Raw genomic sequence first — 44543 nt, 5'->3', positions numbered from 1 at the left:
TCGGGGTGGCAGGATTCGAACCTGCGACCTCCTGCTCCCAAAGCAGGCGCGATGACCGGGCTACGCTACACCCCGATAGATTTCATTATCGTGGGTGCAAATGTAAGGCGATTTTTAGGAACAGACAAATCTTTTTTAAGAATATTTTTCCGAAACTTTCATATATGTTTCTAAGTCTTTATCTCCTCTTCCCGAAAGATTCAGAACCACAATGTCTTGCGGTTTAAAATTAATTTTTTCTAAAGCAGCTAAAGCGTGAGAAGATTCTAGTGCAGGAATGATTCCTTCCTCTTTTGTTAGCATAAAAGCAGCATCTAAGGCTTCATCATCTGTTGCATTTAAGAATTCAGCACGTCCAGTTTTGAACAAATGTGCATGTAAAGGACCAACTCCAGGATAGTCTAATCCAGCCGAAATTGAATAAGGTTCAACTATTTGTCCATCTTTATCTTGCATCAATAACGTTCGGCTTCCGTGAATAATTCCTTCCGTTCCTTTGATCGTTGTTGCAGCAGTTTCGCCAGATTCTACGCCCAACCCAGCCGCTTCAACCGCGATTAATTTGACAGAATCATCATTTAAAAAATGATAAAAAGCTCCCGCAGCATTACTTCCGCCACCAACACAAGCAATCACGTAATCAGGATTTTCTTTCCCATATTTCTCTTTCATTTGGACTTTAATTTCTTCCGAAATAATCGCTTGAAATTTCGTTACCATTGCTGGATAAGGGTGAGGTCCAACGACAGAACCGATGATGTAAAAAGTTTCAGGATTATTGATCCAATAACGAATTGCTTCATTTGTGGCATCTTTTAATGTTTTACTACCTGATGTTGCTGGAATAACTTCTGCGCTTAACATTTTCATTCGCGCAACATTTGGTGCCTGGCGAGCAATGTCAATTTCTCCCATAAAAACTATGCATTCTAATCCCATCAACGCGCAAACTGTTGCTGTTGCAACACCATGTTGTCCAGCGCCAGTTTCGGCAATAATTTTAGTTTTACCCATTCGTTTTGCTAATAGAGCTTGACCAATTGCATTGTTGATTTTATGCGCTCCTGTATGATTTAAATCTTCTCGTTTTAGAAGAATATTGGTGTTGTATTTTTTCGAAAGATTTGGTGCGAAATACAATGGACTTGGTCGACCAACGTAATCTTTTAACAACAAATTAAATTCTTTTTTGAATTCTTCCGTATCAACATATTTTGCTAAAGCTTGCGATAATTCTTCACAATTATGATGTAATAATTCTGGAATAAATGCTCCTCCAAATTCACCATAAAAACCTCTTTCGTCAACTTCGTATTTCATTTTGTTTCTTTTTTAATTTTGTTCAATTCGTCCATCAATTGTATCGATAAACTGTTTTACTTCGTCAGTTTTTTTAATTCCTGGTGCTGACTCAAAACCACTATTGATATCAAATCCGATACACCTCGGATGTTGAAAATTTTTCAAGATAAATGCATCTTCCAATGTTATTCCGCCACTTAATAAAAAGGGTGTTGATAACTGATAATTTGTTAACAATTGCCAATCAAATTTCTTTCCTGTACCACCGTAATCACTTGATTTTGTGTCAAAAACAAAACCATCAACAACTTGTTGATAAGTGGTTAATTGTTGAAAATCTTCAATCGATTTTACACCAATGGCTTTCCAAATTTTAAAGTCTAAAAAGCTTTCATCAGTTAGTAATCGTTGATGTTTTTGATTGATTAATTCTTCACAAAAATGTACCGTTTCATCACCATGTAATTGCACAACATCTAATTTATATTGTTCAACTTTTTCGAGAATATTTTCGATTGATTCATTCACGAAAACGCCAACTTTTTCTGCATTCGGAAAAACTTCGAAAATAGATTCATCTTCTACAAATCGTTTTGATTTTGAATAGAAAATAAAGCCAACATAATCGGGTTCGATTACTGCAATTTTTTTAAAATTTTCGATGTTATTATTTCCGCAAACTTTTACTTGAAAACGTTTCATTTCGACTCTTTTACAAATTGTTCAAAAGTTTTGGTTGGATCTTCAGCTTTCATAAAGTTTTCTCCAATCAAAAAAGCTTGAAATCCTGCTTGTCGCAATTCTTTCACTATTTTTGGATCAGAAATTCCGCTTTCCGCAACTTTGATTAAATCGGTTGGTAATTGTTTCAAAATTTGTTTTGATTTTTCAATATCAACTTCAAAATTTTTCAAATTACGATTATTAATTCCAATCAAATCGATGAATTCATTTACTTTTTCCAATTGATCTTCCGAATGTAATTCCAACAAAACTTCCAAACCAATTTCTTTAGCTGTTTTCGCTAAATGATAGACTTCATCTTTTGTCAAACATTCTGCAATCAACAACATCAAATCCGCACCAATTGCTTTTGTTTCGTATACTTGAAATTCATCAACAATAAAATCTTTGCGCAAAACTGGAATATTTAAAACTTCTTTAGCTTGTTGTAAATCATCAAAACTTCCGCCAAAAAATTGTTCATCCGTCAAAACAGAAACAACAGAAGCACCAAACTTTTCGTAACCTGAAACGACTTCTTTTACGTTTGCATCTTTGTTGATAAAACCTTTTGAAGGTGATTTTCGCTTAAATTCTGCAATAATTCCAGATTTTGTATCATCTAAAATTGAAGCTTTTGTAGATTTTACAGGAAGTAAGAAATTTTCCGAATTTCTAAAACTTTCGATTGATTGAGTTCTCTGTTTTTCTAAAATTTCAACACGTTTTTGCGCGACAATTTCGTCTAATATCGTTTTCATGACTTCATTAATTTTTGGAATACATTCAATGCATTTTTACTGTCTAAACTTTCGTTTGCAATCGCTACACATTCGATTAAATCTTTGGTTGGATAAATTGTTTTCAAGGCTAAAGCAGTGTTTGCTAACACAACTTCTTTTTGAGCTTTAGTTGAATTTCCTTCTAAAACACTCAAAAATATTTTAGAATTTTCTTCGATTGATTTTCCACCTTTTATCTCATCTGGTTGAAGAATATTTAAACCAAAATCTTTACTTTCTAACACAAATTCACCCGAATTATTATATACTTTTGTTGGTGATGTTAACGAAATTTCATCATAACCAGCCAACGCAGTCGAAATCGAATATTGTACGTCCGAATTTTGCATTACATAATGATATAATCGAGCGGTTTTGACATCATACGTTCCCAAATTTTGGAATTCTGGTTGAACTGGATTCACCAAAGGACCCATCAAATTGAAAAATGTTTTTACCGCCAAACCTTTTCTAATCGGAGCAACTTTCGCCAAAGCCGGATGAAAAAGTGGCGCATGTAAAAATGTAATTCCAACTTCGTCGAACTCACGTTTCAATTTATCTTGATTGACAGAAAATTCGTATCCAAAATTATCCAATATATTCGAAGAACCGCTCACAGACGAAGCTCCATAATTTCCTTGTTTGATAATTTTTTCGCCAGCTCCAGCCAAAACAAAACAACTTAATGTCGAAATATTAAAAGTATCTTTTCCGTCACCACCCGTTCCTACAACATCAATCGCTTGCTTTGGCAAATCTACTTTGATGCATAAATCTAACAAAGCTCGGCGATAACCTTTTAATTCCTCCAATGTAATGTTGCGCATATTAAAAATGGTCACAAAAGAAGCTAATTCGACAGCTGAATATTTTTCTTCCGAAATTTCTACCATAATTTGATACGCTTCATCTTCGCTCAAGGTATAATTTTCGAATAATAAATTTAATAATTTTTTCATCGTTTTAAGCTTCTAACCAATTCTTAATCATTTCATCTCCAAGTGGCGTCAAAATAGATTCTGGATGAAATTGAACACCACGGACATCATAGGTTTTATGACGCAAAGCCATCACTTCTCCTTTTGGACCAACTGCTGTAATTTCTAATTCTTCAGGAAAATTTTCGTTTGAAACTACCCAAGAATGGTAACGTCCAACTTCTAAATTTTTTGGTAAATTTTGGAATATCACTTCTTCTTTTATCACTTCAATTGTTGATTCAACTCCGTGAAAAACTTCTTGCGTGTTTAATAATTTTCCACCAAAAACTTCTCCGATTGCTTGTTGACCTAAACAAACACCAAAAATTGATTTTGTTGAGGCGTATTTCTCGATGATTGGTTTCAATAAATTCGCTTCATCAGGGATTCCTGGGCCAGGAGAAAGTAATATTTTATCATAATTATTCACCTCTTCCAAAGCGATTCCATCATTGCGAACAACAGTAATATCATCGGCGAATTTCTTTAGCGAATGCACTAAATTATAGGTGAACGAATCGTAATTATCGATAACTAAAATTTTCATAGTTTATAGGTTTTGAGCGATTTCTATTGAGCGACGAAGCGCTCCTAATTTATGATTGACTTCTTGTAATTCATTTTCTTCGACCGATTTGGAAACAACTCCAGCACCAGCCTGAAAATATAAAGTATTTTGTTTGCTGACGAACGTACGAATCGCAATTGCCATATTGATATCTCCGTTAAATCCTAAATAGCCAATTCCGCCACCATAAACGCCACGATTTTGATTTTCGTAACCGTCTAACAATTCCATTGCTTTGAATTTTGGTGCGCCAGAAAGCGTTCCAGCGGGAAAAGAATCTGCAAAAACTTTCATTGTATTCACGCTAGGATCCAATTGCGCAGTCACTTTCGAAACCATGTGAATCACATGCGAGAAATACTGAATTTCTTTGTATTGAGCGACTTTTACATCAGCAGAATTTCGACTCAAATCATTTCGAGCCAAATCAACCAACATTACATGTTCTTCATTTTCTTTTGGGTCAGCGATTAATTTTTCGGTCAATTCTTTGTCCAAAGTTGGACTTCCTGTTCTACGAACCGTTCCTGCAATTGGATGAATTTCTGCATGATTATTATTGATGATAATTTGAGCTTCTGGCGAAGAACCGAATATTTTATAATTTCCATAATCGAAATAAAACAAATAAGGCGAAGGATTTACCGAGCGTAAAATGCGGTAAACATTGAATTCATCGCCCGAAAACTTTTGTTTGAATTGACGAGAAGGAACAATTTGAAAAACATCACCACGAAAACAAGATTGTTTACATTTTGTGACCATTTCTTTGAATTCATCATCCGTTAAATTCGATTGAATTTCAGATTCGACGTTAAATGGATATTCAACAATTGATTTGTTATGAACAACACTTTTAATTTCAGAAAACTTAGAAATTGTTTCTTCATTTTGATATTCGATAAATTGAATTTCATTGTGAAAATGATTGAAGACCACAATATTTTGATAGAACGAATACGAAAATTCTGGAATTGTTGCTTCATTTCCTTTTGCCGAAAATTTCACTGTTTCGAAATGCGGAATAGCATCCCAAGCAATGTAACCAAATAAACCATTTACAGGTAGATCTTCACCATTTTGAATTGTAAATTGATTCGTAAATTCCTTGAATTTTTCTGTCAATTCTTGACCATTCAACGCATATTCTTTTATTTCTCCATTTGCGTATGTTTCATTTACCATTCCGTTAGTAACTTTGAAAGTTGCGATCGGATTTAGGCAAATAAAAGAGTTAGCATCTGTCTTCGAATGATAGTCAGAACTCTCTAATAATAAGGCGTTCGGATAAATGTCTCGTAGTTTTAAATAAAGCTGAACTGGAGTTGTTAAATCCGCTAAAACAGTTTCTTTCTGTATGTTAAAAGTTAAATTCATTTGTTAAATATTTAGGTTTCGAGCACAAAAAAAGGCTTGTCGGTTACGACAAGCCTTTTCTACATATAACTGCATAGAGGTCTTACGAACCAACGTTTTGTTGTCCGATATTCCACCACCAGTTATTTGTAAATAATGTTTTCATTGTGACAAATTTAGAAAGGATTTTGAATTATGCAAATTATTTTTTGATAAATTTTTTAGTTCTTTCAACAATTAATATTTTTGAGTAAATAATAAAAACACAAACAAAATGGAATATAATTATAACAATCTGATTGTTGAAGTAGAAAATAAAATAGCATTAGTAACTTTAAATCGTCCGCAAGCGTTAAATGCGTTGAATAAAGATTTATTGGATGATATCTCTAACTTTTTTACGGATGCGGATTCAGATCCAGCAATTCGAGTAGTTATTTTGACGGGGTCTGGTGAAAAATCTTTCGTTGCAGGGGCGGATATCAAGGAGTTTGCAAACTTTGATGGACGTCAAGGTGAGCAATTAGCTGCAAAAGGTCAAGAAAATGTTTTTGATAAAATTGAAGATTTTAAGAAGCCAGTAATTGCAGCTGTTAATGGTTTTGCATTGGGTGGAGGATTAGAACTAGCAATGGCTTCGCATTTCCGTATTGCGTCTACAAATGCAAAATTAGGTTTGCCAGAGGTTACATTAGGCTTGATTCCTGGTTATGGAGGAACTCAACGTTTACCAAAATTGATTGGGAAAGGACGTGCGATGCAAGCAATTATGACAGCGGATATGTTTACAGCAGAACGTGCTTATGAAATTGGTTTAGTAAACGAAGTTGTAGAACAAGCTGAATTAATCAACCGTGCAAAGGAAATTGCTACTAAAATTTCAAGAAATTCTTCTGTAGCAATTCGAGATGCAATTAAAGCAATTAATGCTTCAGATAAAGAAAATGGTTTTGAAGTAGAGATTGAAAGCTTTGGTAACTTATTTGATGAGGCTGATTTTAAAGAAGGAACAACAGCTTTTGTTGAAAAAAGAAAGCCAGATTTTAAGTAAATTTTAATTTAAATAAATTTCTAAAAAGCTTCAGGTTTTCTTGAGGCTTTTTTAATTTTACACTATGAAAAAAATAATTTTTGGATTCATTTTAATGATGAGTTCTGTTGTGTTTTCACAAGAAATTTATCAAGTTATTGCACAAGAAGGTTTGACGGTTAGAACTAGTCCAAATGGAAAACGAATTGGTAAAATTCCATACGGTTACCCCGTAAAGATTACTGAGAAAGGCGAGGCATTTTCGTTGATGGATAATGGTAAAGCAAAAAGTGGAAATTGGGTAAAAGTAGATGTTAGCTCTTCTAAAGTTATTTTAGATGAAGGTATTAGCGAATCTGTTTTGCAAGATAATTTGTATACATTTAGTGGTTATTTGATTACGCAACAAAGTTTTATCAGTCAATTTGAAAAAGAGATTTCTACTCATCCAGCTTTTAGTGAATTTTATTTGGCAACAGCTTACAAATGTTTTGCAATAAAAGGTGATTTTTTTGGAGACGGAGTAGTTGATTATTTATACAGAATGATTGATACAAAAGGAAATATTAGATTATTTATTGTAAATAATTTGAAGAAAGGAAGTCAAATTTATGGTTTAGGAGGAGCTAAAGATCCATTTAAAATCACTAATTATGATTTCGGAACGTTGACAGTCGTTCCTAAAGGAACACCACTTTATTCGAATAATGTAAATGGAGTTAAACGTAACTTGAATGGAATTTCTAAAAAGGAAATTGTAACTTTAGAGTATGATGCTATTTATGTGCATCAAGAAAATGCGAAAGAAGGTGGATTTATTTACCGAAAAGATGGTAAATGGAATTGGCTGAATCAAAAATAAGAGGAAAAACATGCAAAAGATAGAAGGTAAAGTAGCCTATATAACAGGAGGAACGAAGGGAATTGGATTGGGAATCGCCAAATCATTGGTAGAAAATGGTGTAAAAGTGGCAATCTCTGGTCGAAATATTGACGATGTAGAAAAAGCACGTCAGTATTTAGGAAAAGAAAATGTCTTAGCAATTCAATCAGATGTACGTTTTTTTGAGGATGAACAGAATGCTGTAGAGCAGATTATCTCTGCGTTTGGACGTTTGGATATTGTAATTGCAAATGCAGGTTTAGGGAAATTCGCACCAATTGATGAACTTTCTTTAGAAGATTGGAATGCAATGATTGATACTAATTTAACGGGTGTTTTTCACACCATAAAAGCGTCTGTTGAAGCGTTAAAAGTTTCGAAAGGATATTATATTTCTATTGCTTCTTTGGCAGGAACAAATTTCTTTGCGAATGGAGCAGGTTACAATGCTTCAAAATTTGGAGTTGTAGGATTTACGCAGGCTGCGATGTTAGATTTAAGAAATTATGATATCAAATGTACAACGATTATGCCTGGTTCTGTAACGTCAAATTTCAATGATCATGTGCCAAATTCTGAGGACGGATGGAAAATTCAGCCCGAAGATTTAGGACAAATGGTGGTAGATTTATTGAAAATGAATCCAAATGTTTTACCAAGTAAAATAGAAGTTCGTCCAACGAAAACAAAATAATGCTAAGACCTCAAATTGAGGTCTTTTTTTATGAAAAAAATATTTCGTAATTACCGATAGTTTACATAGTTTCGTAATACAATAGCGAATAATTTTCTTAATTCTATAATAATCAATAAAGCAATGAGTTTCAAGTTAAAAGTAAATGCCTACCGTCGAAAAATAATGAGAGGTTTGACAGGAGGAATCGGTAAAGGTTCTCTTGAAAACATTAATAAAAATGAAACAATTAATATTGAAAGAGTGTTGATAAATCGACCAAATCAACGTTTGGGAAATACTTTATTGATTACACCACTTGTTCAGGAAATTGTGAAAAACTTTCCGAAAGTTAAGATTGATTTATTTGTAAAAGGAAAAGTTGCTCCAATTGTTTTTGAGAATTATCCACAAGTTGATCAAATTATAGAATTGCCAAAAAAACCTTTCAAAGAATTGATCGATTATATCAAGGTTTGGTTTAAGATTAAGAGCAAAAAATATGATTTAGTGATTAATGTTGACAAACAATCTTCTTCTGGCAGACTTTCTACATCATTCGCAAAATCTAAATACAAGCTTTTTGGTGACGAATTTATTGCAGATACTACGCAAGAAAATCAATTGCATCAAGCGCAATATCCAGTTTATCAGTTCAGAAAATTTTTAGAATTATTTGATGGAAAAGTAAGAAATGAGCCTATTCCTTCTCAAAATATTCAATTATCTGATAAAGAAATCGAAAATGGGAAAAATTTATTGAACGAAATTACCAAAGATCCTTCTAAAAAAACATTGGCTTTTTTCACTTTTGCGACTGGTGCAAAATGTTATAGTGAAGATTGGTGGACCGAGTTTTACAATTTATTTTACCCAAAATATTCACAAGAATATAATTTAATCGAGATTCTTCCTGTTGAAAATATTTCGATGCTGACACATAAATTACCTGAGTTTTATAGTAAAGATGTACGTGAAATAGCGGCTGTTATGTACAATTGCGAGGTTGTAGTTGCGGGAGATTCTGGAATGATGCATTTGAGTTGTGCGGCTCCTACAAAGACAATTGGATTGTTTAAAGATGAAAGTTTTTTAGATCGATACAAGCCTTATGGGAAAGGAAATTCTGCTGTAATTGCGATTGATGATAATCAAATTGGAGTTATGCAAAAAATAGAAGAAACGCTTTCTTAAACGCAATTTTTCGGTTATTTAAAATTTTCATCACAAAAAATCGTTATTCTATAAAAATCTTTTGCAGTTTCGGATTCTATTTTTTCTATGGTTTTGGTTAGTGAACAGTTTTGTTTTTGCTCAACATTTTGGGTGGAAAAATCCTAATTTTAGACAAGATTCTGTTCAACTTTCTGATACGATAAAACTTCAAAATAAAGGAATTTTATCCGAAAAATTTCAAATTTTAGATTCGACAGGAAATCCAATTTCAAAAGAATTTTATACGATAAATTTCGAACGAAACGAGGTTTATTTCAATTCATCAATCGCCAAACAAATGGTTAAAATTCAGTATTTTGTTAATCCAAAATTAGCCGAATATGTTTTTTATGCTAAAAATCCAAACATTATTGTCAACGATGCGAAACCAGTTGATATTTTTCATCAAATAGAACCGAATTCAAAACAAGCGAACAAAGATGTTTTTGATGGTTTGAATAGCAAAGGTTCGATGGTTCGTGGAATTCGTTTTGGAAATAATCAAAGTGCGTCTGTGCAATCTTCGTTGGATTTGGAATTATCTGGAAAATTATCGGATGACATTACGGTAAATGCGGCGATTGCGGATAATAATGTGCCAATAGAATCGGATGGTTACACGCAAAATCTGCAAGAATTTGATAAAGTTTACATCGAATTAGCGAGCAAAAATTCAAAAATTCGAGCTGGTCATATTGATATTAATACGAATCAAGAACGAAATTTTTTCAATCCATTTAATCAAAAAGTAACAGGTTTACAATTATCAACTCAGTTGAAAGGCGAAAAATCGTCGACCAATATTTTTGCTTCGGGAAGTATTACACGAGGCGAATTTATGCGCGTTAATTTTGTTGGACAAGACGGAAATCAAGGTCCTTACAGGCTTTCTGGGAAAAATAATGAATTGTATGTGATTATTATTTCGGGAAGTGAAAAAGTATATATTGATGGCGTTTTGTTGGAGCGAGGCGAGCAAAATGATTATGTGATTAATTACAATACGGGCGAAATTTCTTTTACTTCAAATCGATTGATTACCGCAAATACACGCATTAATGTGGAGTATTTGTACAATTCTCGAAATTATTCACAAGTTTTACTTTATGGCGGAGCTGAATATGAATCGGAACGATTAAAATTGTCAGGTTTTTTCTTTTCTCAAGGAGATTCGAAAAATAATTCACTTGGAAATGATTTGACAGATGCTGAAAAGCAAATTTTGGCAAATGCAGGAAATGATCCTGATAAAATGTACACTGTTTCTGCTGAGAAAACGACTTATGATTCGAATAAAATATTGTATCGAAAAGTGAATCAAAATGGGTTAGATATTTTCGAATATTCAACGGATCCAAATGATGAATTGTATCAAGTGGCTTTCACCTATGTTGGTGCGAATCAAGGAAATTATCGACAAATAAATGCGAATCAAAACGGAAAAGTTTTTCAGCATAATGAAGCAATTGCTGGCGTTTTACAAGGTGATTATGAACCAATAAAGCAATTAATTTCGCCTAAAAAATTGCAGATTTATACGTTGAATGGTCAATATCAATTGAAAAATAATGGAAATGTTGGTTTTAACTTTGGTTTGAGTAATTATGATCAAAATTTATTTTCATCGATTGATGATCAAAACAATTCTGGTTTAGCAACTCGTGTTTATGGTGAAAAAACATTTTCTTTCAAAAATTGGAAAATTACACCTTATGCAGAATGGAATTTTATCAATAAAAATTATAAAAGTGCCGAGCGTTTACGAGCTGTTGAATTCGCGAGAGATTTTAATTTGGAACAAGAATTAAGTGGTGTTAATCAGAGTTTTATCACAGCGAAAATTAATTCATCTTGGAAAGAAAAATTTATTGCGCAATATAAATTCGATTATCTTGAAAATACTGGTTTGTACAAAGGTTTGAGAAATCAACTTGATGCGAATTACAAAACAGAAAAAGACGAAATAGTTGCGCAAGCAAATATTTTATCAACAAAAGCAACGCTTCAAAATACCAATTTTGCACGTTATATGGTAGATGGAAAACGAAAAATTGGAAATAAATTTTGGGTTGGAGCGAGAGTTTGGGGCGAAAATAATGACATGGATGATTTGACAAAAAATCAAAAATCAGAGTTGAGTTTTAAATGGAATGAATTTCAATTGAAAGGAGGTTTTGCAGATTCGATAGGTCATAAAATTGATTTAACAGTTTATCAACGTCAAGATGATTCGGTTCGTTTAGGAACTTGGCAAAATATTCAACAAAGTAAAGGCGCTATTTTTAATTCAACTTTAATTCAAAAACAAAATCATCAATTGAGTTTAAATTTCCATTATCGACGAGTTAATTATCAATTTTTAGATGCGTCGAACGAAGATTTTATGACAGGAAGCGTAAAGTGGTATAAAGCTTTTTTCAATCAAGGTTTACAGTTAAATGTAGATTATGAAGTGGGAAGTGGAGTAGAACCGCAGCGTGAATTTCAGTATATAAAAGTTTCTGATGGAATGGGAATTTACAAATGGACGGATTATAACGGTGATGGAATTGAGCAAATTGATGAGTTTGAAGTGGCAGAATTTATTGATCAGGCAAATTATATTCGCGTTTATACGAATACAATTGAGTATTTGAAAACGAATAAAAATCAATTCAATTTTACGTTGCGTTTTCGTCCAAAACAAGTTTTCAATACCGAAAATGAATTCTGGAATCGTTGGATGTTTCAACAAAATATCTCGGCAAGTAATTCGTTACGCAAAGAAGGAACGACGTTGGAATGGAATCCTTTTACAAATTCGGCTCAAATTTTAGGCAAAACAAGAAGTATTCGTTCGTCGATTTTCTTTAATCAAGGAACACAATATAAATGGTCGTCAAATTTTATTTATAATCAACAACAATCCCAAACGTATGTTTATACAGGTTCTGAATATCGTGATTCGGACAGTTATTTGTTGCAAACACGTTATAAGATTTTGCAAGATTTAATCGCAAGTTTCGATACCGAATATATGATGATTAACAGCGATTCTGAATTATTTTTGAGTAGAAGATACAAGTTAAATAATCTTCGTTTATCACCAAAAATGACTTATCAAACAGAAAAAAATCTTGTTGCGTCATTGTTTTATAATTATCAAAATAAGAAGAATATTTCGGGTGAAGAGCAATTAAATCAGTCAGATTTAGGAACAGAAGTTCAATGGAATAGTTCGGATAAAATGAGTTTGTTGGGAAGTTTTAGTTTTATCAATAATAAATTTATCGGAAACCAAGAATCTGTTGTTGGAAATCAAATGATGGAAGGTTTACGTGCCGGAAATAATTTTGTTTGGCAGTTGCAAATTCAACGACAAATCACAAGCTTTTTACAATTGAATATTTCATATGACGGAAGAAAAACTGAAGAAAATAAACCAATACATACTGGAAGTGTGCAAGTGCAAGCTAGGTTTTAGTCGCCACCGCCACCGCCACATCCTCCACAACCGCTACCGCAAGAACTACCGCAGCTACTACCACACGAACTATCAGAGTTTCCACTTCCGCAGGAATTATGGGCTCCTGAATTGTTTTGAGGCATAGAGTAAAATGCATTTTTTGAGGTAACTACAGCAGGGACTAAAACTGCAGTTCCTACAAATAAAAATTGCCAATCCAAACTACTTTTAGTTTCTTCTGAAACATAGCTATGGTAATGACGAGGTAAAATATTTTGAAAGAATAAATTGATTAAGAAAATTAAATAAAAAATAATCGAAATTGCTAAAATAATCGTGAATATTGTGATATATAGAATAGGTTTGTCTCTTGCAAATCCTGTGACAATACGAGTAAAAGAAAGTAGAAGAACTATATTTAAAATAGAAAAATTCATCAAAAATAATTTAGCAAAAAAATTAGATTTAAAAATATACTTTTTAAACGCTAACATTACGTTTGGAATATTATTAAAAAGAGGAGTAGAAGATAATAGTTGAAATGTTTCTAAATAAGTTAGTCCTTTATTTGCTTTTTTTATTTGTCGAACGATCTCAGCTTCTTCATTAGAATTCGCTTTTGCATGTGTAGAAACGTACAATTTATCATTTAAAAAATAAAGTGATTTATCATCAACCATTTTATTGATTAACATTAGAATTGAATCTTTCAAACCATCATTTTTTAGAAATACTAATTCACTTGGCAATAGATCAAAAACAAAAGAAGATTTATCGAAATTCTTGATTAATTGACTGAATTTTGAATGATTGTAAAACGAAAGGAACCCAAATGCAGCTATACTTAAAAGGATTATTCCAATAAAAAATTCTTCAGAATCAACGGTTGTATAAAATGGCTTTAAGAGAAAATAAAAAGGAATGGAAAGTATTACAAAAATATTGAGACCAATAATAAGAGCTGTTCGCAATTTGAAATTACTTTTCTTAAGATTTAAACTATCGAACATTGACGAATACTCCCAAATACTTTTGTCTTGTACTCCAAAATTTTCAAAATACAATTCTTTTGTTCGTTTTTTTGCATTCGAGAAAGTTTCAAAATCTTCCTTATTGTGTGTAGAAGGCACATGTTGAATTTTTTTTCCTAATAGTTTACAAAACTTATTATATGATTTTGTGAAAATTAAATGTTGATGCCAAACCGTATCTACAATTTCTGATGGAGAAACCATTTCGTCATTCGTTGCAGCTAAAAACATGAACTTTTTGTACTCTAAAATTGCTTTTTGAGTAAATTCATATGTCCAATAATTTTCTTTCGCTAATCGAACTGTAAAACCGTAATTATCAGTTTTAGAATCGAATTCGAATGCTAAAGTATCATTCCAAATTTTGTCAAAATTCATAAGTGTTGTTTAGGAAATCAACTGATAATAATTTAAGTTGTTTAGATTGTTATCAGTCAATATTTTAAATAAATTTAAGTATTTTTAATTTATCTTTCCTTCATAATAAACAGGATTTCCTTTTTCGTCGAAACCAATTATAGTTAGTTTGTAGTTTCCTGGATTATCATTGTTATAGTACTCGATTACCGTTTCTTTATTTGGTTCTGAGATTAAATGAGGGTTCCAGTACAATGTTTTTCTGTTATCATTAGGTATCTTTTTATATAAAGTCTCATAATCATCATTACTCAAAAAAGGAACAGATTTATCATAACCTTTTATTGACAATATATTTTGCGGTTTTGAAGGAGAACGTTCTTCCATATTTCCTTTTTTATAATAAAAAGCAATTGCATCCGCAATTAAACCTTTTCCTTTAAAAACTTTTACCATTGCAATATCACTGATGTTAATACTATTAACCGACTCGTAAGGAATTAGGACTTCCTCTAAATAATATTTTACAGGACCGTTTCTAAGCTTATAGATTAGAACTCCTTCTTTTATTTCTGTTGTTAGCCCAGAAACTCTTCCTAGTAAATAGTCTAAAATATTACTATAAGTGTTTGCATTTTTATTTTCGTTGACAAAATCAAGTACGGTTTCATTTACATCTTGAAACAATGGACTACTCAACTCTTTGTTTAACTTATATGTTTTTGAAGTAGTTTGAGCCCTCACAACAGCTTCTTTTAAACGAATGCTTTTATCATTTACAATTTTATTGATTTTGATTTGTTCTGTTTGAGCTTTAATCTCAGTTAGTTTATCTGTACTAGTTTCAGACAAAATATATCCACTTGGAGGAAAATCTGAATTGTATTTTTTGTTTTCGAATGAAGGTAAAACAGATATTACTATATTATCATTTTGTTTTTTTGACTTTTGTGATTGATTGCTTAAATAATAAAAAATATTGAAATTATCATATGAAATAAAATTATCTAACTCGAAATTTCCGTTTGAATCTGTAGAAGTTGGGATTAAAATTTCTTCTGTTTCAGGAGATTCAATGAAAAGATTCAAATTAGCGTTTTTTAGATCTTGACCATTTATATAGGCTTTTCCTTTGTAAGATAAATATGAATTAGTTGCAGAATGGGGTATTTTTTTAGGACTATTCATAATCTCGTTCCAATTAAATCTCTTCCAACTTTCGGACAATAGTAAAGCATCCAAAGCTTCTGGATTGTTCTTTTCCTGAAAATATTGTGTTGGATTTGAGATTTTATCTGTAAAATCTTGCGTTAACCAAAGAGTAGAAAGTAAATTTTCTTTTTGGTTATTTTGTTGTGCAACTACAGTTGTTAATTCTTGAGGGAATTCAGATTTTAATGTAATCGTATTTATTGTTCTTGCGCCGTTATTTGTGTCAAAATTTAAAACTGGTTTTGATAAAGGTTTAGAAAAATTGATGAAAACTAAACGTTGAGCTACAATATTATCTGTTGCATCAAAAATACTGAGTTGTAAAATTCCGCTTTCGTCAATTAAACTATCATTCAGTATTTTTTGAGAAATAGATTGAATTTCTTTTGTGAATTTTGCTGTATAAACGACAGAATTATTGAGCGTTCCAATTACTTTGTAGTTTTTTAATTGTTGTGGAGTATTATTGCTTATTAGTTGATATCCAATATGATTTTTTTCGTTAACTACTTTGAAAAATATACCAGATTTACGAGCATTCGGAAGGTCAATTATCTGTTGTTGACCATTTCCATCATCTATTTGTACTTGATATAATTTATTTGGTTCAGCTTTAAAATAAAAGGAAGCAACGTTTTCATCAAGATTATTAAATTCAACTATTTTGGTTGAAGGATTATTTTTCTCAAAAACAAAACCAGTCCACTTTTTTGGTAAATCACCAAAAGATTTTAATCTTACTGCAAATTTTGTGGTTTGATTCTCTATAAATGTTCTGCCTTCAGGATGTACAGAAGCATTCCATTTTAGATTATCGTTTTGAACTAATTTTAATTTAGAGTTAGGGTTGTAAATTAATAGAGGTTTTATGTATTGAAAATCTTCGGAAAAGTAGGTCATATAAGTTGTATAAGCTCTTATATAATAAACATTTTCTTCTAAATCTTCTTTTAATGTAAAACTTCCATCACTTTGTCCTTTAATAATTGGTAGAAGTTTTTTATCGACTAGATTTTTATTCTTGTCATATAATTCTACAAAAAGATTGGTAGAAATCGTAGCTTGTCTATAACCATCAAATACAAATGCCTTGAACCAAATGTTCTCTCCAGCAATGTAATCTTCTTTGTTGAATAAGATATAAATCTTTTCTTGTGCATAATTTTCTTCAAGATTTTTAATAGCTAAATCAAGCTTGGATTGCGCATTTACGCATAAAGAAATTATCGAAATGATAACGAGGAAGTAGAGTTTCATAGAGATTAATTGTTTGATACTGTTAAGATAACAAAAATGGTAAATAATAAAAATAAAAAAACCTCGAGAAATTCTCGAGGTTTTTAGGTTAATTTATCTTCCCTTCATAATAAACAGGATTTCCTTTTTCGTCGAAACCAATTATAGTTAATTGAAAACCTTTTGGATTATCGTTGTTAAAATATTCGATAATGGTTTCATTATTGGCTTCACTAGTTAGTTTCGGATTCCAAAAAAGTGTTTCTCTATTGTCATTCGGTATGTTTTTGTAAAGAGTTTCATATTCATCAACACTCATAAAAGGTAAGGTTTTATCATAACCTTTTACAGGCAGCACATTTAGCGATTTCGCCACATTGTTGTTACCCATGTTTCCTCTTTTAGTATAAATTGCAATTGCATTTCCAAGTATTCCACTTCCTTTATATACTTTTACAAGCGCAATTTCATTAATATTAATACTGCTAAGTGTTTCACTAGAAAGTAACATTTCGTCTAAATAGACAGCTGCTTTTCCGTTCCGAATGATTGGTGTGACAACGCCTTGTTGCAAAGTTGTTGTTAATCCTGCTACTCGACCTGCTAAAAACTCGAAAATATTATTGTAGGCATTCGCATTTTGATTATCGTTTATAAAATCTACTAAAGTTTCATTAATGCTCCTAAACATACCAGTACTTAATTGATCATTCAGTTTTTGGGTTTTGATATCTTTTTGGGCTTGTACTACAACTTCTTTTAGTTGAATACTTTTGTTATTGACAATTTTATTGATTTTGATTTGCTCAGTTTGTGCTTTAATTTCATTCTGTTTATCATCACTAACTTCAGATAAAATATATCCGCTTGAAGGAAAATCTGAATTGTATTTTTTGTTTTCAAATAACGGTAAAACAGATATTATTACTTTGTCATCTTGTTTTTTTGACTTTTGTGCTTGATTGTTTAGGTAATAAAAAATATTGAAATTATCATACGATACTAAATTGTCTAACTGGAAATTACCGTTAGAATCTGTTGAGGTTGGAATTAAAATTTTCTCTGTTTCTGGAGTTTCTATAAAAAGATTCAAATCTGCGTTTTTCAAATCCTGTCCATTTATATAAGCTTTTCCTTTGTAAGATAGATAAGGATTAATTGCAGAATTAGGCACTTTTCTAGGACTATTCATAATCTCGTTCCAATTAAATCTTTTCCAGTTTTCTGATAACAGTAAAGCGTCCAATGCTTCTGGATTATTCTTTTCCTGAAAATATTGAATTGGATTGGAGATATTATCTGTAAAATCTTGCGTTAACCAAAGCGAAGAAAGTAAATTATCTTTTTGATTATTTTGTCGATTAATTACTGCTGTAAAATCTTGAGGAAACTCAGATTTTAATGTAATCGTATTGATTGATCTTGCATCATGATTGGTGTCAAAATCTAATTCTGGTTTTAAGAATATTTTAGAATGATTGATAAATGTCAAACGTTGAGCGACAATATTGTCATTCGCATCAAAAACACTAAGCTGTAAAATTCCACTTTCGTTACTTAAACTATCATATTGTATTTTTTGAGAGATTGTTTGAATCTCTTTTGTAAATTTAGCAGTATAAACGACAGAATTATTAAGCGTACCAACTACTTTATAGTTCTTTAATTGTTGCGGAATACCAACACTTCTTAGTTGATAACCAACGTTATTGTTTTCGTTAATAACTTTAAGAGTGATACCGGATTTGCGTGTAATTGGAAGGTCAATTATTTGTTGTTGACCATTTTCATCATTTATTTGTACTTGATATAATTTGTTAGGATCGGCTTTAAAATAAAACGAAGCGATGTTTTCGTCAAGATTATTAAACTGCAATACTTTGTTAGTAGGATTACTTTTTTCGAAAATAAATCCGTTCCATTTTTTGGGTAAATCACCAACAGATTTTAATCTTACAGCAAATTTAGTCGTTTGGTTTTCGATTAAATATCCACCTTCTGGATAAACAGAAGCGTCCCATTTTATATTTTTATCCTTAATTAATTTTAGTTTAGATGTAGGATTATGAACTAAAATAGGTTTAACGTACTGAAAATTTTCAGAAAAGTAGGTCATATAAGTCGTATATGCACGCACATAATAAACATCTTCTTGCAAATCTTCTTTTAACGTAAAATTTCCATCACTTTGACCTTTAAAAATAGGAAGTAATTTTTTATCAATTAATTTCTTGTTTTTATTATAGAGTTCTACAAAAAGATTGGTAGAAATAGCACTCTGTTTATACCCATCAAATACAAATGCCTTGAACCAAATGTTCTCTCCAGCAATGTAATCTTCTTTGTTGTATAAAATGTAAATCTTTTCTTGTGCATAATTTTCATCAAGATTTCTAAAAGCAGTATCTAATTTTGTTTGCGCTGTCAAATTATAGGTGAAGCAAGAAACAATAATTAAGAATAAATATTTTATCATAGTAGTGTTAATTGTTTGATTATGTTAAGATAGAATAAAATTGAATACATATAAAGATTAACTTTAGATTTTATTTTTTATGTAAAAATGATAATAGAATTACGCAAATACATTAATAAAATCACATTTTTATCTGATAAAAGTTATTTCAGTTTAGAAAAATTATTTGTTCAAAAAAAATTAAGAAAAGGAGAGTTGTTTTGTCATGATGGAGAGATATCTAAAGAGATTGGATTTTTAGAAGATGGAATTTTAAGAGGTTATTATAGAGCAAGTAATGGAACAGAATACAATAAGCATTTTTTTGTGAATTCTTGTTTTATAGGTGGATATGCATCTTTGATAACAGGTAATCCAAACCAAATTATACAAGAAGCGCTAACAGATTGCACAATTTGGGTGGCTAATTATAAAGCGTTTCAACAACTATTTGAAGAATATCAAGATGTAGAACGTTTGGCACGTAAATTAGCAGAATACTTTTTTGTTCAAAAAGAGCAACGTGAAATTGATATTGTACTTTTAGATGCAGATAAGCGATACCTGCTTTTTCTGAAAGAATTCCCTGGATTAGGAAATGTAATTCCACAATATCATATTGCATCATATTTAGGAATAACACCAACACAATTAAGTCGTATCAGAAAAAAAATCGTGAAGAGTTGATTTTATCAACCTATGTAAATGGAATTGATTAATGATGTTCTAAAATTTGTAATTAAAATATGACAAAGATGAAAACATTAATAATCTTATTCTTTTTACCAATTATGATGTATGCTCAGAAAACAAATGCAAGCGTTAAAGAACAACCTTACACTATTTTGATTCTTATGAACGCAACACCAGAATGGTTGAGTCTTTCGCGCAACGAGAGAAGTATTTTTTTTGAAAACGAAGTGACTCCAATTTTCGAGAAAATGAGTAAATCTGTCAGTGTTAAATTATATGATAGCGAGTATTTTAATGCACAAGTTTCAGATTTTATGATATTAGAAACAATCAATTTAGATGATTACAAGTATTTAATCGAAAAATTGCGTGATACTAAAGTTTATGGGATTCCTTATTTTATCATTAAAGACATTATAATTGGACAACAAAATCTTTTCGAAAGTTTTAATGAAACATTTAAAGCAGAGAAATAATGAAAGTTCAAAATAATGTTGTTTTAATTACTGGAGGAACTTCGGGAATCGGTTTAGCCTTGATGAAACGCTTTATATCAGAAGGAAATAAAGTAATTATTACTGGAAGAAATCTAGCAAAACTAGATGAATTAAAAGCTTCTTATCAAAACTTAGATGTTTTTTGTGGAGATTTATCAGAGGTAAATGTGATTGATGATTTGGTCAATTTTATTCAAACCAAATATCCTAATTTAAATATCTTGATTAATAATGCAGGTGTTCAGTTTAATTATCATTTTGTTTCTGAAAAAGAAGTTGAACAGAAGATTAAATATGAAATAGCAACTAATCTTACTGCGCCGGTTTTACTTAATACTAAATTGATAGCTGTTTTGAAGAAAAATTCTGAATCTTCAATAGTTAATGTTAGCAGTGGACTTTTTTTAGCACCAAAAGAATCAGCTTCGGTTTATTGTGCTACAAAGTCTGCTTTGCATATATACACTAAAACTTTGCGTTATCAAATAGAATCAGAAGGAATTATGGTTTTTGAAATAATTCCAGCATTGATAGATACTCCTATGACAGAAGGTCGAGGAAAAAATAAAATGTCAGCAGAAGAGTTGGTAAATGAGTTTTTTGAAAATTTCCGAAACAATCATTTTGAAATTTATATTGGAAAAACAAAATTACTGAAGTTCTTGAGTCGTTTTTTGCCCAATATTGCTGATCATATGATGAGAAAAGGTTTATAAATCAAAACCCTCTCAATTTTGAGAGGGTTTTGATTTTATACTTTTAAGAATGATCCATTTTCTTGTAAAGAATGAACAAAATACGGAACAGTTTCATTTCTATTCCAATCGCGTTGTAGCTCACATGCAAGTTGTGTAATACTTGATAATTTTGCGCCAGCTTGTTCTATTCTTCTAAGTGCCATTTCATGTGCAATTACAGAAGTTCCGCCAATAGCATCTACTATTGTATAAACTTCAAAACCTTCGTCTAAAGCATCTAAAGCCGGAAAACTTAGACAAGCTTCTGTCCAAAGTGCTACAATGATTAATTTTTTTCGCCCTGTAGCTTTTACTGCATTGTAAAAGTCTTCATCTTCCCAAGCGTTTATACTTGTTCTATCATAGCTAGGTATATCGTGTAGAACTTCTTTAATAGGTTTTATAGTGTCTGCATTTTTTCCAGTTTCTACATTTACTGTACTTAAAACGATAGGAAGTTTAAAGTCTTTTGCTAATTGACAAACATTTGTGATATTCCTAACCAAATCACTTCTCAACATAGAATTAATTGAATTGACTTGTACAGGTTGATAATCGATAATAATTAATGCAGCATTTTCTGCTGTTAATAATTTGTCCTCTTTAGGGTTTCTGATTTGGTTGTAGCTACTCATTGATTTTTATTTAAAATAGTTAAATAATTGTTGTTTATATTTTACCAAAAATCATGCAATAAAAATCGTTTTCATTATTATTTTCAATAACTTAAAATATGAAAACAAAAAAGACAACTTCATTTGAAGTTGTCTTTTTTTATGTATTGTAATTTCTATTTTCAGAAATTAAATTCGGTCAACAATTGCATTTAATGTTGCAGATGGACGCATTGCAGCAGTTGTTTTAGCAAAATCTGCTTTGTAGTAACCACCAATATCTTGAGGTTTACCTTGCGCACCGATTAACTCTTCGTTAATTTTAGCTTCGTTTTCTTGCATTGCTTTTGCAACAGGAGCAAATTTAGCAGCTAAATCAGCATCTTTTGTTTGATTTGCTAACGCTTCTGCCCAGTACATTGCTAAATAGAAGTGAGAACCACGGTTATCGATAGTTCCTAATTTACGTCCTGGAGATTTATCAGTCGCTAAGAATTTAGCATTTGCTTCGTCTAAAGCATCAGCTAAAGTTTGAGCTTTTGTGTTTCCTTGTGTTTGAGAAACGTGCTCTAAAGAAGCTTGTAAAGCTAAGAATTCACCTAAAGAATCCCAACGTAAGTAACCTTCTTCTACGAATTGCTCGATGTGTTTTGGAGCAGATCCTCCCGCACCAGTTTCAAATAATCCACCTCCGTTCATTAATGGAACGATAGATAACATTTTAGCAGAAGTTCCTAATTCCAAAATTGGGAATAAATCTGTTAAGTAGTCACGTAAAACGTTACCAGAAACAGAAATAGTATCTTTTCCTTCTCTTGCACGGCTTAAAGTTTCTTTCATCGCATCTTTAACGTCCATGATACGAATATCTAAACCTGTTGTATCGTGATCAGCTAAGTATTTTTCAACTTTTTTGATGATTTGTTGATCGTGAGCTCTTCCTTTATCTAACCAGAAAATTGCTGGAGTATCAGATAAACGAGATCTATTAACCGCTAATTTAACCCAGTCTTGAATAGGAGCATCTTTAGTTTGAGACATTCTGAAAATATCAGAAGTTTCAACTTTTTGCTCTAATAAAGTGTTTCCGTTTGCGTCTTCAACTTTGATTGTTCCGTTTGCAGGAGCTTGGAAAGTTTTATCATGAGAACCATATTCTTCCGCTTTTTGAGCCATTAATCCAACATTAGGAACTGAACCCATTGTTGTAGGATCTAAAGTTCCGTTAGCTTTCATATCGTCTACAACAGCTTCGTAGAAACCAGCGTAAGAACGGTCTGGGATGATAGCTACAGTATCTTCTTCAGCACCATCTTTGTTCCACATTTTACCTCCATTTCTAACCAATGCAGCCATAGATGCATCAACAATAATATCAGAAGGAACGTGGAAGTTAGTAATTCCTTTATCAGAATTAACCATTGCTACACGTGGTCCGTTTGCTAAATCAGCTTCAATTGCAGCATTGATTTCTGCTTCTTGAGGTTGACCTTTGATTTTTTCGAATAAATCTGCTAAACCATTGTTAGGATTAATGTCTAATGCTTTGAAAGTATCAGCATATTTTACGAAAACATCTTTGAAGAAAGTTTCAACGATTGCTCCAAAAATAACAGGATCAGAAACTTTCATCATTGTTGCTTTTAAGTGAGCAGACAATAATACGTTTTTATCTTTTGCTTCTTGAATTGCTTCTTGAACAAATGATCTTAAAGAGTTTAAGTTCATTACAGAAGAATCAATTACTTCACCAGCTTTTAAAGGTGCCGCTGATTTTAATTCTTGTACAGAACCATCTTCTCCGTAAAATTTGATTGTATATTCAGTTGCGTTTTCTAACGTAGTAGAATTTTCAGTACCGTAGAAATCACCAGATTTCATATAAGCAACTTCTGTTTTGCTGTCTGTAGCCCAAGCTCCCATTTTGTGAGGATTAGCTTTTGCATAGTTTTTAACAGCTTTTGGCGCACGACGGTCAGAGTTTCCTTCACGTAAAACTGGGTTTACAGCAGAACCTAAAACTTTTCCGTATCTCGCTTTAATTGCTTTTTCATCCTCATTTTTTGGTTCAGCTGGATAATTTGGTACAGCAAAACCTTTCGCTTGCAATTCTGCAATCGCTTCGTCTAACTGAGGAACAGAAGCCGAAATATTAGGTAACTTAATGATATTTGCTTCCGGAGTAGTCGCCAAAGCTCCTAATTCTGCTAAAGCATCAGGAATTCTTTGTTCTTCTTTTAAGAATTCTGGGAAGTTAGCTAAAATACGTCCAGCTAAAGAAATATCTGGAACTTCGATTGTAATATCAGCTGTTTTTGTGAATCCTTGAACGATTGGCAAAAATGAGTGTGTTGCCAACATCGGCGCTTCGTCCGTAAGTGTGTAATGAATTTTTGACATTATGTTCTAAATTTTTTTGAGACTATTCTAAATTAATAGTCAATTAAAAATACATCTTTTCAATTTTGAATGCAGAATTGCAAACGTTGCAAATATACAATATTTAACAGATTAAATTGACCATAAATCAATCATTTACACGAATTTTAGCATAATATTTAACATGTTTTTTAATAGTTGTTCAAGTTGATAATTTATAGCTCAAAAACTGTTCAAGTTGATAATTTTTGAGTGGTTTTTTTTTCAACTTCGTTGTAGAGTTCGTTTTTAAAAAAAATCTTCATTCTACGTCTTAACAACAAACGTATTTTTATAAACATAGTTTCTTTCTTAATTTTGCAAAAACAATTCTTTTGAAACATAACTTCGCAACAATCGCCTTTTATAATGTCGAAAATTTTTATTCTAAATCTACCGATGAATCTTTTCTTCCGAGTAATTTTATCAAATGGAAGGATACTCGTTACGATACAAAGGTGAATAAAATTGCGTTTTGTATTTCTAAAATCGGAAAATTAGAAACAAATGAATTGCCTTATTTAGTAGGTTTAGCTGAGGTTGAAAATGAAGTGGTTTTACACGATTTGATTCAGAATGATTTTTTGAAAGATGGCGATTATAAAGCACTTTTATACGAATCATTAGACGAACGAAAAATAAATGTTGGATTAATTTATCGTCAAGACTTTTTTGAAGTTTTAGAAAGCGAACCAATTCGATTTGTTTTTAAAGATCAATATGATACAAAATCTTATACACGTGATATTTTGTATGTAAAAGGAAATTTAGTTGGCGAAATTGTTCATCTTTTTATTGTTCATTTACCTTCTAAAATTGATAAAGAAATCAATCAATTAAAGCGTCAACAGATTTTTAAAATCATAAGAAAGCGAGTTAACGATTTATTAACCGAAAATTTTTCGGAAAAAATCATTGTGATGGGTGATTTTAATGATACACCAACAAATTCTGATTTAATAGAAGAGTTAAATACGCGTGCTAAACAAGAAGAGGTAAACAGAAATGAATTGTTTAACCCGATGGTTGGTTTACAATCATATAAAAGAGGTTCATTAATTTTCAAGAAACAATGGATGTTGTTTGATCAACAATTATTTTCAAAATCATTTCTCCAAAATCATTCAAATTTAGAATATGTCAAAACAGCTATTTTTGATGCAGAATTTTTGAAGAATCCAGGAGGAAAATCAGGCGGTTTGCCTTTTAGAACTTTTGTTGGGGGAAAATATTTCGGTGGATATAGTGATCATTTTCCCGTTTATACCATTTTAAAATATTAAATTTGTAGCGGTTTAAATTAGTAAAAGAGTGAGGATTCACGAAAATGGTCAAGTAGAAATTGATGGAATCGATAAAATGATTCTTAATGCTTTTATGGACGATGCAAATTTGCCTGTTTCACAATTAGCCAAAGAGCTAGGAATATCGAATACAGCAGTTCATCAGCGTATCAAAAAACTTGAAAATTCGGGTATAATTTCTGCAACAAAAGTTATCCTAAATCCAAGTGTTTTAGGTTATTCTACTATGTCTTTTGTTGGAGTTTTTATGGATAAACCCTCTTCTTATAAATTAGTTATCACTGCTCTAGAAAAAGTACCAGAAGTTGTAGAAGCTCATTTTACAACAGGAAATTATGGCATTTTTCTTAAGATTTTGTGTCGTGATAATCTTCATTTAATGAATGTTTTGAACAAAAAAATTCAAGAAATAGAAGGTGTTACACGTACAGAAACAATTATTTCGTTAGAGCAACCGATAAATAGACAAATAAAACTTTAATATACAAAGATGAGTATTAATCAATATTTAGACTCGACGTATCTTAAAACGCCTGAACAGGCAGGGATATCTAATTCGGATACATTAGATTTGGTACATCAATTAGCACAGGAGGCAATGGATAATAATATCTATGCTGTAATGATTAGACCTGATTATGTGCGATCTGTTCGTGAGTTATTGAATGAGAAAAAGTCAAATGTAGTTTTAGGAACTGTAATAGGGTTTCATGAAGGTACATATGATTTGAATGAGAAGTTGAGAGAAGCACAACGAGCGATAGCTGATGGTGCGGATGAATTAGATTTTGTAATTAATTTTGAAGCTTTCAAAAAAGGTGAAATCGAAAAAGTTAGAGAAGAAGTTGAAACAGCTACATCTATTGTTTTACGAGAAGGCAAAGTGATAAAGTGGATTATAGAAACGGCAGCTTTAACAGACGAGCAAATTATTACAATTACAGAACTAATAAAAGAAATCGTTTTGACTAAAATTGGAGAAGAGTTTGCCTCAAGAGTTTTTGTAAAATCATCTACTGGATTTTACAAAACTGAAAATGGGGAGCCTAATGGAGCAAATCCGCATGTTATTCAATTAATGTTAGATCACGCAGGAATTTTACCTGTAAAAGCTTCTGGTGGAGTAAAAACAGCCGAAGATGCAGAAAAAATGATTGTATTAGGAGTAAAGAGAATAGGAACTTCTTCTGCTTTAGCAATTGTTAATGGAGAAAAAGCAACAGGAGAATATTAAATTTTACTTTATATAATTAAAAAGCTCCATTTATGGAGCTTTTTTTATGCAGTTGAAAATAATTTTTATTTGAATAATGTTGAGTAGGGTTCAATTATTTTATTATTTTCGCACTCTTCTCTACAAGCTAACTTAAAATATATCAATCATTTTATTAAAAAAAAGTTTAGTAATTTTGTTCTCGAACATTATAATGAAGCGGTAATTTATGATAGTAAAAGATAGTAATGTTTATGAAAGTATAGGTATAGACGCTGGATTGGCAGTTTTTGAATTATGTAATTATGTACATAACAAAGAATGGATTGCCCAATTCTCAAACCGATTTTTATGGAATTATTTGGAGTGGCTCAAAAAAAGTAAGTCATTTTATTAATCATCAGGAAATTTCTGTTCCCAAAAATCACTTCTTATTTATTGCGCCAGGAATTTCACATAAATTTTCTACACAAACAAATGCAGATGCTTATTTTATTGTTTTTAAGCAAGAATTTTATTCAAAATCGATTGAAGACAATCTGAGATTGGAGAATAGTTTATTGTTTTCGCGTGATTTAGTGAATGTTGTGCAAAATAATATTTGTTCGGCTCCATTGTTTGAATCGAGTTATTTAAAATACTTTTTTAGTGATTTTAAAACTGATTTAGATATCAAACTTGCACATAACTTATTGGAAAGAATTGTATTGAATGGTCAAATTGAGATTTTAGACATTAATAATCAATTTATTCAAGACGATTTTGATGTAGAACTGGCTACTAAATTTAAGAAATTACTACAGCAAAATGTAAATGATCATAAACAAGTAGCTTTTTACATTGATCGATTATTTGTAACAAAAAGAAGGTTAGATAAAGCAACGCAAATCGTTTTTAAGAAATCTGCAAAAGAAATGATTGTAGACGAATTGATGAAGAATGCGAAGATTTTACTAGTCAATTCTAAAATGTCAATAAAAGATATTGCGCTAGAACTCAACTTTCTGCAAGAAACCAATTTTACAGCCTTTTTCAAGAAAAATTCAGGTATTTCCCCGACTAAATTCAGACAAAACACTCCGAATTAAATAGTTAGAAATGTCTTTTTTCATCATATTTTGGTATTTTTTAATCTTAGAAGACAAAAAACTACCTCTACATTTGCATCCGCATTTATGAGTACTGCTAACCCTTAAATGTAACTACTACCCGGTTATTTAGCAAATTTTTTATTTAAAACTTTTAACAATTTATAAAATGATGAAAAAAGCAGCGTTTATTTTAACGATTTTGTGTGCGTTAGTATCTGGAGTAGCATTTGGTCAAGCTCAAGCAACTTTAAATGTAAAACTTTACCCTATCCAAACAATTATGATTGGTGGTGAAAATACAGTTAACTTAGAGTATAAAACAAAAGATGACTATTTAAAAGGTGTTACAAGTGATATGAAAGATCATTTAGTAGTTTATAGTACTGGTGGTTTTGCTGTAAAAGTAAAATCTGAGAATGAAGATTTAGTTTACACTAAAGATGCCTTAACTAGCAAAATTGCTGCAAACACTATTAATTTACAAGCTAAATTAGGAACAGATAATAAATTAAATTCATCTACAATGAATAACGTTGTATTATCTAACGAAAACAAAAATTTAATCTCTAGTACAGTTGGTGGTACAGAACTAAAATTTAATGTAGCGTATAACGGTAAAGGGAACAATGACTACGTAAACAAATACTACAACGTAGAAACGCCTAACGTATATACAACTACGGTTACTTATACAATTGAAGCTCAATAATAAATCAATTTTGAAGTAACGTGTAACAACGTTACTTCTCTTTTTTTTCTATGAAAATTCTTCGTTTTTTAATTCTACTTATTTCCTTTGGTTTTTTAGGAAATAAAGCACAAGCTCAATCCGGAGTTTCTGTAAGTCCACCTAGGACTTATTTTAGTTTAAACCCAGGTGAAGAAGATCGTAAAAAGATTTTAGTTACAAATGTTAGCGAAACAAATACATTAGAGTTAGCGATTTCTTTTAATGATTGGAAGTATGATGAATTAGGAACTAACATAGTAACTGATCCTAATACAAGTTCTACAAGTTGTGCAAATTGGATAACGATTGTTTCAGGAAATACGTTTACACTTCAGCCAAAAGAATCAAAAGAAATTGAGGTTTTGATGCAGGTTCCAGCAACTATTTCTGCAGATGATGTACATACAGCTATGATGTACATTACGCAAACAAATCCTGTAGCGGGGCAGAACAAAAGTGGAGAGAATATTAAAATATCGATCAGAACAGGCGTTAAAATCTATCAGCGTCTTAATATTGGTCGTGAAGTAAATGTAGAGTTTACCAATTTTGTGTTTGATAAACCTAAAAACAAGTTGGTTCTAAATCTGCATAATGACGGAAATATTTGGAGCGAAGGAACGATAAAAAGCGAGATCATTAATCAAGAAAATGGAAAACAAATTGCTTTACAAGATGCGGTTTTTTATAGTTTACCAAATGATAAAAGAATCGTTAATATTGCTTTGCCTCAAAATCTTGAAAAAGGAACATATATTGCAACTTCTACATTAAGTTTGGGTGAAAATGATCAGATTAAAATTGCTGAATTAAGCTTTTCTAATGATAAATAACAAATACATATCTACTTTTTTGATGTCATTTTTTTTGATGATATCGTGTTTCGTTTCTGCTCAGTTTACGCTAAACGCGCATAACAATGGATGGATACAAGTGAACGGAAGTAATGGTGTAGTTGTAAAAAATGTGGTTGTACTTCAATTGCAAATGAATGGACCTCTCAATTTTTCTAACTGGTCTATTGTAGGGCGAGTTGTTTCGCCAATTATAAATTCGCAGAAGAAAGAATTTCCAGTTAATAAACTAAAATTACAATTCAATAATTATACTACAGAGCAATATTATGCTGAGAATTACCCTACAGTAAATCAAATAGGATTGATTCAGAATAATATTGTGATGAATTATTCGCCAGTTTATTTTGTGCGAAATTCACCTTTAACAATTCAGCCTCCAGTTGGTCGTTACGGTAGTATCAAACTAAATTATGATATTGTAATAGACGGAGGTAAGTATTTGAATTCATTAAAATCGTGGAATAATTATCCTATTCAGTTAGAATTTTCGTTACTAAACGAATATGGCAAAGTAATGAGCACAAGTTACTTTTCTATTGATATGCAGATTAGTCCAAATGGAAGTTTTGAACCTACACCAACGGTTTCTATAACAGTGGACGGATCAGCAACTAACGGCGAGCTAGTATTTAATACAATGCAAGATTATAAAAATGGCGTACGAAAAGAATATCAAAATGGTTTAATTGTTAGTTCTGATACACCTTACGATATTCAAGTTACCTCATTAAGTCAAAACTTGCAATCTTCTACTTCGGGTAATTTAGATATTGGTTCGGTGAAAGTTCAGTTAAAGGATACCGAAACAAATAAACTTTCATCAGAGATTAAACTGGCAAATTATAACCAATCGTTGATAATAAATTCAACAAAAACTGATTCAAAAAAATACACTATTATCTATTCTACAACTCCGTCTGATAGTAAGATTTTGAACAGTAAACCAGGTAATTACGCTGCAACACTATTGTACACGATTACACCTTTGTAAATTATAATGCACTTATTTTATTCACATTTTCGAAGCATCTTTTTGATTCTGCTTTTCATAATTAGCGGACAAAATTTATATGCACAAAATGGAGTAAATGGTTTGATTTTTAAAACGACAAGTGACATAAAAATTGAAGATGATAATGTATTTACCGTTATCATGCAGTTAGAAAATACAACAAATGATACAATTGACGCAAGGTTAAAACTGAAGTTGCCCGCTTCAATTCGATCATATTCTCAAGATAATTTACAGATTAAGATCAACCCGAATAAAAAAGCATTTATCCCACTTAAATTTTCGGTGAATAAAGCGCAAATCGCAGGTCAAGTCCCACTTGAATTTAAGATAATTGATTTTAAATCAAAACGAGAAATGGCAAATTCTGTTTCGAAAGTTTACATCGAATCGAAAAAGAATTTGAAAATTTTTCCAGTTCAAACCAATATCTTTTATCGACAAGAAGGCGATTCTATTCATTACGAACTGAAAGTAGTGAATATGGGAAATATGCCTGAAAAAATCTTGATTACAAATGTTTTTCCAGATTTTAGAGGAAATTTTGTGTCAGAAAGTAAACGAATTGAAATATTAGCATTTCAGGAAAAAAATATTCGTTTTTCTAAATATGTAGATCGCGAAATGATGAAAACAGAAGCTTTTCAAGCGAATGTTTCAGCTTTTTATGACAACGGAAATTTTGCTGGGAATGTATTTTTTACAATTCAGAACGCAAGTTCTAATCGTGTTTATGTAGATCCGACGATGATGAACCAAAATTGGACTAATTTTTCGTCTAATTATGTTCGGTTAACTGTTCGTGATGCTGGTTCTCGTAATACAAATTTCAATTTGATGGCGCATCATGATTTTTCTGTCGGGCTAAATGAGTATGCGTATAATATTAATGGAACGACATGGCAACACGATCAGAATTCGGTTTTAACAGACTCTTGGATAAAGTATCAGAGGAATAATAAAGGAATTTTAGTTGGTTCTATTAACAATAACGACTATGATATTCCAATCAATGGTAGGGGAATTGTTTTGTTTAATAATTATGATAAAAATGACAATAGAATTGTAGTAGGAACAGCAGAAAAAAACTATAATTTGTTGGATAATTTTACGCGAAATAATCTAAAGAATTCTTACACCACTTTTGCTAATACACGTTTTTTGATCAACGGAGATAATGAGTTAGAATCGACAGCGCTTTTTGACTAAAGTTATTCGACAACTAATTTTATTTTGACCAATGGTTATCGTTGGATAACAAAAAACAAATGGAATCATTCAATCAAATTTGGTTATGGATTTTCTAAGTTTAAAGAAACAGATAAAGTAGAGAATTCGTTTTCTGCTTCAGCAAATGTATCAGGAAGTCTTGGGAAATATGATTTTTATAGTACAAATTATTTTAGCTCTGGTTATTATCCGGGAACGCGAAAAGGTGCATTATATCTAAATCAGCGTTTGCAACGATCATTCAAAAAGTTTTCGTTGTGGACATCTTTTACGCTCACAAATAATAATCCTAAATCAATTGACCCATACTTGACGAATTATGTTAATTCGAATGAGTCAAAAGCTTTGAGAGCAGAAACCGGGATTTCGTTCAAAATTGCGAAGCAGTTTAATGTTTCGATCACACCAAAAATTAACATCGAGCAATCGAGTATTTTAGATGTTAATTCGTTCACATATTTACCTGTAGATTTTAGATCGAGTTATGTAAACGGATCATTTTCGTGGTTGTCAAATTCTCGTAGTCATCAAGTTGTTTTCAATGCGCTTGGAGGTTTTTCAACATTTAATAAAGAGAAAGATGCAGAACCAATTGTATTAGGGCAATTAACGTGGAATTATAAAAATTTTCAGATCAATTCAACTTATCAAAGAGGAAGTTTGATGATTGCAGAAGTTTATTCAACTAACAATCAAAATTATCAAATTGAACGATTTAATACTTCGGCAAGTTATCGTCAAAGTTTTTTTAATAAAAAAGTCAATACAGCATTTAGTGGTTATTATAGTATCGATAAAAATTTTGGAAACACTTTTACAGTTGGTACATCTGTAGATTATCAACCAATAGACAATTTTATCGTAAATGCGCAAGTAAACCATAGTCAATATAATGCAAGTGCAATGTATACAAAACAGACTTTTTTACAGTTTGGTGTTCAGTATAATTTGCCAGCAAAACAAGCAGTGACAGATGTAAAATCAGGTACGTTGAATTTACTTGTTTATTATGATTATAATACAAATGGTGTTTTTGATGAGGGTGATAAAGTGGCTGATAATCGTGTTGTAACGATTAATGAAACTAATTTTATTACTGATCTTGAAGGAAATATTGTTTACAAAAAAGTTCCGTTTGGTGATTATTTAATCAAATTACCTGGTAAAAAATGGTTTGCTCAGGATTATAAAGTTTCAATAAATTCAAAGAATACAACCTTAGCAATACCAATGCAATTAACTGGTGTTGTTCGTGGAAAAATTGAGTACGAATCTATTTCAAAGTTAGAATATCAAGTGTCTGCGAATTTGTTTGGATTTACGTTGATTTTTACCAACGAAAATGGCCAAACATTTTCTGTAAAAACAAACGATAGGGGAGAATATACAGCTTTTTTACCTGTTGGGAATTATACGTTTTATATTGCTGAAAGTAGTTTGCCTGAACACGTTTTTGCGAAAACTTATCTGAATAAAGTTACTATACAAAAAGAGCAAAATATAGAATACGAGACACTTATTTTGAAGATTAAAGAACGAAAAGTTAACATCAAACGTTTTGGTAGTTAATCATTTTTTTGATTTACTTTGTATTAAAGTAAAACCTAAATGCCACTAACTTTTTGCCATCCAGCAATTGTTCTTCCTCTAAAAAAGCTAAAATCGAATTGGTTTTCGATGACAGGATTAATTATTGGTTCGATGTCGCCAGATTTAGAATATTTCTCACGAATGGAAATTATAGCGACGCACAGCCATCTATTTTGGGGCGTTTTGTATTTCGATTTGCCTATTGCGCTGATTTATTGTTTCGTTTTTCACTTATTTATCCGAAACATTTTAATCAATCATCTACCAAATTCTTTAAAAGAACGATTTTCTCAATTCCTAACTTTTGATTGGATTGATTATTTCAAAAAACATTGGATAATTATGATTCTTTCAATAATAATAGGAGCTTATTCGCATCTTTTTTGGGATGCTTTTACGCACGAATGGGGATATTTTGTGAAATTAATTCCAGCTTTACAAGAAGTTTGGTTTTCAAAACCAATAGAAGTAAAAGGATATAAATTTCTACAACATTTTAGCACATTTATCGGTGCAATTTTTATTGCTTTTTGGATTTATAGAATGCCAAAACAAACCCTTCCAAGAACTAAATTTGATTACATTTTTTGGTTACAAATAATCTTACTCACAACAATTATTTCAACGTTAAGATTTGTTTTCTTTCCGATTGAAATTGCATTAGGGAACCTAATTGTTGTTATCGGAATGAGTGGATTTATTAGTTTAGTTATTTTGGGTTTGATGAAGAAACAATTTCTTTAAGTTGTTTAGTTAATTCTTTGGTTGAAAATTCTCCAAAGTAACTTCTGTATTTATTATTGTACAAAATCACAAAACTTGAACATGGATAGTGGTCTACAAAAAAAGTTTTCTCAACTATTCGATTAGGATCTTTGTACCAAATTAAATAATCTAATGTTTTAATTCCTTTTTTATCTTTATAAATGTTAATAAAGTTAGTTGTCGTAACTTTATTTGCTTCAGTTTCGTTGTATAATTGTACGCTTGCTAAATCTTTTGCAGAACTAGACGTCGAATTACACGCGTCTTTTCCTGGATAAAATTCTATTATTGTTGGATGTTTAGTATTGATTTCGATTCCTAGTTGTTTTTCAAGTTCTGTAATAAACTCAATCGTGTTTATTTCTCCAGAAGCAGAACGAGTTGGAATAACTTTCGAAATTTGTAAAGAATCGTTATAGACTTTTAATTGATCATCTTTTCGTCCTATTTTTTTATATTCTTTTTCTGTTATTTTGTTTCCTTTGACATCAAAATATTGCATTTGCGCATTTGTATAGAAACCAAGTAGAAAAGTAAAAAGGATTAAAATTTTCGAGTACATAGTATTGTTAATTAACTCTTTCTAAGATATTAATTATTTTTTATAAAGAAAAAAAGGTCATCAAATTATTGACAACCTTTTATTTTAGAAGTGATTAAAAACTCACTTTATCTTTTATGTAATTTCCGTTTTGACAGAATTGTTTCAATTCATTTTCGATGAAGATTTCAATAGCTTCCATATCTTGTGCAGGATACAATAAATGTACATTTGCACCAGCATCTAATGTGAAATACAAATGATTTCCTGTTTCATGACGGAATTCCCACAATTTTTCTAAAGCAGCAACTGTATTTGGTTTCATCAAAATAAATGCAGGATTCGACATCATCATCATCGCGTGTAATGTCAACGCTTCGTGTTCTACCAATTCTCCAAAAGCTTTGATATCGCCAGATTTTAAAATAGGTAATAAGGCTTTTAAATTTTTGTTTGCTTCCACAAAACGACGTTCAGCATACGGATGTCCGTTCATCAAATTGTGACCAACAGTAGAAGAAACCGATTTTTGACCTTCGTGAATCAATAAAATGGTATCGTGAAAAGTTTTGAAAACATCATGAATTTCAGTATCAGGATATTTTGTTCCAAATAAATCTGAACTTCCTTCAATAAAATCATTTTCTCCCCATTCTACCAAACCTTTGTAAACCGAACGGCAAGCACTTCCTGAACCTAAACGAGCCAAGAAAGAAGCTTTTTTCAAGGCATCTTCTTCTGATAAATTAGATCCTAAAATATTCTCAATTTGAACTAAACATAGCGCCATTGCTGACATTCCAGAAGCTGAAGATGCAATTCCAGAGCTGTGAGGAAAAGAATTGTGTGTATGAACTTCAAATTTGAATTGATTCAGAAATGGAATATAAGCTGTAATTCTTTCGAAAAAAGTAATGATTTTTGGAGCAAAACTTTCTTTCAATTCACCTTCCAAATAAACTTCAACTTCGAAAGTATCCGACGTTTTTGGCGAAAATTTTAATTCAGTTTCTGTGTAGCTATTCGTTAATGTGTAGCTGATAGAGCTATTGGTTGGAATTTGATTTTTCTTTTTTCCCCAATATTTTACCAACGCAATATTTGATGGACTTTTAGCAGAAACGCTTCCTGATTTTAATTCCGAAGCAGTTATTGAAAGTGTTGAAATGAATTGTTGTTCCATAAAACAAAAGTAAACTATTTTGTAGAATTCAGCTTTTGAAAGCGTTTATAATGATAATCAATTGCTTCTTTGATTGGAATAAATTCGTATTGAAGCAAATTTTTAACTTTAGAATTGTCGTATTTGGTATAAGTTGTCAACGAATAATAATTTGCTTTCGTCATGTATTTTCCACCAAAAATTCGACTAAAAATAGATAGATTTTTAATGATTTTCAAGGTTGTATTCGAAACATTTTTTACTGAACGTTTGCTGTTAATCGAAACAAAATCAAAAACTTCTCGGTAAGTTTTATTTTCAGAAATCACCACAAATTTTTGATTGTAAACTTGTTGATTAATTAATTCTAAAAAAATCTTCACCACATCACGAACATCAATAAATCCTGTTCCGCCCGAAGGAGCATAGTCGCTTTTTGACGAATTTTGTTGAAACAAACTTTCGCTCGCACGTTTTGTATCTAAAGTTCCAATGATTACACCAGGATTAATAATAATGACATTAATTCCTTCTTGTGAAGCGCGCCAAACTTCCATTTCCGCTCTAAATTTTGAGATTGAATATGAAGAATGTGTCAAACTATTGTTCCAACCAGAACGTTCGTCAATCATTTTTGTAGCAGGATTTAAATCGTCCATCGAAGCAATAGAACTGATGAAGAAAAGTTCTTTAACGCCAGAATCAATCGCTTCATTTACCAAAGCTTCTGTTCCTAAAATATTTGTGTTGAAAATTTCTTCTTCTTGACGCTCATCAAACGAGACAAAAGCCGCAGCGTGATAAATTGTATCGATTCCGCTTAATAAATTCGGAAGTTCTGTTACATCCAACAAATCTCCATCAATCCAATGAATAAATTGATAAAATTGCGCAGCATTTTGTTCTGCAAAGAAATTTTGAATGGTTTTTGTATTCGATGTTTTTCGTTTTAAAGCACGAATAGGTTGTTGCTTTTTTGCTAATTCTACCAACAAATGCGCGCCAACCAAACCTGTTCCTCCCGTTACGAAAATCATACTGAATTATAAATATCTTTTTTTCTTGAACCAAAAGTAAATAAAAATTACCACTAATAACATGACAAGTAAACAAATTGGATAGCCTAATTTGTAATTTAACTCGGGCATGAAATCGAAATTCATTCCATAAATTCCAGCGATAAAAGTTAAGGGTAAGAAAAACGCAGAGAAAACAGTAAGTGTTTGCATGATTTCGTTTGATTTTTGTCCATTTAATGAAAGGTAAATGGTTAATAAACTTTGTACATCATCTACAATTTGCGAATGCAAATGCAACATTTTTACGTTTTCTTCGTACAAATCCTGGGAAGAACTTGTCTTTTTGTTATCTGCACGATATTCTTTCAGTGCTTCTAACATATAATCTAGTATTTTTTTGCAAGCAGTTGCTTCTCTTTTAATTTTATATAAAGTAGGAAGTTTAATTTTTCTGAAATCGTCTGTAAAAATCAAATGTTCTAGTTGGTTAACTTCTTCATCCATTTGATATGCAGGATCTTCGTATGTTTTGATGGTTTCTGAAATAATACGATACAAAATTCCTTTACATGTTACTTTTGATGGATCTAGAGTTGAAAGATATTTTTGTTGAATTTTTTCAAAAATATCTGTTTCCTTTTGATGAACAGTTATTATAAAATCTGGACCAAAATAAATACTGATTTTATGACTAAATTCGCGTACAGTATTTTTTAACATTCTGTGCTCTTTGTCAAAGAATCGAATTAGCAAAAAAGAAATATTTGAATCATCTGATTCATATTTTGGCAAATGTCCAGGCTCTAAACTGTCCTCTATTGTTAGTTTTTGAAAACAATATTGGGAAGCAATTTCATTCAATTCAATCTTTGTAGGATTCTGTAAGTTAATCCATTTGAGCTTCTTATTGTCGAATAATATTTGCATGGGTAGATGAAAAAAATCAATTATTTTTTGTAAATATTAAAAAATTTTCAAAAAAAACCCAAAAAAATGAAGAGTTTTCTATTTTATGTTAATTTATCAAAAAAAATATGAAAAAGTGTTAATTTAATATTATCATTGCACTATAAAATAATGAGATACTAATGAGAAAAAAATTAACTTCTTTAAGCTTGTTAGCTTTTCTTGGTCTTAGCGCAATTGCTTTTGGTCAAGTAAAAGGAACAGTAAATGACGTGAACGGATTTGCTAGTGCAGATGCTGAGGTTACTGTAAAAGGAACGAGTAAGGTTGCTTATACAGATGAGAATGGTAACTTTGATATTGATGCTAAAATTGGTGATACATTAATTATTGATGGAAAGGAATATATCGTTTCTAAAAATGATTTAGGTGTTTTAAAACCAGATAAATCCGAAATTGTTGACTTAGGAGAAACAGTTGTAACTGCTTTTGGTGTACAAAAGAAAGAAACAGTAGTAGGTGCAGTTGGTACAATTAAAGCAGAAGATATAGAAAATAGACCTATATCGAATGTTGCTAAAGTATTAGATGGAACTGTATCTGGAGTTCAAGTTTCTACAGGATCTGGACAACCAGGATCTGGATTAAGCGTTCAAATTCGTGGAGTAAGTTCTTATTCATTGTCTTCAACACCTTTATATGTTGTTGATGGTGCTGTTTTTACAGGTAGTTTACAAGATTTGAATCCTAATGATATTGAGTCGTTAACAGTATTAAAAGATGCTGCTTCTACATCATTATATGGCTCTTCTGCATCGAATGGAGTTGTAATGATTACTTCTAAGAAAGGAAAAAAAGGGAAACCAGCTTTTAGATTTTCTTCTAATACAGGGGTAGTTACGAGAGCAATTCCTGAGTACTCAAGAATTGGTGCTGGAGATTATTACGTTACAGCTTGGGAAGCAATGCGCAATGGTTATTTAGCTACAACAGCAAATGCAACTTTAGCTCAAGCAAATGCTTATGCATCTGGAGCTTTGATTAAAGATAATTTAAAGAATAATATCTATGGTGTTGCAAATGATAAAGTTGTTGTTGATGGAGTATTAACAAATTCTCCAATGTTGTACAATGACTTTAATTGGCAAGATTATATTAAGAGAGTTGGTACTTTCCAGAAATATGATGTTGATTATTCAGGAGCTTCAGATAACACAAGTTACTACGCTGGTTTTGGATATTCTAAAGAAACAGGGTATGTGATAAAATCTGATTTTGAACGTTATACAGCAAAAGCTAATATAGATACTCAAGTGACTGATTGGTTAAAGTTAGGAACAAATTTATCTGGAACTTTAGTTAAATCAACTTTAGCAGATGACAGTGGAGGATCTTCTTATATCAATCCGTTCTGGTTTTCTCGCGCAATGGGGCCAATTTATTCGCCATTTTTATACGATGCTAAAGGGCAACGTGTTTATGATTCAGAAGGAAATCCAGTATACGATGGTAACTCTACAAGAGGTAGAGGGGCTTCTGCAAGTGCTGGACGAAATGTATTACAAGAAACTTTATTAAATAATAATAAACAAGATACGAATGCAATTAACTCAAGATTTTTTGCAGAGTTTAAAATTATTCAAGGTTTAACATTTACAACTTCTCTTAGTTATGATGTAAGAAATTATTCTTTCAAAGAGTATGGTAATAAAGTAATTGGAGATGCATCAGGTACTGCTGCTTTAACTTTAACTACATATAAGTACACAGGTATTACTTGGGATAAAATCTTAAATTATAAAAAATCTATTGGTAGCCATAACTTTGATGCCATTTTAGGACATCAATCATTTGATAGAACAGTTGATTACGGATATTTAAGAAAAATTGGTGAGACAGTTTCAGGAATTTATGAAATGTCGAACTTCTTAACACCAACATCTTCTTTAGGTTACAATTATGTTATTAGAAAAGAAGGATATTTTGCACGTTTAAACTATGATTTTGCAAATAAATATCTTTTATCAGCCTCTTTACGTATTGATAAGTCGTCGAGATTCTCTGATCAAAATTATCAAGGAACTTTCTGGTCAGTTGGTGCGGGATGGAATATTCATAAAGAAGCTTTCTTAGCTAATTCTCAATTTGTTAATGAGTTGAAGTTAAGAGGGTCTTATGGTCAAGTTGGTAATGATGGAGGTATTGGTGCTGAACCTGGATATCAAGTAGATTTAGATTTATACTCTTTAGGATACAATAATGGAGGTGAGTCAGGAGTATATTTAGGTCAAGTAGGTAACCCTAATTTAACTTGGGAGTCTAAAAATTCATTTGATATAGGAGTTGACTTCTCATTATTGAAAAGAAGAATTTCTGGTTCGATAGAATATTATCTTCAAGATATTTCTGATATGATTTTTGCTGAGCCAGTGCCAAACTCTGCAGGTGTACCAGGTAACTCTATTTACAGGAATATTGGTAAAATGCGTAACAATGGATTAGAACTTTCGTTAAATATTGGTATAGTTCGTAATGATAAATTCTCTTGGGATTTAGGACTTGTTGCTGCATCTAATAAGAATGAAATGATCAAAATGCCAAAAGGTAAAGATGACGCAATTATTAGTGGAACTAAAAGAATTGCAGAAGGAAGATCTTTATATGATTTTTGGTTACGCCAATGGTACGGTGTAGATCCTGCTGATGGAGCTGGATTATTTATTCAAGATCCAACAAAAGGAAGTGACGGTAATTCAAGAACAGTTAATGGAGTATTAATGACAACTAACCATAATAATGCATTATATGCATATTCAGGGTCATCTATTCCAGATGTATTTGGTAGTATATCAAATACATTCAAGTACGGAAATTTTGATTTGAATGTAATGTTAAACTATCAGTTAGGTGGAAAAACATATGACTCAAACTATGCTTCTTTAATGAATGGATATGCTCAGGGGCAATCACAACATGTTGATATGTTAGGAGCTTGGAAAAAAGCTGGAGATATTACAAATGTTCCGATTTTAAGTACAAGTAATTACACTAGTGTTGGTGCACAATCTTCAAGATTTTTAGTAAAATCAGACTATTTAAGTATTAAATCAGCTCAAATAGGCTATAATTTTGATAAAAAATTGTTAGATACAGTAGGGTTAAGAAACTTTAGAGTTTATGTTGCAGGAGAGAATTTATATGCTTGGACTGCTAAGAAAGGTTTAGAGCCGTCTCAATCTTTCTCTGGTACAACAACATACCGTTATACACCATCAAGAACTGTTAGTTTAGGGGTTAATGTATCATTCTAATCGAAATTTTTAAAAAAAATGAAAAAATTTAAAATATTAATATCAGCTTTAGTTGTATCATCTTTGTTCTTTACTTCATGTAATGATGATTTCTTAGATACAACACCTACATCTTCAGTAGGAGATAAAACAATTTATTCAACTGCCGACAATTTAATGGCTGCAGTTAACGGGATGCATAGAAATATGTATGTTAGACAAAATTCATCTCAGGGTAACAATGGTTACACAGCTCAATTAATTATTTCTGATGTAATGGGAGAAGATGTTGTTTTTCCTTCTGTTGGTAATGGGTGGTTTAGAGATGAAATTAGATGGATTACTCAAGTAAATACTAACGCAGGTACTGCATCTTATCCTTGGACATTTTGGTATGCTATGGTAAAAAATGCAAACAATATCATTACATACGGACCAGCAGCAACAGGAGATCCTGTACTTAGAGATAAAGCGATTGGTGAAGCGTATGCGTATAAAGCATTTGCATATTTCCAAATAGTTCAAACTTACGGAAAAAGATATGTTGCAGGTGATGCTAACGCAAATGATGGTATTGTTTTAAGAGATGACCCAACTGAAGTAACTCCAAAAGAGAGAGCAACAGTAGCAAAAACATATGAAGAGATTTGGGCTAACCTTAATAAAGCTGAAGCTTTATTAACAGGTAAAACAGCAGCAAATAAATCGCATTTCTCTTTAGCAAATGTAAAAGGAATTAAAGCGCGTGTAGCTTTAGTTCAACAAGACTATGCTAAAGCAGCACAATTTGCGAAAGAAGCAAGAGGAACTTTAACTTTAATGTCTCAAGCACAATATAAAGCTGGATTTAATGATTACTCTAATCCTGAATGGATGTGGGGTGTTAAGATTATTTCTGATCAGACAGATTATTTTGGAAACTTCCATGCTTATATGTCAAGAAACTATAACTCTACACAGATTAGAACTGCTCCGAAAGTAATGAATACTAAATTGTATAATGCTTTTCCATCAACAGATGTACGTGTACAAGTTGTTGATCCAACTGGAAAACACACTGCTTTAGGACTTCCTTCTAGTTACTCATTATTTCCATATACTTCTCAGAAGTTTTTATCTGAAAGCACGTCTTCTTCTTTAGGGGATGTACCATTTATGAGAGTTGCTGAGATGTATTTAATTGAGGCAGAAGCTTTGTATAAACTAGGACAAGAAGCAAATTCTAAAACAGTATTAACAACTTTAGTTAAAGCGAGAGATACATCATTCACTAACTTTACAACAACTGGAGATGCATATTATCAACAGATTTTGTTAAACAGACGTTTAGAATTATGGGGTGAAGGATTTAGATTTTTTGATTTAAAACGTTTAGGTCAGAAATTAGATCGTACAGGAGCTAATCACAATACAACTGTGATTAACAATGTTTACACTATTGAAGCTTCTGATTTAAGATGGCAATGGGTTATTCCACAGGCAGAGATTAACTCTAATCCATTGATTAAACAAAACCCTTCATAACATTTTAATATAATTTTATCCTCATATAATTATATAGCCAAGTCAAGGTTTTCCTTAAGGAAAACCTTGACTTTTTATTTTAAACACTATTATTATCAATCTAAAAATCATAACTTTGCAACTCGTAAAAATTTGATAAAAAAATATATTTTAAATACTATGAATCCATTAATTGAAGAATTGACTTGGAGAGGACTGGTTCACAATATTATGCCAGGAACAGAAGAACAACTAAATAAAGAAATGACTTCTGGTTATGTAGGTTTCGATCCTACAGCAGATTCTCTTCACGTAGGAAGTTTAGTTCCTATATTCTTATTGGTTCATTTACAACGTCACGGACATCGTCCAATCGCTTTAGTTGGTGGAGCAACAGGTTTTATCGGAGATCCAACCGGTAAAGCAGCTGAGAGAAGTTTGTTAGACGAAGAAACATTAAACAAATATGTTGCTGGTATTAAAGCGCAATTAGCTCGTTTCTTAGATTTTGATACAAACAATGGTAATTCAGCTTTATTGGTGAATAACTATGATTGGATGAAAGATTTTTCATTCATCGATTTTGCGCGTAATGTCGGAAAACACATTACAGTAAATTATATGATGGCGAAAGATTCTGTAAAATCAAGACTTTCTTCTGAATCAAATGTCGGAATGTCTTTCACAGAATTTACATATCAATTGATTCAAGGATACGATTACTTGCATTTGTACAAAGAATTAGGTGCAAAATTGCAAATGGGAGGTTCTGATCAATGGGGAAATATCACAACAGGAACAGAATTAATTCGTCGTACAGTACAAGGAGAAGCTTTTGCTTTTACTTGCCCATTAACGACTAAGGCTGACGGAACTAAATTTGGAAAATCAGAAGGTGGCGAAAATATTTGGTTAGATAAAAACCGTACTTCTTCTTATAAATTTTATCAATTTTGGTTAAATCAAGCGGATGCGGATGCAGAACGTTACATCAAAATTTATACATTCTTAGAAAAAGAAGCGATTGATGATTTAATCGAGCGTCACCGTCAAGAGCCACATTTACGAGAATTACAACGCAAATTAGCAACTGAGATTACAATTTTAGTTCATGGTGTTGATGAATTACGTAAAGCAGAAAAAGCATCTCAAGTATTATTCGGAAAATCAACCTCAGAAGATTTAAAAGAATTAGACGGAGATACCTTCTTATCAGTTTTTGAAGGTGTGCCACAAGCTACAGTTGCAAAAGCAGATATTGAAGCTGGTTTAGATATTGTTTCATCTTTAGCAGATAAAACAGGATTCTTAAAATCAAATTCGGAAGCACGTCGCGAATTGAAAGCGAATTCTATTTCTGTAAACAAAGAAAAAATTGGTGAAGATTTTGTTTTAACAGCAGAAAATTTAATTGCTGATAAATATGTTTTATTACAAAAAGGGAAAAAGAATTATTTTATCTTAATTGTAGAATAATCCAAAATATAGCATAAAAAATGCCTTCGTAAATGAAGGCATTTTTTTATGTTCTTATTTTAAAGAATTGATATAATCTTTGATTGATTCAGATAGGTTATTTTCAACTTTATCTAAAACTCTTAAAAAAGCACTTCCTATAATTGCTCCATTCGCAAAACTCCATGCTTTTTCAACATCTTCTTTGGTTGATATTCCAAAACCTATTTGATGAGGTTTTGTTAGGCCTAAATTTTTTACTTTAGATAAAAAATCTTCGTTGTAGTTAGATTTTGTTGATCCGGTTGTTGCAGAACTCGATACAATGTAAACAAAACCAGATGTTGCATCATTTATTTCTTTGATGCGTTTTTCAGTTGTTAAAGGAGTTATCAAAAAAGTCACTTTTTGATCATATTTCTCAAATAAATCTTTGTGTTGCGCCAAGTAAATTTCGTAAGGCATATCAGGTAAAATTAAACCAGAAACACCACTTTCTTGACAATTTTGTAAGAATTTCTCTAATCCAAAAGTCATCACTTGGTTGTAATATCCCATCAAAACAATTGGAGCTGAAATTTCGCTTTGAACAGATTTTAGTTGATCAAATAAAATAGCTATCGTCATGCCGTTTGCCAAAGCTTTTTCGCTTGTAGCTTGTATCG

The 44543-nt window shown here is 31.4% G+C and carries 37 protein-coding genes and 1 tRNA gene (1 of these 38 only partly in view); 21 read left to right on the top strand and 17 right to left on the bottom strand.

Translation table 11 applies throughout. The annotated features are described in order from the left end of the window. From QHG34_RS10950 to QHG34_RS10920, 7 genes are all read right to left on the bottom strand, one after another. Positions 1 to 75 (bottom strand) — tRNA-Pro (locus tag QHG34_RS10950). A gap of 60 nt (positions 76 to 135) precedes the next feature. Next, positions 136 to 1320 carry a tryptophan synthase subunit beta gene (gene trpB, locus QHG34_RS10945; RefSeq protein ID WP_282630234.1) on the bottom strand — a complete coding sequence of 395 codons (1185 nt, stop codon included), beginning with the start codon at positions 1318 to 1320 and terminating at the stop codon, positions 136 to 138. 12 nt (positions 1321 to 1332) lie between these two features. Beyond that, positions 1333 to 2004, bottom strand: a complete 672-nt coding sequence (locus tag QHG34_RS10940) for a phosphoribosylanthranilate isomerase (protein ID WP_282630233.1) — start codon at positions 2002 to 2004, stop codon at positions 1333 to 1335. Then, positions 2001 to 2786 carry an indole-3-glycerol phosphate synthase TrpC gene (gene trpC / locus QHG34_RS10935; RefSeq protein ID WP_282630232.1) on the bottom strand — a complete coding sequence of 262 codons (786 nt, stop codon included), beginning with the start codon at positions 2784 to 2786 and terminating at the stop codon, positions 2001 to 2003. The genes QHG34_RS10940 and trpC overlap by 4 nt, the downstream gene beginning before the upstream one ends. Continuing rightward, entirely contained in the window at positions 2783 to 3769 is a 987-nt protein-coding gene (trpD, locus tag QHG34_RS10930) for an anthranilate phosphoribosyltransferase (RefSeq protein ID WP_282630231.1), read from the bottom strand. The genes trpC and trpD overlap by 4 nt, the downstream gene beginning before the upstream one ends. 4 nt (positions 3770 to 3773) lie before the next feature. Continuing rightward, entirely contained in the window at positions 3774 to 4337 is a 564-nt protein-coding gene (locus QHG34_RS10925) for an anthranilate synthase component II (protein ID WP_282630230.1), read from the bottom strand. A gap of 3 nt (positions 4338 to 4340) precedes the next feature. Beyond that, the gene (locus QHG34_RS10920; protein ID WP_282630229.1) at positions 4341 to 5735 is read right to left on the bottom strand and encodes an anthranilate synthase component I family protein; all 1395 of its coding nucleotides are present in this window, start codon (positions 5733 to 5735) and stop codon (positions 4341 to 4343) included. A 253-nt stretch (positions 5736 to 5988) separates the two neighbouring features. On the opposite strand from QHG34_RS10920, the gene QHG34_RS10915 reads away from it, so the two are divergent. The 5 genes from QHG34_RS10915 (at position 5989) to QHG34_RS10895 (ending at position 12978) form a co-directional block, all read left to right on the top strand. Then, complete coding sequence (locus tag QHG34_RS10915) at positions 5989 to 6765, top strand: enoyl-CoA hydratase/isomerase family protein (RefSeq protein WP_282630228.1); 777 nt, start codon at positions 5989 to 5991, stop codon at positions 6763 to 6765. Between the two features lie 64 nt (positions 6766 to 6829). Beyond that, on the top strand, positions 6830 to 7606 hold the full coding sequence (locus QHG34_RS10910) for an SH3 domain-containing protein (protein WP_282630227.1): 777 nt from the start codon (positions 6830 to 6832) through the stop codon (positions 7604 to 7606). Between the two features lie 10 nt (positions 7607 to 7616). Beyond that, on the top strand, positions 7617 to 8321 hold the full coding sequence (locus tag QHG34_RS10905) for an SDR family oxidoreductase (RefSeq protein ID WP_282630225.1): 705 nt from the start codon (positions 7617 to 7619) through the stop codon (positions 8319 to 8321). 123 nt (positions 8322 to 8444) lie between these two features. Beyond that, on the top strand, positions 8445 to 9494 hold the full coding sequence (locus tag QHG34_RS10900) for a glycosyltransferase family 9 protein (RefSeq protein ID WP_282630224.1): 1050 nt from the start codon (positions 8445 to 8447) through the stop codon (positions 9492 to 9494). Positions 9495 to 9594: 100 nt separating this feature from the next. Further along, positions 9595 to 12978, top strand: a complete 3384-nt coding sequence (locus QHG34_RS10895) for a hypothetical protein (protein WP_282630223.1) — start codon at positions 9595 to 9597, stop codon at positions 12976 to 12978. Here QHG34_RS10895 and QHG34_RS10890 read toward each other — a convergent pair. The 3 genes from QHG34_RS10890 to QHG34_RS10880 form a co-directional block, all read right to left on the bottom strand. Continuing rightward, positions 12975 to 14369: a glycine-rich domain-containing protein gene (locus QHG34_RS10890; RefSeq protein ID WP_282630222.1), complete on the bottom strand. Its 1395-nt coding sequence runs from the start codon at positions 14367 to 14369 to the stop codon at positions 12975 to 12977. The genes QHG34_RS10895 and QHG34_RS10890 overlap by 4 nt on opposite strands. 84 nt (positions 14370 to 14453) lie before the next feature. Then, positions 14454 to 16817 carry a hypothetical protein gene (locus QHG34_RS10885; protein WP_282630221.1) on the bottom strand — a complete coding sequence of 788 codons (2364 nt, stop codon included), beginning with the start codon at positions 16815 to 16817 and terminating at the stop codon, positions 14454 to 14456. 88 nt (positions 16818 to 16905) lie between these two features. Beyond that, a complete protein-coding gene (locus tag QHG34_RS10880) occupies positions 16906 to 19272 on the bottom strand; it encodes a hypothetical protein (protein WP_282630220.1) in 2367 nt (788 codons plus the stop codon). A gap of 87 nt (positions 19273 to 19359) precedes the next feature. On the opposite strand from QHG34_RS10880, the gene QHG34_RS10875 reads away from it, so the two are divergent. The 3 genes from QHG34_RS10875 to QHG34_RS10865 all read left to right on the top strand — a co-directional run bounded on the left by QHG34_RS10875 (position 19360) and on the right by QHG34_RS10865 (position 21157). After that, the gene (locus QHG34_RS10875) at positions 19360 to 19938 is read left to right on the top strand and encodes a Crp/Fnr family transcriptional regulator (RefSeq protein WP_282630219.1); all 579 of its coding nucleotides are present in this window, start codon (positions 19360 to 19362) and stop codon (positions 19936 to 19938) included. A gap of 68 nt (positions 19939 to 20006) precedes the next feature. Then, positions 20007 to 20420 (top strand): darcynin family protein, encoded by a 414-nt coding sequence (locus tag QHG34_RS10870; protein WP_282630218.1) that lies wholly within the window; start codon positions 20007 to 20009, stop codon positions 20418 to 20420. Next, positions 20420 to 21157, top strand: a complete 738-nt coding sequence (locus QHG34_RS10865; RefSeq protein ID WP_282630217.1) for an SDR family oxidoreductase — start codon at positions 20420 to 20422, stop codon at positions 21155 to 21157. Before QHG34_RS10870 ends, QHG34_RS10865 begins: the two co-directional genes overlap by 1 nt. 35 nt (positions 21158 to 21192) lie before the next feature. Here the strand turns inward: QHG34_RS10865 and QHG34_RS10860 are convergent, their stop codons facing one another. Beyond that, on the bottom strand, positions 21193 to 21813 hold the full coding sequence (locus QHG34_RS10860) for a hydrolase (RefSeq protein ID WP_282630216.1): 621 nt from the start codon (positions 21811 to 21813) through the stop codon (positions 21193 to 21195). Positions 21814 to 21981: 168 nt separating this feature from the next. Continuing rightward, positions 21982 to 24192: an NADP-dependent isocitrate dehydrogenase gene (locus QHG34_RS10855; protein ID WP_282630215.1), complete on the bottom strand. Its 2211-nt coding sequence runs from the start codon at positions 24190 to 24192 to the stop codon at positions 21982 to 21984. A gap of 353 nt (positions 24193 to 24545) precedes the next feature. Here QHG34_RS10855 and QHG34_RS10850 point away from each other — a divergent pair, with 353 nt between their 5' ends. From QHG34_RS10850 to QHG34_RS10805, 10 genes are all read left to right on the top strand, one after another. Continuing rightward, on the top strand, positions 24546 to 25493 hold the full coding sequence (locus QHG34_RS10850; protein ID WP_282630214.1) for an endonuclease/exonuclease/phosphatase family protein: 948 nt from the start codon (positions 24546 to 24548) through the stop codon (positions 25491 to 25493). 28 nt (positions 25494 to 25521) lie between these two features. Continuing rightward, on the top strand, positions 25522 to 25995 hold the full coding sequence (locus tag QHG34_RS10845) for an Lrp/AsnC ligand binding domain-containing protein (RefSeq protein ID WP_282630213.1): 474 nt from the start codon (positions 25522 to 25524) through the stop codon (positions 25993 to 25995). 9 nt (positions 25996 to 26004) lie between these two features. Continuing rightward, positions 26005 to 26748 carry a deoxyribose-phosphate aldolase gene (gene deoC, locus QHG34_RS10840; RefSeq protein WP_282630212.1) on the top strand — a complete coding sequence of 248 codons (744 nt, stop codon included), beginning with the start codon at positions 26005 to 26007 and terminating at the stop codon, positions 26746 to 26748. A 284-nt stretch (positions 26749 to 27032) separates the two neighbouring features. After that, on the top strand, positions 27033 to 27815 hold the full coding sequence (locus tag QHG34_RS10835) for a helix-turn-helix domain-containing protein (RefSeq protein WP_282630211.1): 783 nt from the start codon (positions 27033 to 27035) through the stop codon (positions 27813 to 27815). A gap of 169 nt (positions 27816 to 27984) precedes the next feature. Next, positions 27985 to 28527 carry a hypothetical protein gene (locus QHG34_RS10830; RefSeq protein WP_282630210.1) on the top strand — a complete coding sequence of 181 codons (543 nt, stop codon included), beginning with the start codon at positions 27985 to 27987 and terminating at the stop codon, positions 28525 to 28527. Positions 28528 to 28577: 50 nt separating this feature from the next. After that, the gene (locus QHG34_RS10825) at positions 28578 to 29381 is read left to right on the top strand and encodes a fimbrial biogenesis chaperone (protein WP_282630209.1); all 804 of its coding nucleotides are present in this window, start codon (positions 28578 to 28580) and stop codon (positions 29379 to 29381) included. A 37-nt stretch (positions 29382 to 29418) separates the two neighbouring features. After that, positions 29419 to 30396, top strand: a complete 978-nt coding sequence (locus tag QHG34_RS10820) for a hypothetical protein (RefSeq protein WP_282630208.1) — start codon at positions 29419 to 29421, stop codon at positions 30394 to 30396. 42 nt (positions 30397 to 30438) lie between these two features. Continuing rightward, positions 30439 to 31626, top strand: a complete 1188-nt coding sequence (locus QHG34_RS10815) for a COG1470 family protein (protein ID WP_282630207.1) — start codon at positions 30439 to 30441, stop codon at positions 31624 to 31626. A 24-nt stretch (positions 31627 to 31650) separates the two neighbouring features. After that, positions 31651 to 33216, top strand: coding sequence for a hypothetical protein (locus tag QHG34_RS10810; protein WP_282630206.1), 1566 nt, complete (start codon positions 31651 to 31653; stop codon positions 33214 to 33216). A gap of 39 nt (positions 33217 to 33255) precedes the next feature. Continuing rightward, positions 33256 to 33981, top strand: coding sequence for a DUF4184 family protein (locus tag QHG34_RS10805; RefSeq protein WP_282630205.1), 726 nt, complete (start codon positions 33256 to 33258; stop codon positions 33979 to 33981). Here QHG34_RS10805 and QHG34_RS10800 read toward each other — a convergent pair. From QHG34_RS10800 to QHG34_RS10785, 4 genes are all read right to left on the bottom strand, one after another. Beyond that, complete coding sequence (locus QHG34_RS10800; RefSeq protein ID WP_282630204.1) at positions 33947 to 34564, bottom strand: hypothetical protein; 618 nt, start codon at positions 34562 to 34564, stop codon at positions 33947 to 33949. The genes QHG34_RS10805 and QHG34_RS10800 overlap by 35 nt on opposite strands. A 94-nt stretch (positions 34565 to 34658) precedes the next feature. Then, positions 34659 to 35726, bottom strand: coding sequence for a diphosphomevalonate/mevalonate 3,5-bisphosphate decarboxylase family protein (locus QHG34_RS10795; protein ID WP_282630203.1), 1068 nt, complete (start codon positions 35724 to 35726; stop codon positions 34659 to 34661). 14 nt (positions 35727 to 35740) lie between these two features. Then, the gene (locus QHG34_RS10790) at positions 35741 to 36742 is read right to left on the bottom strand and encodes an NAD-dependent epimerase/dehydratase family protein (RefSeq protein WP_282630202.1); all 1002 of its coding nucleotides are present in this window, start codon (positions 36740 to 36742) and stop codon (positions 35741 to 35743) included. A 6-nt stretch (positions 36743 to 36748) separates the two neighbouring features. Beyond that, entirely contained in the window at positions 36749 to 37651 is a 903-nt protein-coding gene (locus QHG34_RS10785; protein ID WP_282630201.1) for a CorA family divalent cation transporter, read from the bottom strand. A 161-nt stretch (positions 37652 to 37812) separates the two neighbouring features. Between QHG34_RS10785 and QHG34_RS10780 the strand changes: the two genes are divergently transcribed. The 3 genes from QHG34_RS10780 (at position 37813) to tyrS (ending at position 43899) form a co-directional block, all read left to right on the top strand. Next, positions 37813 to 40941, top strand: a complete 3129-nt coding sequence (locus QHG34_RS10780) for a SusC/RagA family TonB-linked outer membrane protein (protein WP_282630200.1) — start codon at positions 37813 to 37815, stop codon at positions 40939 to 40941. 18 nt (positions 40942 to 40959) lie between these two features. Further along, a complete protein-coding gene (locus QHG34_RS10775) occupies positions 40960 to 42444 on the top strand; it encodes a RagB/SusD family nutrient uptake outer membrane protein (RefSeq protein ID WP_282630199.1) in 1485 nt (494 codons plus the stop codon). Between the two features lie 159 nt (positions 42445 to 42603). Then, the gene (gene tyrS, locus QHG34_RS10770) at positions 42604 to 43899 is read left to right on the top strand and encodes a tyrosine--tRNA ligase (RefSeq protein WP_282630198.1); all 1296 of its coding nucleotides are present in this window, start codon (positions 42604 to 42606) and stop codon (positions 43897 to 43899) included. 54 nt (positions 43900 to 43953) lie between these two features. On the opposite strand, the gene trpA is transcribed toward tyrS, so the two are convergent. After that, positions 43954 to 44543: the 3' portion of a tryptophan synthase subunit alpha gene (trpA, locus tag QHG34_RS10765; RefSeq protein WP_282630197.1), read on the bottom strand. 178 nt of this gene lie beyond the right edge of the window; 590 of the gene's 768 nt are visible here — the last part of the coding sequence; its start codon lies beyond the right edge, outside the window — the gene reads right to left on this strand; the stop codon is at positions 43954 to 43956.

Source organism: Empedobacter sedimenti, from assembly GCF_030005555.1.
Classification (GTDB): domain Bacteria; phylum Bacteroidota; class Bacteroidia; order Flavobacteriales; family Weeksellaceae; genus Empedobacter; species Empedobacter sedimenti.
The sequence above is the reverse complement of the archived record's forward strand: the minus strand, read 5'-3'. Positions and strand labels throughout refer to the sequence as shown.

Bases quoted from the DNA above. Each gene is read 5' to 3' on its own strand.
- trpB (WP_282630234.1), bottom strand. From the start codon at position 1,320: ATGAAATACGAAGTTGACGAAAGAGGTTTTTATGGTGAATTTGGAGGA.
- QHG34_RS10940 (WP_282630233.1), bottom strand. From the start codon at position 2,004: ATGAAACGTTTTCAAGTAAAAGTTTGCGGAAATAATAACATCGAAAAT.
- trpC (WP_282630232.1), bottom strand. From the start codon at position 2,786: ATGAAAACGATATTAGACGAAATTGTCGCGCAAAAACGTGTTGAAATT.
- trpD (WP_282630231.1), bottom strand. From the start codon at position 3,769: ATGAAAAAATTATTAAATTTATTATTCGAAAATTATACCTTGAGCGAA.
- QHG34_RS10925 (WP_282630230.1), bottom strand. From the start codon at position 4,337: ATGAAAATTTTAGTTATCGATAATTACGATTCGTTCACCTATAATTTA.
- QHG34_RS10920 (WP_282630229.1), bottom strand. From the start codon at position 5,735: ATGAATTTAACTTTTAACATACAGAAAGAAACTGTTTTAGCGGATTTA.
- QHG34_RS10915 (WP_282630228.1), top strand. From the start codon at position 5,989: ATGGAATATAATTATAACAATCTGATTGTTGAAGTAGAAAATAAAATA.
- QHG34_RS10910 (WP_282630227.1), top strand. From the start codon at position 6,830: ATGAAAAAAATAATTTTTGGATTCATTTTAATGATGAGTTCTGTTGTG.
- QHG34_RS10905 (WP_282630225.1), top strand. From the start codon at position 7,617: ATGCAAAAGATAGAAGGTAAAGTAGCCTATATAACAGGAGGAACGAAG.
- QHG34_RS10900 (WP_282630224.1), top strand. From the start codon at position 8,445: ATGAGTTTCAAGTTAAAAGTAAATGCCTACCGTCGAAAAATAATGAGA.
- QHG34_RS10890 (WP_282630222.1), bottom strand. From the start codon at position 14,369: ATGAATTTTGACAAAATTTGGAATGATACTTTAGCATTCGAATTCGAT.
- QHG34_RS10885 (WP_282630221.1), bottom strand. From the start codon at position 16,817: ATGAAACTCTACTTCCTCGTTATCATTTCGATAATTTCTTTATGCGTA.
- QHG34_RS10880 (WP_282630220.1), bottom strand. From the start codon at position 19,272: ATGATAAAATATTTATTCTTAATTATTGTTTCTTGCTTCACCTATAAT.
- QHG34_RS10875 (WP_282630219.1), top strand. From the start codon at position 19,360: ATGATAATAGAATTACGCAAATACATTAATAAAATCACATTTTTATCT.
- QHG34_RS10870 (WP_282630218.1), top strand. From the start codon at position 20,007: ATGAAAACATTAATAATCTTATTCTTTTTACCAATTATGATGTATGCT.
- QHG34_RS10865 (WP_282630217.1), top strand. From the start codon at position 20,420: ATGAAAGTTCAAAATAATGTTGTTTTAATTACTGGAGGAACTTCGGGA.
- QHG34_RS10860 (WP_282630216.1), bottom strand. From the start codon at position 21,813: ATGAGTAGCTACAACCAAATCAGAAACCCTAAAGAGGACAAATTATTA.
- QHG34_RS10855 (WP_282630215.1), bottom strand. From the start codon at position 24,192: ATGTCAAAAATTCATTACACACTTACGGACGAAGCGCCGATGTTGGCA.
- deoC (WP_282630212.1), top strand. From the start codon at position 26,005: ATGAGTATTAATCAATATTTAGACTCGACGTATCTTAAAACGCCTGAA.
- QHG34_RS10835 (WP_282630211.1), top strand. From the start codon at position 27,033: ATGTACATAACAAAGAATGGATTGCCCAATTCTCAAACCGATTTTTAT.
- QHG34_RS10830 (WP_282630210.1), top strand. From the start codon at position 27,985: ATGATGAAAAAAGCAGCGTTTATTTTAACGATTTTGTGTGCGTTAGTA.
- QHG34_RS10825 (WP_282630209.1), top strand. From the start codon at position 28,578: ATGAAAATTCTTCGTTTTTTAATTCTACTTATTTCCTTTGGTTTTTTA.
- QHG34_RS10820 (WP_282630208.1), top strand. From the start codon at position 29,419: ATGATATCGTGTTTCGTTTCTGCTCAGTTTACGCTAAACGCGCATAAC.
- QHG34_RS10805 (WP_282630205.1), top strand. From the start codon at position 33,256: ATGCCACTAACTTTTTGCCATCCAGCAATTGTTCTTCCTCTAAAAAAG.
- QHG34_RS10800 (WP_282630204.1), bottom strand. From the start codon at position 34,564: ATGTACTCGAAAATTTTAATCCTTTTTACTTTTCTACTTGGTTTCTAT.
- QHG34_RS10795 (WP_282630203.1), bottom strand. From the start codon at position 35,726: ATGGAACAACAATTCATTTCAACACTTTCAATAACTGCTTCGGAATTA.
- QHG34_RS10790 (WP_282630202.1), bottom strand. From the start codon at position 36,742: ATGATTTTCGTAACGGGAGGAACAGGTTTGGTTGGCGCGCATTTGTTG.
- QHG34_RS10785 (WP_282630201.1), bottom strand. From the start codon at position 37,651: ATGCAAATATTATTCGACAATAAGAAGCTCAAATGGATTAACTTACAG.
- QHG34_RS10780 (WP_282630200.1), top strand. From the start codon at position 37,813: ATGAGAAAAAAATTAACTTCTTTAAGCTTGTTAGCTTTTCTTGGTCTT.
- QHG34_RS10775 (WP_282630199.1), top strand. From the start codon at position 40,960: ATGAAAAAATTTAAAATATTAATATCAGCTTTAGTTGTATCATCTTTG.
- tyrS (WP_282630198.1), top strand. From the start codon at position 42,604: ATGAATCCATTAATTGAAGAATTGACTTGGAGAGGACTGGTTCACAAT.